The organism is Methylobacterium sp. ap11 (assembly GCF_900110515.1).
Taxonomy (GTDB): Bacteria; Pseudomonadota; Alphaproteobacteria; order Rhizobiales; family Beijerinckiaceae; genus Methylobacterium; species Methylobacterium ajmalii.
Genome location: NZ_FOEB01000008.1, coordinates 1 through 53,748 on the forward strand (window position 1 = coordinate 1; position 53,748 = coordinate 53,748).

The window sequence follows — 53,748 nt, forward strand, 5'->3', positions numbered from 1 at the left end:
AGGGAATGTTCATGCCTCCCACGATGGGGAGGACGGATCAGACCATCATCGGCCCGAGGCGATCCACCGCCATCCACGCAAAACGAGCAAGAACCACCGATCCGGGGCAATCCCAATCCCAGGGCGAGCTGGTGCTGCTGCGGCAGCTGCTACGCTGGGCCTCGCGGCAGGGCTACCTGAAGACGCCACCAGAGGTCACCATCAAGGCCCGGCGCACGCCGGACAACCGGCGACCTAGCTTCGAGCCGCACGAGTTCGCGCACCTGCAGAAGATCAGCCTCGGCCGGCTGGCGGACCCCATCATGGACGGCACCGGTGCGCTCGTAGAGGCCAGCGACAAGCGGCGCTGGCGCATCAAGCGGCTGGACGACCACACGCGGCGGGATCGTACCCTGCTGCACGCCTACGTGATAATCGGCGCGTTCTCGGGGCTCAGGCCGACGGAGATGTACAATCTGACGTAGGGGGATGTGCTCGGCTATCGGGCGGGGCGGGGCAAGCCGGTCGGCGACCGCGACATCCGGCTGCAGGTACGAGGCAAGGGCAAGAGCGGCAAGGCGATCCCGCAGAAGGCCGCGATCCCGTGGTTCGATACCCGATGGATGGGATTACCCCGTTTCTGGTTCTTGCTCACTTTGCGTAGGTCAGGCGGCCAGAACCATGCGGCGCTTCAGGAGATCGAGGCCTGCCCGTCCGTAGCACTGGCGCTTGATGAGCTTGAGCCGGTTGACCTGGCCTTCCGCCTGGCCGCTACTCCATGGCTCCATGAGAGCAGCCCGGACGGCAGCGATGTCCGCCTCCAATCCCGAGGCGAACGTCGCGATGGCGGGAGCGTCGCAGGTCCGTGCCTGCGTGATCCAGGCGGCGATGTCCGCTGCGCCGTCCGCATCCTGATCATTGGTGACGGTCTTGCCCTTCCCGGCGGCGCGCACCAGGGCCGTGAAGCGGCCAGCCAGACCCGTGATCGTCCGTGCGGTGTCATCCTGCTCGACGCGTCTCACCACAGCGGCGTCGCTCGCATTTAGCCCCGAGGGTGAGGCAGTAGAACCGCCGCACCTCGATGCGGAGCCTTGTCTGCGATGCCGACAGCGGCAGGTCGGCGGGATGGCGGTGGTAGCGGCTATGGGCGGACCGGCTCGCCTGCCCGCACTCGGGGCATCGGCCGCTGGCTGCGTCCAGTCGCACCGGGACGACGAGGTGATCGTCGTGTCGTTCGACGAGATGCGCAACGCGGCACTCGGGGATGGCGAAGGGAATGTTCATGCCTCCCACGATGGGGAGGACAGATCAGACCATCATCGGCCCGAGGCGATCCACCGCCATCCACGCAAAGTGAGCAAGAACCACCGATCCGGGGCAATCCCAGACCCGAACCCAGCTCATCCGCTTCCGCAGCGATCCCGGCGCCTATCTCAACGTTCTCGAACGATAGGCTCGACGGCAGACTTCGTCATCCTAGTTTTTTGGGAAACCTTTCGGCGCTTCGAGCGTAGCGTCGGCTTCAGACATTCCGCCAGAGGATCGACCGCGATGGAACCGATGAAGCCCATGGAACCCATGAAGCCGATGGAGCCGATGAAGGGCTCGGAGCCCTGGTGGCCGCAGGAACTCGGCCAGCCTTCGACCAGTGGCGGTCAGGACGGTATGCGCTACGCGTTCTTCCCCGATAAGCAGCGGCTCCTCGTCGAGACCGACGGCAAGCTGGCTACCTACGATAGCGGCGACCACCGCATCAGCGGCGTCTCCCAGTCGAACGGTCGGGCACCGAGCTTCACCACCCAGAATGGCGACGTGAATGTAAACGACCTCAAGGTCGTGGATTGAGGGAGGCTCCGGTACGAGGCCTTCCCGCGCCGGCTCAAGCCACGGCACGGGAAGACCCTGTGGGGGACGGAGTAACAGCGCGCAATTATCTGCGAGCACGTCGCACGCCGGTCTGGGCTTGGCGCCGATCCACCGGTTGGTCATCCTCACGAACGCTGATGTGAACGAGGAGGCGGCGAACTCGCAGGCCTTGATGACCAGGCAGTCACTGGCGGTGGCATCGCTGTCGCTGGCACGAGGCAGGCCGGCCAGAGCATCCATCAGTTCCTGCGCCGATCAATGCGGGCGTTAACAGCAGCAAAGCCCCTCGGGGTAGCGCTCCTACCATGACGTCGAACGCTCGTGGTTACCGAGGGTGCACTCAGCGAGCGGCATCCCAGGGGTCAGCTCGCCCCATGCCCTGGGCTGGGGGAGGGCACATATCGTTGAAGCTTGAAAGGCGTTATGCCGCGCGTTCGGGAACGCGCCAGAAGCTCATGCCGCTGCGTCGGTCCGGCAGTCCTGGGGCATCCCGAGCCCAGCGCGACAACTTCAGCTTACACGAAGTAGCTCTGCTGGGAGCGGCTTTCCATGGGCGCAGCAGGATACGGCCACACGTAGACCTCCGCACCGCTTTCACGAGGGACCGCAGGGCCGGAAGGCCGACGCCATTTTCGCGAAATCTGCTTGGATTCCTCTTTCATAAGCGTAGATCGGCCCTGATCGCCGTAGCATCCGCGATAGGGCCGGCCCACGTGACCACCTTATTAGGCCTCAGGGTCAGTTGCGGGCGTCCAACTCCGACACGCCGCTATTGCGATCAGAATAGGCTGCCTGGAACGCCGGGCGCGCCTGCCAGCGTTGCCAGAAGGCATCGAGGTACTCGAACCGCTCGTCCAGGGGGGTCGCGTTCACGGGGAACTTCGAGAACGCCACCGCCGTCGCCAGGGTGATGTCCGAGAAGGTCGGAGCGTCTCCGCCGAGAATCCAGGAGCGGCCGTCGGACAGATGCCGATCCACCAGTCCCGCGTGGGCCAGCGCCTCCTTGCGGCAATGCTCGCCCCAAGCCGGGTTGTGCGTCAGTTCGAGCTTCAGCCCGAGGCCCTGGTGTAGGACGTGGAACATCGTGGTGATGCGGTAGAGGATGTGAACCCAGATGCGGTTGTCCCACATCGCGTCGAGACCCTGCTCCATCGGCGACTCGCCCATGATGCGGCGGCCCGGGAAGCTCTGGTCGAGATAGCGGACGATGGCGGTCGTCTCGGAGAGAATGCTGCCATCCGCAAGGCGCAGGGTCGGCGTCTCGCCCCACGGGTTCATCTTGAGGTGGCGCCACTGCCGCTGCTCGCCGCCGGGAGCCATGTCGTAGATGTGTTCTTCGAGCTGATCGGCGATGCCCTTCTCGTGCAGGAAGAGGCGCACGCGCTGCGGGTTCGGAAACGCCGAGGGGGAGGTGAAGAGGTAGGGCTTAGCCGTCATCGAGTCATCCTCACGATCGTCATATACCTGTCGTCAGGTAGGTGAGCCTTCGTACGGGCTTCACACCTCGCTTGTCAAAGCCTATCTATCGTCAGGTAGTGGGGGGCAGGGATGAGCGGCGACACCAGGGACCGGATCATGGAGGCCGCGCGGCTTACCGTTCAGGACCTCGGCTATAATGGCCTCAGCTTCCGCGAATTAGCCAAAGATGTTGGGATCAAAAGCGCAAGTATTCACTACTATTTTCCAACAAAGGGTAATCTTTGCGAGGCAATCGTTAGGCGATATATCGATCGCTACGAGCGCTACCTTCAAGATATCCTGAATGATGCCACGGACAGCACGACCGCGATGCGGCGATACACCGACGTGTTTCGAGACACGCTGCTGAACGGCAATCGCATGTGTTTGGCCGGGATACTGGCTGCGGAACGTAACGACGTCCCTGACGAGGTTCGTACCGAGGTCGTCAGGTGGGGCGAGATGAACGAGCGCTGGATTGGACGGGTATTGGCTCCGGGGGTTGATAATCCCCAGGAGGACATCCGGCGGCGGGCGAAGGCCATCTTCGCTGCGGTGTCGGGCGCGCAGATGATCGCGCACGGCCGGGGCGAAGTCGCCTTCTACGACGAGGTCGTCTCGGCTTACCGGGAGAGCGGCTTTATACCGTGACCAAGGTCACATGCCCTCTGAGCGGACGTTGCGAGCGCCTGCTTCGGATCGAGATCCGCGGTTCCGCGCCTGCCGACGCGAAACCTCTTCCTGGCAAAGCGCGACCGTCACCGCCCTCCAACGCTCGTCGGTGTTCGCGGATGGCATCTCGGTGGGAACCGGGAACGCGACATGCGACGTGTAAGGTTCGCATGGCGCACCGTACGATACTCAGCGGTTTGGGGAGTCCGATCGGGTAATCGCACGTCCCCCTGAGAGCGGGCGCACGGCTGCCTGGTGGCGGCCCTGCCGGTTCCTACGGAACCTTGCTCCACTCTTCACACGGCGACCGACGCCGGCGGGGCGTGAGGTCACGAGATAGTATGGCGATCACATCGCGGAGATTCTGCGGGTTCTCGCCCGTCGCCATGCCGCGATGGCGGCCCGGCGGATTTCGTAGGCCATGCGCTGCCGCGTCCCCGGCTCACCCATGCCGAGAGGCCCGTAGCCATGCAGCAGGACGCCATCTGGACCGTGGAGACGCCGAAGTTCGGCTCGCCACGCACGATCGGCCAAGGCGAGTTGATGTTCGGTCTCGATCAGGCACTGCGCATCCAGCGCGACCCCCGATGCAGTCACTCCCGATGCGGTCATGGCGCTGCAAGCCGCTTGGTGTTCGCCGCGACATGCTCGCGATAGCGGGCGATCACCGCGTCGGGAGACCCGCCGAACGAGAGCGTCACCATCGCCTCGCCAGCTGCCGAGACTTTCTCCGTCACCATGGATTGAGCCTCGGCCCACCCCTCCTGGCCACCCCAGGCCAGCCGGACCATTCGCAGTTCGACGACCTTCTGGGCTTCGATCGCGAGCATCATCGAGGACAGAAACAGGTTGATCATGTCTCGCTCCGCACCGCGGCAGATGCGGCACGGGGTCAACCCGCCACGACCGAGAATCGATCCGGTGGCGAAACGCAGCGCTGCCCTGCAGCCTGTCCCCGTGACCAGGGGTGTCCCACGTGACCCCACGAGCCGATCGCGAGGTCCGGATCATCTCACGCCGTGAGCGGCAATGCCTCCTCGGTCGTCACCCGAAAGCTCACGAGGGTGTTCGGCCCGAATGTGAGCGTCAGGGGCACGTCGGCAGCGTCGCGCCCATAGGCGATCAGGATCCTGCCGATGCGCGGGCTGTTGTTGCGCGGATCGAAGGTGTGCCAGCGACCGCCCAGAAAGACCTCCATCCACGCCGCGAAATCTCCTGGAGCATGCGGGAGAGGCAGACCGATGTCGCTAACGTACCCGGTGCAGTAGCGAGCCGGGATGTTGAGGCAGCGGCAGAACGCGATCGCCAGGTGGGCGTAGTCGCGACAGACGCCGCGACGCTCCTCAAAGGCCTCGAGCGCCGTGCGCGTGGGACGGGAATGCTCGTAACCGAAGGTGATGCGATCGTGCACGTAGTCGCAGATCGCTTGCACCCGCGCCCATCCCGGCGTCATGGCCCCGAACAGGTCCCAGGCGGTCTGCGAAAGGCGATCGGTCTCGCAGTACCGGCTCCCGAGCAGATAGAGCAACGTCTCCACGGGCAGGCTGCGCACCTCTTCCTGCCGCGCGCCCGTGTCGGTCATGTCCCAGTTGCCATGGTCGCGCACGACCGTGTCGGTCCGGAGCGTGAAGCGCCCGGCCGGCGCGACGAGCCGATTGCACCAGTTCCCGAATGTGTCCCGATACCCTTCGAGGGGCACAGCCGGTACCGTCAACACATTGTCCGGTCGCTCGAGATCGGAGAAACGCGACGCGTGGACGTTGAGCATCGTGACGACCGGCGTGTCCTGCACGAAGTCGTAGGTCATTTCACAGCCGACATGGATGCGCATCGCGTGTCTCCAGGGGAACGGCAGGGTCGCGCGCTCCCTGAACGCGGATCGGATCGCGTCTCCGGTTCACGTGGCTGCCCTCGAACGATCCATGACACGAATGGGCATTCTGTACAGCACGAACCAGAAGCTTTTCCGGTCGCCGCGCCGGACCGCGATGACCGAAGCGAAACCGGGCCTACAGCGCGGCGGCCGATCGCTACCTTCCGTGGCGACATTCGCGTTCGTCGCGGACCTTTCGACGTCGTGGACCAGACGGGCTGAAACCCGCGACAGCGTCGGAATCCGGCTGGCACCCTATGATCTCAATTTATGATAGAGTGAATTTTTGAGAGGTCTCTCGATGAACATGCAAAAGAATGCAGTGCTGTTTCCGACTGCGATGATCTGCGCAATTTTTCTTTCCGGCGCAAGGTCGAGTGTCGAGGCGCGCCCGGCAGGTGCCGGGATCGGTTCCGGGCAGTCCACCGAGCGATCCATCGATGGAGTCGCGTCCAAGGTCAAATTGGATCCCACGAAAATCGCAGAGGGCGCGAGAAGAAGAAGGGATGCCGATCGGAAGCGCGACGAGCGCATGAATAAGCTCGGCGCCTCGATTTGCACGGGCTGCGGTGGCCCCATCGTTCCATTCGACCCGACCGGAGGCACACGGGCCATCGGCGCCGGATCGAAAACGCCAAGACGCTGAATGGCAGATCTTGATCCGTCGTCATGCACGCCGCCGGGGGGACATGCACGGAGACCCGGCTGCTCGGGGCCGGCGATAACCTCGAAGCGCTTCGGAGGCGATTTAGAGCATTTTCCGACGAAGTGGGAACCGGTTCGTCGAAGAAAATGCGTCAAAATCAAAGACATAGAGAAGCTTCGCGATTGCAACTCGATCGTGAAGCGCTCTAGAGCGCTCGCTAGTTGTTTGATCCCGGGGTTTGATGGTGCACTCTTCACGCGCGAGTGGAAGGATGCGCTGTGGGCCAGGTTCACCACGGCAGCGCCACAACGACTGCGGCGATCCGTCGAACGATCCAGCATAGTCAAGACATCTTGAGAAATCTCGACCCGCGCTACGGCATCGATCCCAAGACCGTTGCCGAATGGAAGCAGTGAACCTCAACCGAGGACGGCAAGACAGGGCCATACTAACCAAAATCAACGATACTGTCGAACCAGGACGAAGCCGTCATCGCGGCGTTCCGACGCCACACTCTCCTTCCGCTGGATGATTGCCTCTACGCTCTGCAGACGACGATCCCGCATCTGACGCGCTCGTCACTGCATCGTTGCTTGCCGCGCCACGGCATCTCGCGGTCAACTGAAACGAATGACGAGCAGCCCAAGCGTTCCAAGCTCAAACGTTACCCGATCGGCTACTTCCACATCGACATTGCCGAAGTCAGAACACAGGAAAGCAAGCGCTACCTGTTCGTCGCCATCGACCGGACGTCCAAGTTCGCTTTCGTCGAGCTGCATGAGACGGCAACCCGCCGTGTGGCTGGCGACTCCCTCGAAGCTCTCGCCGGTGCTGTTCCCTACAGGGTCCAGATCGTGCTCACCGACCACGGCACACACTTCACCGACCCGACCGGCGATGGGTGGACGCCCGACGACGTCAAAGCGATGCGGGCCGAGAAGATTTTGTCTCGTTGTCACGCCTTCGAAGCGGCTTGTGCTGATCTCGACACCGAGCATCGTTTGACAAAGCCTCGTCATCCCTGGACGAACGGTCAGGTCGAGCGGATGAACCGGACGATCAAGGAAGCGACCGTGAAGCGCTTCCATCATGATAGCCACGATCAGCTTCGACAGCACCTCGCTGATTTTGTCGCTGCCTATAACATCGCACGTCGTCTCAAGACCTTACGCGGCCTCACGCCCTGCGAGGCCATCTGCAAAGCCTGGACAGACGATCCGTCCAGGATCACGCAGAACCCACACCACCAAACTCCGGGACCAAACATCCAGGCATCCGCAGCTCACGCGACAGACAACGCCCACCCTCGGCGCTGGAATCCGCCCGCGGTTCGAAGCCGATCCGGTTCGATCAGCCGCAGACCGTCTCACGCATCGGTCACGCCCGCCGCGTCCTGCGCCTTCAGCACGTCCGGGCGCGGCATCGAGATGATGTTGTAGCCCGAATCGACGAAGTGGGTCTCGCCGGTGACGCTGCCCGAGAGCGGGGACAACAGGTAGAGGCCCGAGCCGCCGATATCCTCCAGCGTCGCGGTGCGGCGCAGGGGGGCGTGGGCGGCCTGGTGGTTGAACATCAGCCGGGCGTCGGCGATGCCGGCGCCTGCGAGCGTCCGCACGGGGCCGGCCGAGAGCGCGTTGACCCGGATGCCCTGGGGGCCGAGATCGGCCGCGAGGTAGCGCACCGAGGCCTCGAGCGCCGCCTTCGCCAGCCCCATCACGTTGTAGTTCGGCATGACGCGGGTCGAACCGCCATAGGTCAGCGTCAGGAGGCTTCCGCCCGGCCGCATGCGCTTGGCCGCCCGCTGGGCCACTTCCGTGAACGAGAAGCAGGAGATCACCATCGTGCGGGAAAAGTTCTCCCGCGTGGTGGCGTCGACGTAGCGGCCCTTGAGCTGCGCCTTGTCGGAGAAGCCGATGGCGTGGACGATGAAGTCGAAGCCCTCGGGCCAGGCCTCGTCGAGGGCGGTGAAGACCGCATCGACGCTCGCCAGATCCTCGACGTCGCAGGGGAGGACCAGGGATGAGCCGAGGGTCTGGGCGAGCGGCCCGACGCGGCGCCCCAAAGCCTCGCCCTGGTAGGTGAAGGCCAGTTCGGCACCCTGGGCCCTCAGGGCCCGGGCGATGCCCCAGGCGATGGAGTGGTCGTTCGCGACGCCCATCACGAGGCCGCGTCTGCCTGCCATCAAACCCGTCACGCCTGATCCTCCGCTCCGGCATATTCCGACGACGGATCGTCGAGAGAAAATGCGGCAACTCAAAAAACGAGAGCATCGCGCGATCGCGCGATGCTCTCGTGTCGATGGATCGGGCGTTTACGCGGGCGGCCGGCTCCTGTCCACGTGTCGGGGACAGGGAACCGCGTCAGGCGTCGACGTGCTTGAGCACCAGGGTGGCGTTGGTGCCGCCGAAGCCGAACGAGTTGCTCAGCACGTGGCCGAGCTTCGCGTCGTCCTGGCGGGCGCGCAGGATCGGCATGTCGGAGAAGGCCGGGTCGAGCTCGTCGATATGGGCGCTCTCGCAGATGAAGCCGTTGTTCATCATCAGCAGCGAGTAGATCGCCTCCTGCACGCCGGTGGCGCCGAGCGAGTGGCCGGTGAGCGACTTGGTGGCGGCGATCGGCGGGCAGGCGTCGCCCGCGCCGAACACCTCGCGGATCGCCTCGATCTCCTTATCGTCGCCGACCGGGGTCGAGGTGGCGTGCGGGTTGATGTAGTCGATCCGGGCGCCCTTCAGGCCCTCGATCGCCTGGCGCATGCACCGCACCGCGCCCTCGCCGGAGGGAGCCACCATGTCGTGGCCGTCGGACGTCGCGCCGTAGCCCGCGACCTCGCCGTAGATGCGCGCGCCGCGGGCACGGGCATGCTCCAGCTCCTCCAGCACCAACACGCCGGCGCCGCCCGCGATGACGAAGCCGTCGCGGTTCCTGTCGTAGGCGCGCGAGGCCCGGGCCGGGGTGTCGTTGTACTTGGAGGACATCGCCCCCATGGCGTCGAACAGGACCGAGAGGGTCCAGTCCAGCTCCTCGCAGCCGCCCGCGAAGATGATGTCCTGGCGGCCGGCCTGGATGATCTCGGCGGCGTTGCCGATGCAGTGGTTCGAGGTCGCGCAGGCCGACGAGATCGAGTAGTTCACGCCGCGGATCTTGAACCAGGTCGCGAGCGTGGCCGAGGCCGTCGAGGACATGGCCTTGGGCACCGCGAACGGCCCGACGCGCTTCGGCCCCTTGGCGCGGGCGATGTCGGCGGCCTCGACGAGCGCGCGGGTCGAGGGACCGCCCGAGCCCATGATGATGCCGGTGCGCTCGTGCGAGACCTCGGCCTGCTCGAGGCCGGCGTCGCGGATCGCCTGCTCCATCGCGACGTGGTTCCAGGCGGTGCCGCCACCGTGGAAGCGCATCGCGCGGCGGTCCACCACCTCCTCGGCGTTGAGGGTCGGCGCGCCCGCAACCTGGCTGCGGAAGCCGTGCGCGGAAAAATCCTCGGCGCGCGAGATGCCCGAGCGCGCCTCGCGCAACGACGCCAGCACCTCCTGGGTGGAATTTCCGATGGACGAGACGATGCCCATCCCGGTGATTGCCACGCGCCTCATGATCGTCGGAACCCTCCGGAGCGGCGTCACGGACAAGCCCGTGAACGCCCGCGGGCGCTCTCGCCACGCGGGTGTCACCTAGGCGCCCTGCGTCCCAATCTCAACCGCCCGTTCGGGGAAAGGCTCCCGGCGGGCGGCTCGCGCCCGCACGAGCGGACCTCGTGCCCAGAACGAGCGCTTCGCACCCGCATCGGCGGGCGGGTTCGACCCGCGGTCGCGGGTCGGGCCGTCGGTTTCAGGCGGCGGGCGTCGCGGTCTGGAACAGGCCGACGCGCAGGTCGCTCGCCTCGTAGATGCGGCGGCCGTCGGCCTCGAGCCAGCCGTCGGCGATGCCGAGCACCAGGCGGCCTTGGCGCACCCGCTTCAGGTCGACGCCGTAGACGACCTTCTTGACGCTCGGGAGCACCTGGTCGCTGAACTTGACCTCGCCGACGCCGAGCGCGCGGCCGCGGCCCGGCGAGCCGAGCCAGCCGAGGTGGAAGCCCACCATCTGCCACAGCGCGTCGAGGCCGAGGCAGCCCGGCATCACGGGGTCGCCCTGGAAGTGGCAGGGGAAGAACCAGAGGTCGGGACGCACGTCGAGCTCGGCGACGACGTGGCCCTTGCCGTAGGCGCCGCCCTCGCGGCCGATCGAGGTGATGCGGTCGAACATCAGCATCGGCGGCAGCGGCAGCTGGGCGTTGCCGACGCCGAACATCTCGCCGCGGCCGCAGGCCAGCAGGTCCTCGTAGGAGAAGTGCGAGGGCCGGCTCGGGGCGTCGGGAGCGGAGGTCTGGTCGGCGGACATGTGCGGGGCGAATTCCTCGTGCGGGACGCCGCGGGCGCTCCGGCGATGGGCCGGTCCGCGGCGGGGTGGCGCTTCGTTAACACAGCGCCCGGGACTGTTCAAAGCCGCGCCGCCGCCTTAGTCTGTAACGCTTCTGATCTGCGCCGCGACGGCCCCGGTCGGGTTGCGGCAGGACAGGCGCGGGCCTATAACGACAGTTGTCCTTGTCGCAGTCCAACGAGTCGATAGTCCCGCTGATGAACGACCTGTCGCCCCTGCGCGCCGTCCTCGGCGCCCGCGTCCCGGCCCTCGAGACCGGCGCTGCCGGGCAGCGCCGCGGTTGCCCGCTGTCGGAGCTTCGGGACCGTCTGCGTCGCGCCGGCCTGCGCCCGACCCGCCAGCGCCTCTCCCTCGGCTGGCTGCTGTTCGGCAAGGGCGACCGCCACCTCACCGCCGAAATGCTGTACGACGAGGCGATGCGGGCGAAGGTCCCGGTCTCGCTCGCCACCGTCTACAACACCCTGCACCAGTTCACCGAGGCCGGCCTGCTGCGTCAGCTCGCGCTCGACGGCTCCAAGGCCTATTTCGACACCAACCCGAGCGAGCACCACCACTTCTTCCTCGAGGAGGAGGGCCAGGTCCTCGACATGCCGGATTGCGGCATCACCGTCGATTCGCTGCCCCAGGCCCCCGAGGGCATGGAGATTGCCGGCGTCGAGGTGATCGTGCGCCTGCGCCGCCGCACCGGCCGGGCCTGATCCACAGCCGAATTCGGACCGAATGTAAGGGCCGCGCCTCCGCAAGGAGCGCGGCCCTTCTGCTGTCCGGAAGCCGGGCCCGCCTCAGTCCACCTTCTCGTTCGGGTAGACGCCCCAGAGCCGGTCCTGGCGCATGTACCCGTCGACGTCGCCGCGCCGCTGCGGCAGCGCCACGATGAGGCGGCACCAATTGCCGTCGCAGGTCTTCACGCTGCCGATCACCCCGGCCTGGAGCTGCGCCACCACGCCGCTGCCCGTATCGGCCCGGTCGTAGAGCGGCACCGGTGCCCCCTTGTCCTTGTCGCCGCGGTTGAGCACCACGGCGGTGCGCCGGCCCGACAGCAGCGAGTGCAGCACCCAGCCCTCCGTGCCCTCCGAGTCGCGGATCCGGCGCCAGGTCTCGTACTCGGCGATGATCTCGACCGGCAGGCCGGCGCGCTGGAACACCCACAGGGTGCGGTGGTCCTTCGACGGGCCCTCGCGCAGGTTCACCCGGTCGGTCTTGAGGCTGACGTAGCGCGGGATCGGCAGCTTGGTCGCCGGGCCGATGGTGACGCCGATCTCGCCGGGGGCGGGGTTGACCGCGGGGGTCGGCGGCGCGGCGTGGGACGGCGCTGCCAGCATCAGGACGGCGGGCACCGCCAGCATCAGCAGGGCGGGGATCGCCAGGGCGAGAAGGCGCGGGTGGAGCGTCACGATCGGTCTCCCATCCGGCGGCGCGGGGCCGCGGCGCGGATTGTCTTCCGGTCGGCCTCTGCTAGAGAGGCCGCCGGGCCCCGGATCGAGGGGTGCGTACCCGCCCGTATCGCCGGGGCGTGGTTAAAGGGGCGTAACGACGCCTGTGGCCCGCACCAAGGCGGGGCTTTTCGCCGGGCCGCCGCGTCGCCTATCGTGCGGTGCGGGAGCCCGTGACGCGTGTCGGGACCGCACGGACGGGCCGAGGGCCCGCCCGGTGGCGAGGGAGGGATCATGTCGTTGAAGCGCAAGCCGCTCGTGGTGGTCACCCGGCGCCTGCCGGACGTCGTGGAGACGCGGATGCGCGAGCTGTTCGACGCCCGCCTCAACCACGAGGACACGCCGCTCACAGGCGCCGCCCTGGCACAGGCCCTGCAGGAGGCCGATGTCCTGGTGCCGACGGTCACGGACGAGATCGACGCCTCGGTGCTCGCGCAGGCCGGCCCGAACCTGCGCCTGATCGCCAATTTCGGCAACGGCGTCGACCATATCGACGTCGGCGTCGCGCTCCAGCGCGGCATTACGGTCACCAACACGCCGGGCGTGCTGACCGAGGACACCGCCGACATGACCATGGCGCTGATCCTCTCGGTCGCCCGCCGGGTCACCGAGGGCGCCCGGATCATCCCGGACGACGCCTGGTCGGGCGGCTGGTCGCCGACCTGGATGCTGGGCCGGCGCATCACCGGCAAGCGCCTCGGCATCGTCGGCATGGGCCGCATCGGCCAGGCGCTGGCCCGCCGCGCCAAGGCCTTCGGCCTGTCGATCCACTACCACAACCGCCGCCGGGTCGGCGCCCGGATCGAGAGCGACCTCGAGGCGACGTACTGGGAATCCCTCGACCAGATGCTGGCGCGGGTCGACATCGTGTCGGTCAACTGCCCGCACACCCCGGCCACCTACCACCTGCTCTCGGCCCGGCGCCTGAAGCTGCTCAAGCCCGAGGCGGTGGTGGTCAACACCGCCCGCGGCGAGGTGATCGACGAGACCGCGCTCGCCCGCCTGATCGAGGTCGGCGACATCGCGGGGGCCGGCCTCGACGTGTTCGAGCAGGAGCCGGCGGTGAGCCCGCGCCTCGTCAAGCTCGCCAAGGCCGGCAAGGTGGTGCTCCTACCCCATATGGGCTCGGCCACCCACGAGAGCCGCGTCGACATGGGCGAGAAGGTCATCATCAACATCAAGACCTTCCTCGACGGCCATCGGCCGCCGGACCGGATCCTGCCCAGCATGCTGTGAGGCGGGGGCCGTCCGGCCTCCGACAGTCCCACGCGTCACCCAGGGTTCCGCCTCGCGGGCCCGGGGTGAGCGAGGAGTGGATCATCGATGATGGCGCCGGCGCTCGGCCGGCGCCTCGTCCGCTCAGCCCTGCAGCGTCGCGTTCAGGCTGATCTTGGCGTTCAGCACCTTCGAGACCGGGCAGTTCTTCTCGGCGATGCCGGCGAGCTCGTCGAACTTCTGCTGGTCGATGCCCGGGATCTTCGCCGTCAGCGTCAGGGCCGAGGCCGTGATGGTGAAGCCCTCGCCGTCCTTCTCCAGGCTGACCACCGCTTCCGTGCGCAGCTCGTCGGCGGTGAAGCCGGCGCCCTGGAGCTGGAAGGCCAGCGCCATGGTGAAGCAGCCGGCATGGGCGGCGGCGATCAGCTCCTCCGGGTTGGTGCCCGGCTCGGTCTCGAAGCGGGTATTGAAGCCGTAGGGGTTGCTCGACAGCACGCCCGACTGGGTCGTGAGCTGGCCCTTGCCCTCCTTGCCGTTGCCCTGCCAAACGGCGTTCGCCTTGCGGTTCATGGCTTCGTCTCCCGTGACCTCGCGCGGGTCCGTCCCGGCGCGCTCACGCCACAGGTAGGTCACGGCGCCGCCAGGTCACCCGTCGCGCCGATTCATCCGTCGCGCAGGTCGTCCTCCGTCTCGGCGTCGATCACCCGGCGGGCCAAGGTGAGAGCGAAGCCCGCCCGCGCCATCGCGGCGAGGTCGCGCTCGCGGGCGTTAGCCCGCGCGGCCGGCTGGCGGAACGGGCCGAGGCGGCGGCGCTTGGCATAGGCGAGGGCGGCCTCGTCCTCGCTGCCGTCCTCCTGCCCGGCCAGCACCGCGCCCACCGTCTCGCGATCCACCCCCTTGGCGGCGAGCTTGGCGCCGATCGCCCGGGCCGAGCCGCCGCGGCGGCGCAACGAGCGCACCTTGGCGGCCGCGAAGGCGGCGTCGTCGACGAGGCCGGCCCCGAGCGCCCGGGCCACCACCGTCTCGACCATCTCGGAAAAGTCGTCCGGCGCCTCGCCGCGCAGGCGGCAGCGGGTCTCGACCCGGCGCCGGAGCACCCGGCGCAGCATCTCGGCCGAGGCGCCGTAGCGTTCGAGGTAGTAGAGCGCGGCCCGCTCGAGGTAGGCCGGGGTGATCGGCCGCGCCGCCCTCAAAGCGCCATCGCGGGCGGGTTGATCGGCGCCGTCCCGGATCGCCTCCGTCCCGGCGGAGGCGTCCGCCCCGGGCCCGTGCGAGGGGTGATGCCGGCGTTTCTCCACAAGCGTGAATCCTTCTTCCTCTTGATCGCCCTCGCCCTCGGGGCGGTGGCCGGCGCGGTCCTGTACCTGTCGCGGCCGACGACCCTGCGGGTCGCCGTCGGCCCCCGCGACCGGGTCGAGACCCACCTGATCCAGGCCTATGCCGACGCGCTCGCCCGCGCCCGGGAGGATATACGCCTCGAGGTCGTCCCGTACGACGACGTGCGCGACAGCGCCGCGGCGCTCCAGAGCGGCCGGGCCGATCTCGCGGTGGTGCGCCCCGACGTGCGCCTGCCCGAGAACGGCCTGACTCTGGCGGTGCTGCACGACGAGGCCCTGATCATCGCGGCCCCGCCCGATTCGGGCATCCAGGCCTTCTCGGACCTCGCCGGCAAGCGCCTCGGCCTCGTCGCCCATCACGGCGCCGACCAGCCCCTGGTCGCGAGCCTGCTCGCCTACTACGCCCTGACGCCGACGCCGGCCGGCGCCGCGCCGGCCCCCGCCGATCCCGGCGGCGCGCTGCCCGCCGCCGCCGGCAGCGTCGCCCTCGTCCCCCTGCACGCCTCGGAGGTCGCCGCGGCCTTGGCCGAACACCGGATCGATGCCGCCGCGGTGATCGCCGCGCCCTCGGCGAAATCCGCCGCCCGGGTGGTGCAAGCGGTCGAGGCGGCCGCGCCCGGCCGCGGCGCGACCATCGTGGCGATCCCCGACGGCGAGGCCATCGTCCAGCGCCTGCCCGAGTTGCAGGCCGTCACCATCGCGGCCGGCACCTTCGGGGGCCGCCCCAAGCGCCCGGACGACGAGGTGAAGACGGTCGGCGCCTCCTATCGGCTGATGGCCCGTTCGTCGCTCGCCCGCGATACCGCCGCAAGCGTGACCCAGCACCTGTTCGAGCTGCGCTCGCGGCTCGCCGCGATGGTGCCGACCGCCAACCTGATGAAGGCGCCGGACTTCGACAGCGCCGCCGAGGCGACGAGCGCCCGCCTGCCGATCCATCCCGGTGCGGTCGACTACTACGAGCGCGAGCAGCAGACCTTTCTCCAGCGCTACGAGGACTGGGTGTACCTGGTGGCGTTCTTCGGCGGCGGCCTCGGCTCGGCGGTGGCCTGGCTCGGCCAGCGCCTCGCCCGCGAGCAGCGCGCCCGCATCGACGCCGTCCTCGACCGGCTGCTCGCCATCCTGATCGAGGCGCGGGGCACGCAGGACCCGGCGGCCCTCGAGGCCCTGGCGGCGGAGATCGACGGCCTCGTCGTCGACGTGGTGCGCCACGCCCGCGAGCATTCCACCGACATCCGCACGATGAGCGCGCTGATCCTCGCGGTGGATGCCGCCCGCGCCGCGGTGGCCGATTGCCGCCGGGACGGGGCGCCTGTGCGGGAGCGGGCCGGGCGGGTGCTGTCGCTGCACCCAGCGAGCGGTGCCTGACGCCGAAGAGGTGCCGGGTCTGGAGGGCGAACGATCGGCGGCGTAACGTGACGGCGCCTCGACGGCTCACGACCGTCATAGCCCGCTCGGCCGGAGGTTTCCATGATTCGCGATCCGACGCCCATCTTCCAGGCCGTCCTCGTCGCCGCCGCTGCGTTCGCCGTGACGAGCGCGCGGGCGGCCGAGGCGGGACCCAAGTTCGCCGCGATCCTCGACGTCTGCGAGGCGCGCACCCTGGACGAGGCGACGATCCGGGGCGGCCAGCTCGGCTGGCCCGTCGCACCCGAGGATCGAGCCTGGCGCACCGGCTTCGAGCGGCATAACGGCGGCACCGTACGGGTCGCCGGCTGGCGTCGGGGCCCACGCGACGGCGATGGGCTGCTGTCGTTCTGGGTGGCCTCCGGACCGAACGCTCACACGGCCTGTACCCTCGCCACCGACCGTCCCGGCCTGCTGGAGGAGTTGCGCGGCCGCTTCGGCGCACCCGACACGCTCGACGGGCAGGATGACGTCGTAAGCGCCTTTTGGCGACGCGGCGGCCGAGAAATCGCGTTCACCCGGGTCGGGGCCAGCACAAGCCTCAACCTGTCCCATCGCGATTGATGCTGGCCGTGCCACGAACCGCCCGTGTCGCCACCGTCTGCGACGAGCCTCGACGCGGGGATCTCGGCTCAGCCGATGCGCGCGTTCCGGACGGCCAAGGGAGATGGATCGGCGCACATCCCGGCCCGGATCGTCAGGTGATCAGGTGGTCCCGCCGCCTCAGGGCCGGAAACAGCCGGCCCCACAGGGCCGCCACCGCCACCGTCGCGACGCCGCCGATCACCACCGCCGGCACCGCGCCGACGAAGGCGGCGAGCGTGCCGGATTCGAACTCGCCGAGCTCGTTCGAGGCGCCGATGAACACGGTGTTGACCGCCGCGACCCGGCCGCGCATCGCGTCCGGGGTCTCGCCCTGGACCAGGCTCTGACGCACGTAGACGCTGACCATGTCGGCCGCCCCCGTGACGAACAGGCAGGCCATCGACAGCGGCAGCGAGGTCGAGAGGCCGAAGCCGACCGTGGCGAGGCCGAACACCCCGACGGCGATCAGGAGCCGCGGGCCGACGCCGCGGGTCAGCGGCCGGTGGGCGAGGACGATCGCCGTCAGGACCGAGCCGAGCGCCGGCATGCTGCGCAGGAGCCCGAGGCCGAGGGGCCCGACGAACAGCACCTCCTGGGCGAAGATCGGCAGCAGCGCGGTGGCGCCGCCGAGCAGCACCGCCACGAGGTCGAGGGTGATGGCCCCCAACACCACCGGCTGCGAGCGGATATAGGTGAGGCCCGCGAGCAGCGTGCCCCAGGTGACCGCCGGCCGGGTGGCGACGGCGGCCGGCCGCGGCCGGATGCCGATGATGCTGACGGCGGCGAGGGCGAAGCAGGCGGCGGCGAGCCCGAACACCACCGCGGGCCCGAGCGCGTAGAGCAGGCCGCCGAAGGCCGGGCCGGTCACCGACGCGCTCTGCCACAGCGACGAGTTGAGCGCGATGGCGCTGCCGAACTGCTCGCGCGGGACCAGGGTCGGCAGCAGGGCCTGGCTCGCCGGGTTGGCGAAGGCGCGGGCGGTGCCGACGAGGATCATCAGGGCGTAGATCGGCCAGACCGGCGCCGCATGGGAGGCGGCGAGCGCCATCAGGCCGAGGCCGGCGAGCGCCAGGAGCCCGTAGGAGAGCGCCGCCACCCGGCGCCGGTCGTAGGTGTCGGCGACGTGGCCGGTGACCAGGGCGCCCAGCATCGCCGGGGCGAAGCTCGCGAGGCCGACGAAGCCCAGCGCCAGCGCGCTGCGGGTCAGGTCGTAGACGAACCAGCCCACCGCCACCGCCTGCATCTGGTAGGCCAGGCCGGTGAGGAAGCGGGCGCCGCCGAAGAGCCGGAAGTCGCGATTGCGGAAGAGCGTCCAGCCGGACGGGGCGGGGGAGAGCATGGTCGGTCCGTGCCCGCCGGATCGGGCGGCGGGATTGAGGAGGAGGGCCCGTCGCGACGGGCGATCAGGCCAGGAGCTTGCGGGTCAGGATCGAGAGACCGAAGGCCAGGGCCGACACGGCGACCGAGATCGCGATGAAGAGCGTGCGGCGCGGCTGCTGGGCCGATTCGGCCCGCACCGGCTCGACGATCATGCTGAAGAACTCGATCTGCCGGTCGGCGATCATCCGCGAGCGCTCCCGCGACGCGATGGTGGCCGAATAGTACTTCTCGGCGGTCTTGCGCTCGGCGTCGAGCTCCTCGAACCGGGTCAGCGTCGCCGAGAGCACCCGGCGCTGGTCCGGATCCTGGTTGGCCGCCTCGCGCTCGATGCGCGCGATGGTGTCGTCGAGCTGGGCGATCTGCGCCTTCAGGTCCTGGATGCTGCGGCTGTCGTCGCGCAGGTCGCGCTGGAGCAGGCTGAGCTTGACCGCGAGGCCGATCCGCTGCGAGCGGATCTCGGCGATCATCTTCAGGTTCGTGTCGTTGGATTTCTGGGCGTCGAGCACGCCGTCGCGGTTGCGCAGGTCGCGCACGGCGAGGTGCAGCTTGGTCAGCCGCTCCTCGGCGCGCTTCATCTCGCGCTCGCTCTCCGCCAGGGCGTCGTTGCGGGCCCGCACGGTGAGCTGGTTCACCAGCCGCTCGCTCTCGGCGAGCACGGCCCTGCTCAACGTCAGGGAATCGTCCGGGTCGAAGGCGTTGATCGAAACCCCGATCAGGCCGGACGTCTCGATGGTAACCTTGACCCGGTCGGCCCAGTACTTGACGAGCTTCTCGATCGGCTTCTCGGGATCGAATCGGGAATAGGCATCGATGTCGCTGCGGGAGAACATCTGTCGCAGCGGCAGGCTGCGTTCGAGGGTCTCTATCATCGTCCGGCTCTTGATGTACTCGCCGACGATCATCGAGTCCTGGGCGATCATCTGGGCCGGGACGCTCGACGAGGTACCGACCGCATCGGGCGCCGCCTTCTCGGCCCCGCCGATCGCCGGGCGCAGGGCGAAGCGGGCGTCGGTGACGTAGCGGTCCGACAGGTAGAGGCCGAAGAACACCGCGCTGCCGACCGATGGGAGCACGAACAGGAACAGGAACAGGAGCGGGGTCACGATGTCCCGGCGCCGGTGCGCGCGGATCGTGCGGATCGTGGTCTTGTTCGGGTTCGAGAAGCGCGACACCCGGGCCGCCTGCCGCAGGGCCTCGCCGATCATCCGGGAGCGGTCGGCGGGGCTGAGCGCCTTGCCTTCCGGGTTGCGGGCGTCGATCGTCATGGACAGGTGTTCCGGCTGCGGGCGTGGCCGGGGCGCGGGGCGCGCCGGCCGGCAGGAAGAGCGGGTCGTGGATCGCTCACTGGTTGAGGCGCTGGTAGACCTCGATCGCGTCGTTGACGTCGGGATAGATCACGGCGCGGCCGTTCGCCAGCACGATCCCCTGCTGGGCGTAGTCCCGGATCGTATCCATCGAGTGCGAGCACATGATGATGTCGGCATTCGCCCGCCGCTGGCTCCACACCTCCTCGCAGCGCTTGGCGAAGCGCGCGTCGCCGACGCCGGTGATCTCGTCGACGATGTAGCAGTCGAATGGAATCGCCATGCTCATGCCGAAGGCCAGCCGCGCGCCCATGCCCGAGGAATAGTTGCGGATCGGCACGTTGATGTAGTCGCCGAGCTCGGCGAAGTCCTCGACGAAGGCCAGCACCCGGCGCGGATCCTCGCCGTGGATGCGCGCGACGAAGATCACGTTCTCGCGCCCGGTCATGAACGGGTGGAAGCCGCCCGCGAAGCCGAGGGGCCAGGAGATCCGGGTGGTGCGGATCACCCGTCCCCGGGTCGGCAGCTCGCAGCCGGCCAGCAGCCGCAGCGTGGTCGACTTGCCGGCGCCGTTGATGCCGAGGATGCCGTAGCTCACGCCCGGCTTCAGCGTCAGCGACGCCTGGTCGAGGATGACGCGGCGGTACCCGTCCGTCTTGTAGATCTTGGTGACGTTGTCGAGGCGGATCATCGGCGGGAAGGCACGCTCGAAGGGCTGGCGGTCGCCGTCCGGGCAGGGGCCGGACGGCCTTGGGCCTGTCCGATCATGCGCCGCGCCGGCATCCGCACGGTTAACGAGGCAGGCCGCATCGGCCGGCAGCGTCGGGACCTAGGCGGAAAAAGCGGCGAATCTGAGAAGGAACGTCCCGGTCGCACCGGCGCCGCGGGATCGAGCGCCGGACGCACCGGCTCACCCCTCGCGGCTACTCCACCTCGTCCCCGGGCGGCTCCGGCAAGGCCATCACCCGGGGCGGGTGCGCGATCGCCTCCAGGAAGCGAATCAGGTCGCCCGGCGACACCGCCGTGGTGGCGCCGTTGTGGAGCGGATGGAAGTTGACCGGGTCGTGCGCCATCAGCCCGGCATCGAGGACGACCGCGACGGTGCCGTCGCGGTCGTTGACGAGCCCGAACGGCGTCACCGAGCCCGGCCGGACGCCGAGGCGCTCGTAGAGCAACTCGGGCGAGCCGAAGGAGAGCCGCCCGGTGGCGCCGAGCGGTCCGTGGAGGCGCTTGAGGTCGATCCGCGCCTCGGCCTCCGCCACGACGAGGAAAAGCCTCCCGCGCTTGTCCTTCAGGAAGAGGTTCTTCGAATGACCGCCCGGCATCCCAGCCTTGAGGTCGCGGGACTCCGCCACCGTATGCACGGGTGCGTGCACCACGGTGGCGTGAGCGATCCCAAGGCCGTCGAGGAGGGCGAAAAGTGCCTCGGGCGTCGCGGGGTTCATCGCGCGGGTCTCACGCGGCGAGGTGGCGGCCGAGCGCCGCCGGGTCGACGTTGCCGCCCGACAGGATCACGCCGACGCGCTTGCCCTGAACCGCCACCGCGCCCTCGAAGGCCGCTGCCGCGGCGAGGCAGCCGGTCGGCTCGACGACGAGCTTCATCCGCTCGACGAAGAACCGCATGGCGGAGACGAGCTGGGCGTCGGTCGCCGTCACGATGCCGGCGGCCTCGCGCCGGATGATCGGGAAGGTGTGCTGGCCCAGATGCGTGGTCAGCGCCCCGTCGGCGATCGAGACCGGGACCGGGATACGCACCACCTCGCCCTTGGCGAGCGATTGCTGGCCGTCGTTGCCGGCCTCGGGCTCGACGCCCCAGATCTCGACCTCCGGCGACAGGGCCCGGGCCGCGAGGGACGAGCCGGCGAGCAGGCCGCCGCCGCCGAGGCAGACGAGCAAGACGTCGAGGGGGCCGACCTCCTCGATCAGCTCCTTCACGGCGGTGCCCTGGCCGGCGATCACGTCCGGATGGTCGTAGGGCGGGATCACCGACAGGCCGCGCGCCTCGGCGAGCCGCCGGCTCACCGCCTCGCGGTCCTCCTTGTAGCGGTCGTACACGACGATCTCGGCGCCGTAGCCGCGGGTCGCCGCGACCTTGATGGCGGGCGCGTCGTGCGGCATCACGATGACGGTCGGCACGCCCTGCAGCGCGCCGGCATAGGCGATCGCCTGGGCGTGGTTGCCGGACGAGAAGGCCAGCACGCCGCGCTTCCGCTGCTCGGGCGAGAGCGCCGCGATGGCGTTGCAGGCGCCCCGGAACTTGAACGCGCCGGCCCGCTGCAGCGGCTCGGCCTTGAAAAACAGGGTGGCGCCGGTCCGCGCATCCGCGGTGCGGGAGGTGAGCACGGGCGTGCGGTGGGCGATGCCGCGGATGCGCTCCGCGGCGGCCTCGACGTCGGCGTAGGCGAGGCTCATCAGCGGTTCTCGAAGTTGGGTTTGCGCTTCTCGACGAAGGCCGACATGCCTTCCTTCTGGTCGTGGGTGGCAAAGAGCCCGTAGAACACCCGGCGCTCGTAGCGGATGCCCTCGGTCAGCGTGGTCTCGAAGGCGCGGTCGACGCTCTCCTTGGCCACCATCACGGCGGGCAGCGACATCGACGCGATGGTCTCGGCGGCCTTCATCGCCTCGGCGAGGAGGTCGGCCGCCGGGACGACCCGGGCGACGAGGCCGGAGCGCTCGGCCTCCGCCGCGTCCATCATCCGGCCGGTGAGGCAGAGCTCCATCGCCTTGGCCTTGCCGACCGCGCGGGTCAGGCGCTGGGTGCCGCCGGCGCCGGGGATCACCCCGAGCTTGATCTCGGGCTGGCCGAACTTCGCGGTGTCGGCGGCCAGGATGAAGTCGCACATCAGCGCCAGCTCGCAGCCGCCGCCGAGCGCGTAGCCCGCCACCGCGGCGATGATCGGCTTGCGGCGCCGGCCGACCTTGTCCCACTCGCCGAACGGGTCGGCCATGTAGAATTCGGGATGGGTGCGGTCCTGCATCTCGCGGATGTCGGCGCCGGCGGCAAAGGCCTTCTCGGAGCCGGTGATGACGATGCAGCCGATTCCCGCGTCGGCCTCGTAGCCGTCCAGCGCGTGGTTCAGCTCGGCGATCAGCGCGTTGCACAGCGCGTTCAGCGCCGCCGGACGGTGAAGGGTGACGAGCGCCACGCGCCCGCGCGTCTCGACCCGGATGTTCTCGTAGTCCACGGCGTTCCTCCCGCTTCCCTCTCCCGCTTGGCTAGGGGAGGGAGAAGCGGGGCGCAAGCGCTCTCAGGCCGGAGGCATCCTTACGCCGGCGGCGGGTCCGGCGCCTCGACCACGGCCTGGCGCTGGAGCTGCAGGGCGACGAACCAGCACAGCGAGGCCCAGGCGGCGCCGATGCACCAGCCGGCGAGCACGTCGCTTGGCCAGTGCACCCCGAGGTAGATCCGGCTGATGCCGACGAGCAGCGTGGTGACGACCCCGAGGCCCATCACGAAGGCCTTGACCTTGCCCGAGCGCTCGACCCGGGCGAGCAGGATCGCCAGCGTCAGGTAGGCGATCGCCGACAGCATGGCGTGGCCGCTCGGGAAGCTCGCCGTGAAGGTCTCCATGCCGTGCGGCACCAGATCGGGACGGGGGCGGCGGAAGAACAGCTTGAGGCCGGTCGAGAGCAATTCGCCGCCGCCGATCGCCACCACGACGAACAGGGCGGCACGCCGCCGCGCCGTGATGGCGAGATAGAGCACGACGCAGGCCGTGACGTAGACGATGCCGAACACGCTGCCGAAGGCGGTGATGTCGCGCATCGTCTCGGGCAGCCAGGACGGCCCGATCGGCTGGGCGAGGTCGCCGGGGACGCGGAGCGCCAGGAGCAGCCGGTCGTCGAAGCCGAACGAGCCGCCCTCGCGGATCTCGTCAGCGAGCTTGAAGAACCCGAAGCCGAACAGGCTGACGGCGAGCAGCGAGGCGAGCGGCCCGATCTCGTTGAGGCGCAGGCGCAGCCACACCGCCGTGGCGTGGCGCCGGAACGGGATCTGGACCATCAGGCGCCCCCGAACGGAAACCGGCCGCGGGCCTCCCAGGGCCCGCCGAGATAGCGCCACAGCAGGAGCCCGGTGCCGGTGATCGTGCGCGGCACGAACGACGCCTCGAGTTCGCGGTGGAGGGCGCGGGCCTCCTCCGGCGCGACCTTGTTCTGCACGGTGACGTGGGGCCGGTAGCCCTGCCGGTCCTGCGGCGTCAGCCAGGGCTGGAACGTCGTGGCGAGACGCCCGCGCAGGGCCGAGAGCCGGCCCGAATCGAGCGTGTAGGCGACGCCGCGGCCGATGAAGCGCAGGCCTGCGACCGCGACCGGCAGCGGACTCTCCGCCCGCACCTCCGCGGCGAGCGTCTCGACGACGGCGCGCTCCTCCTCGCCCGGCAGGTGGTGGAAGAGCGTGACGTGGGCCGGAATCTTGTTGAGGGCCGGCGGGAAGTGGCGGCGGCGCTGGCCGTCGAACTCCGCGAAGGCGGCCTCGTCGAGTTCCAGGGTGAGGATCAGGGGGGCTTGCGACATCCTCCAGGCGACATGGCGCGGGCGGCGCCAAAAGCCAGTGCTGTTCAGCTCGTACCGTTCCCGCTACACGGCGCCCATGCGCGACAGCACCGACATGGTCCATCTCGGCCGGGATGGCTGGCTCTTCCTGACCGGCGGCACCAACCGGGTGCGCGAGCAGTACCGGGCGAGCCTGCCCGTCGCCTGGCGGCTGTGGCGCTGGCGCCGGCTGATCGAGGCGCGCACCGCGCGGGCCGCCGCCGCGGGCCTGCGCGCCTTCCACGTCGTGGTGCCGGAAAAGCTCAGCATCTACGACGACCGCCTCGACGGGCTCGCCCTCGACCCGGCGCTCTCGCCGGCCCGCCGCCTCGGCGCGCGGCTCGCCCGCTCGCGGGTCGCCGGGGCCTGGATCGATCTCGTCGGGCCGCTGCGGGCGGCGCGCGACGCGGAGCCGCCGCTGTACCTGCGCACCGACACCCACTGGAGCCAGGAGGGCTGCCGGCTGGCCTACGGCGAGATCATGCGGGCGATGGGCGCGGTGCCGCCCGCCGACCTCGCCGGCCGGCCGTTCCACGACCATGACGGGCTCCTCGATCTCGGCGCCAAGCTCGACCCGCCGGTGCGGGAGACGATGCGGGTCCACGAGGTCCAGCGCGACGCCGTGCGGGTCTTCGCCAACCCGCTGGTCGAGGGCCACGAGTCGCGGGGTACCGCGGCCGACCTGCATGTCGGCGCCCACGTGGTCTTCCGCAACGAGAGCCCGGCCGCCGACCCGCGGACCCTGATGCTGTTCGGCGATTCCTGCTCGCACTTCCACCCGATCTTCCTCACCGGCCTGCTCGCCGAGAGCTTTCGCGAGCTGCACTTCGTCTGGTCGGCGAATCTCGACTGGGCCTATATCGAGCGGGTGCGGCCGCACCTGCTGCTCGTCGAGGTGGCGGAGCGCTTCCTCGCCCGGGTGCCGACCGACCGGTTCGACGTCGCGGCGGAGGGCGCACGCTCGCTCCCGGCGGCCTGAGCCCGCCCATTGCGGTGCCGCCCCGCCGCCCCACCTTCGGAGGCGACGGGCGAGGAGGGTGCGATGGGGCTTCTGGTCGACGGCGTCTGGCACGACCAATGGTACGACACCAAGGAGACCGGCGGGCGCTTCGTGCGCAAGGACGCGGCGTTTCGCAACTGGGTCACGCCCGGCGGCGAACCGGGCCCGAGCGGGGAAGGCGGCTTCCCGGCCGAGCCCGGGCGCTACCACCTCTACGTCTCGCTCGCCTGCCCGTGGGCGCACCGCACCCTGATCGTGCGGGCGCTGAAAGGGCTCGAGGACGCGATCTCGGTCTCGGTGGTCGATCCGCTGATGGGGTCCGAGGGCTGGGTGTTCGGCGAGGATACCGGACCGGACGCGGTGAACGGCGCGACGCGGCTCTACGAGGTCTACCTCAAGGCCGACCCGCACTATTCCGGCCGGGTCACCGTGCCGGTCTTGTGGGACAAGGTCCGGGGTACGATCGTGTCGAACGAATCGGCCGAGATCGTCCGGATGCTGGGCGCCGCCTTCCCGGGCGGGCCGGACCTCTACCCGCGGGACCTGCGCGCCGAGATCGACGACGTGAATGCCCGGGTCTACGACCGGGTCAACAACGGCGTCTACAAGGCGGGCTTCGCGACGACGCAGGAGGCCTACGAGGAGGCCGTGACGGCGTTGTTCACGGAACTCGATGCCCTCGACGCCCGCCTCGACCGCTCGCGCTACCTCGTCGGCGACCGGCTGACCGAGGCCGACATCCGGCTGTTCACCACGCTGGTGCGGTTCGATCCGGTCTATGTCGGCCACTTCAAGTGCAACCTGCGCCGGATCGCCGATTACCCCAATCTCGCGCCCTACCTTCGCGACCTCTACCAGACCCCCGGCATCGCCCCGACCGTGGACCTCACCCACATCAAGCGGCACTATTACGAGAGCCACGCCACCATCAACCCGACCGGGATCGTCCCGCTCGGGCCCGTGCTCGACTACGACGCGCCGCACGGCCGGGCCGAGCGGTTCGGGACTTGAACCCGGCGGCCCGGGCGCGTCACCCCGAGGCCGGCCCCCGCGCCTCGGCGAGGTGCACGGCCTGGGCGCCGACCTCGTAGGCGATCTCCCGGACGGCCCGGAACCCGATCGGCGCCGGGTCGGTCACCGGGAGCGGCAGGTCGGCCTCCGCGATGCGGCCGGCCACGAGGTCGGCCAGCACCGCGCCGAAGGCGGTGCCGGGGGCGATGCCGCGGCCGTTATAGCCGCTGAAGCCGACCACGTTGCGGGCGAGCCGGTGGAAGCGCGGCAGGGCGTCCGCCGTCATGCCGATCCGGCCGTACCATTCGGCCTCGAACGGCACGTCGGCGGCCTGCGGAAACAGCGCCCTCAGGGTGCGCCGGGCCCAGGCTCGGTGGATCGCCGCCCCGGTGCCGCGCAGTGCACCGACGCTGCCGATCACCAGCCGCCCGGCGGCGTCGAGGCGGAACGAGGTCAGGACCGGCTTGGTGTCCCAGGCGCCCTGGCGCCCGGGCAGGATCGTGCCGCGCAGGTTGTCGCTCAAGGGGGCGGTCGCGATGTTGAAGTAGGGCAGGTGGGCGATCTCGGCCCGGATCTCGGGCCAGGGCGCGCGCGTATAGGCGTTGGTGGCGACGATCACCCAATCGGCGGTCACGCCGCCCTCCGGCGTCGCGAGGTGCCAGCGCGGGCCGGTCTCGGTCACGCCGACGACCGGGCTGCCGGTATGGACGACCGCGCCCGCGTCGATCGCCGCCCGGGCGAGGCCCCGCGCATAGGCGAGCGGCTGGATCGTGCCGGCGCGCTCGTCGAGGAGCGCGCCCGCGTAGGCCCGCGTGCCGGTGAGGCGGGCCGCCTCCTCCGCGTCGAGGAGGCGCACCGGCGCCCCGCGGGCCTGCCATTGCCGGGCCCGGTCCGCGAGGTCGGCCAGGCCCTTCCGGCCGACCGCGCAGTGCAGGGTGCCGGCCCCTTCCGCCTCGCAGGCGATGCCGTGCCGGGCGACGAGATCGAACACCCGGCGCGGCGCGGCGCCGAGGAGCGCGAGCAGCCGCTCGCCGCGCTCGGTGCCGAGGGCGGCCGGCACGAGGTCGGGCTTCACCCACAGCCCCGCATTGACGAGGCCGACATTGCGCCCCGAACCGCCGAAGCCGACGGTCTCGCCCTCGAGCACCACCACCCGGGCGCCGCCCTGCGCGAGGTGGAGGGCCGCCGAGAGGCCGGTATAGCCCGCCCCCACCACCGCCACGTCGGCGGTCGCCTCGCCGCGCAGAGGCGTCGTGTCGGGAGAGGGCGGGGCGGTGCGCGCCCAGAGGCCGTGCGAGCGGGGATCGGTGGTCACGCGTCTGTCGGGTCCTGGACTCGGTCCGGCACCATGCCCGATCGCTCGTATCCGCGCCACGGCTGGCGCCGGAGCGGGACCGGCCTAGACTGGTCTTCCAGGGAGGCCCGCATGACCGAATCCAACGCCGTGGACGCGGCGATCACCAGCCGGCGTAGCGTCCGGGGCTTCCTTCCCGATCCGGTGCCGACGGCGACCATCCGCGACCTCCTGGCGCTCGCCGGCCGGGCCCCGAGCGGCAGCAACATCCAGCCCTGGAAGGTCCACGTCGTCACCGGCGCCGCCCTCGCGCGCCTGACCGCCGCGCTCTCGGCGGCGCATGAGAGCGACATGCCGGAAGCGCGAGAGTACGAGTATTATCCGGTCGACTGGCGCGAGCCGTATCTCGGCCGGCGCCGGAGCCTCGGCTGGCAGCTCTACGGGCTCGCCGGGATCGAGAAGGGCGACAAGGCGGGCGCCAAGCGCCAGATGGGCCGCAACTTCACGTTCTTCGGCGCTCCCGTCGGCCTCGTCTTCGCCATCGACCGCGACCTGGAGCAGGGCAGCTGGCTCGACTACGGGATGTTCCTCCAGACCCTGATGCTCGCCGCCCGCGGGCGCGGCCTCGACACCTGCCCGCAGGCGGCGATCGCGAGCTATCCGGGGGTGGTGCGGGGAGAGCTGGGCATCCCGCAGAGCGAGACGGTGGTGTGCGGGATGGCGCTCGGCTTCGCCGACCCGGACGAGCCCGTGAACGCGTTGCGGGCGGAGCGGGAGGCGGTGGAGAGCTACGCGGTGTTCCACGACGGTTGAGCGGCCGGCCGACATGACGCGCCTCGCGGCCCCGGGTGCCCTCCCGTCCTCGATTTCGTCCCAGGGGGCGATCCAAGGGGGGCGAAGGAGGGCTCGGGGCGAGATCCGCCGGACCGTCTCCGCCCTGGTCACGCATGCTTCCGAGCCGCCGTCCCGTCCTCGTACCGCGACAGGTCGGGCTCTTCCGCCCGCCCGCCGAACAGCTTGCCCGCCACGCGGCGAAACGCCGGCCGGCTCGCCGTCCACAGGGCCGCGTGCAGTGCGCGGATGCCGAGCCGGGTTCGCGGATGCATCAGCCGCGGCGCGATCTTGGGTACGCCCTGCGCGTCTTCGACCATCGGGCGCATCGCCCGCTCGTAGGCCGTGAAGGCGGCCCGGACGTCGTCGGTGCGGGCGAGCTCGCCCGCGAGCACCCGCGCCCCGGTGAGCGCCAGCGTGGCGCCGATGCCGGCGAGCGGCGTGACGCACCAGGCGGCGTCGCCGGTGAGAGCGACGCGCCCGCGCGACCAGCGCGGCATCCGCACCTGGCGCAGCACGTCGAAGTAGAGGTCGTCGGTGCCGTCGAGGGCCGCCAGCACCCGCGGCGCCTGCCAGCCGGCATCGTGGAAGCGCTCGTGCAGGAAGGTCTTCTGGCGGTCGCGGTCCCAGCCCTGCGCCTCGGCGAGCGGGCCGTGGACCGCCAGCATCGCCCGGGTCGTGCCGTGCCGGTCGGGGCGCAGCGACAGGCTGCGGCCGCCGGGCGCGTTGTACCAGCGCCAGAGCCGGTCGTCGTCCGGGGTGCGGGGGATCGTGAGGTACGCGAGGGTCAGGTCCATCCAGCGCGGGTCGTTGTCGCCCGGAAACACCCGCTCGCGGGTCGAGGAGCCGACGCCCTCGGCGACGACCACGGCGTCGTAGGCACCCGTCTGCCCGTCCGCGAAGGTGACGGTCGCGGCATCCGCGCCGTCGTCGATGCGCTCGACCACGGTGCCGAACCGGAAGACGGCGTGGGGTCGGGCCGCCTCGAAGAGCAGGCGGGCGAGGTCGCCGCGCAGGATCTCCATCTCGGCGGTCGGGCCGTCGCCCTCGATCTGCCCGGTCATGAAGCGCGCCCGCGGCCGGCCGTCCGCGTCGATCCAGGCGGTGCCCTCCTCGCCGGTGCCGCGATCGAGCGCCGCCCGCTCCAGTCCCATCTCGCGCAGGATTCGTCGGCCGACGCCGCGGATGTCGACGTTCTGGCCGCCGTCGCGGAAGACGGGGGCGCGCTCGACCACCGTCACGTCGAACCCGGCGCGGCCGAGCCACCAGGCCGCGGTGGTGCCGGCGATGCTGGCGCCGGTGATCAGGATGCGGCGAGCCATGCGCTGAGCCTACTCCACCCGCACCACGGGCTCGAACCGCCCCTTCACCTTCACCGGCACCGTGAAGGTGCGCCCGGCGAAGCGGTCGTCGGTGCGGTCGGGGTCGAGTCCCTCGGTGGCGGAGGTCACCACCAGGGTGTCGGCGTCGGGCCCGATGAAGGCCGGGCAGGTCACCTGGCGGGCCGGCATCGCGATGCTGCGCACCCGCGTGCCGTCGGGGGCGTAGGCGTCGAGGCTGGCCCCACCCCAGCGGGCGTTCCAGACCAGGCCCTCGGCGTCGATCACCGCTCCGTCCGGCGCGCCCTCGGAGGCCGGAACCTGGACGAACACCTTCCGGTCGCCGACCGGGAGCCCGGTCGCCGGATCGGTGGCGACGCGCCAGATCGTGCCGGCCTCGGAATCGGCGAAGATCGCGTGCGTGCCGTCGGCCGCGAACGCGATGGCGTTCGGAATGGTGAGACCGGTGAACAGGGTCCGCATCGCGCCGCGGAAGAACCAGTGGATCGCGCCGTAGCCGGCCTGCGCCTCCCGGCCCATCGTGCCGAGCCACAGGGCACCGCAGGGGTGGACCCGGCCGTCGTTCGAGCGCGTCTCGGGCCGGTCGGCCTCCAGCGCCGTGAGGAGGCGCATCCGCCCGCTGTCGATGTCGCGCAGGTAGAGCCCGTTCTCGGCGCCGAGCAGCAGGGTGGCGTCGTCGACCCGCGCCACCATCGAGGCCATCACCGGCAGGTCGTGCAGGGTGGTGGCGCCACCCGAGAACGGCCGCTCGCACAGGTGCTTGCCGAGGATGTCGAGCCAGTAGAGCCGACCGAGGCCGGGATGCGCCGCCGGTCCCTCGCCGAGGATGCAGGCGCGGTCGCAGAAGATGCCGGCCCAGCCGCTCATCGGGCGGTCTCCTTCGTGAAGCGGTACTCGATGATCTCGCGGTAGGTCTCGCCGGGGCGCACCACCGCGCTCGGGAAGCCCGGATGGTTCGGCGCGTCGGGAAAGGCCTCGGGCTCGAGGCAGAGGCCGCTGCGGGCAGCGAAACCCAGGCCGGCCTTGGCGAGGTGGGTGCCGTCGTAGAACTGCACCGCCGGCGCGGTGGCCAGCACCGTGAGCGCGAGGTCGCTGCCCGGCGCCGTGACCCGGCCGACGGGGCGCGGCTCGGCGGCGCTCCCGTGCCCGAGCACGAAGGCATGGTCGAAGGCCCGGTCGCCGATCCGCGTCGCGCGGCGCAGGTCGAACCGGGTGCCGGCGACCGGGGCGACCGCGCCGGTCGGGATCTGGGCCTCGTCGACCGGCAGGTAGGATTCGGCCGGGATCTCGATCACGTGGTCGTCGATCGGCGGGGCGGGGTGCCCCTCGGGCGGCAGCGTCAGGTTGAAGTAGCTGTGGTTCGTCAGGTTGACGATCGTCGGCTCGGTGGTGGACGCGGTCAGCGTGAGGCGGAGGGTACCGGGCGCGACGATGGCGTAGGTGCACGCCACCGTGAGCGCCCCCGGATACCCTTCCTCGCCGTCGGCCGACCGGTAGGTCAGGGTCAGGCTGCGCGGTCCCACCTCGGCAAAACTCCAGTTTCGGCGCGAGAAGCCCTGCGCCCCGCCATGCAGGTGGGTGCGGCCGGCCTCGTTGCGGGGAAGCGCGTGGGTCACCCCGTCGAGGGTGAAGCGTCCGCCGGCGATCCGGTTGGCGAAGCGCCCGACGACGGCGCCGCATTGCGGAGTCTTCTCCACGTAGTCGTGGGGATCGTCGCGGCCGAGCACCACCGGGCGGCCATGGACGTCGAGGCGGCGGATCGCGGCGCCGAGGCTCAGGACCGCGACTTCCAGCCCCTCGCCGGCCAGCCGCGCCTCCAGGATCGGGCTGCCGTCCGGCATCGTGCCGACGGGGACGGGGGCTCTGTCGCTCATGCGGATGTCCTGATGCGCGCCGAGATCGGGGCGGGTCATCCTCTAAGGGTAGGGCGCGCCCGGCGCCCTCTCCACCGCCGCCGCGCTGTTGCGCAGGCCGTCGCGCACCACGACCTCGGTCGCCGCGGCGGCGGCGGGCGGGTCGCCGGCCCGGATCGCCGCCGCGATCGCCGCGTGCGCCCGCCAGGCGACGGCGTGCTCGTGCGGGTCGGTGGGCCGGCTGAGCTGAAACAGCACGGCGAGCGCCGCCTCGGTCACCGCGCCGACCGAGTGCATGAAGACGTTGCCGGAGGCGTCCGCCAGGGCGAGGTGGAAGGCGAGATCGGCCCGCGCGAAGGCCGGATCGAGCCCGGCCGCGGCCCGCATGTCCGTCACGCAGGCGTCGAGCCGGTCGAGATCGGCGAGCGTCCGGCGCTCCGCCGCCAGCGCCGCCGCCGCCGGCTCGACCGCGAGGCGGATCTCGGCGAGGTCGCGCAGGAAGCGCGCATCGATGCCGCCCTCGATCGTCCAGGCCAGCACGTCGCGGTCGAACAGGTTCCAGGCCGCCCGCTCGCGCACCCGGGTGCCGACCCGGGTCCGGGTCTCGATCAGGCCCTTGGCCGACAGGGTCTTGATCGCCTCGCGCAGGACCGTGCGCGACACGCCGAACCGCGCCAGCAGGACGGGCTCCCCCGGCAGTACCGCGCCCTCGGAAAAATCTCCGGCGACGATGCCGGTGCCGAGCGCCCGGGCGATCCGGGCGTGACCCGGGCCCCCGACCCGGCCCGGGGCCGGCACCCCGGGAATCCTCTTGCGCGAAATCGCCGCGGCCTCGCTCCCATCCAAGGTTGCGCCCTCCCGGTGGATTCCGGCCTCTTGCCCACGCGTCAGGAATCCGCGATAAGGGCCGGACCGCTGCAATAGTCATATTAAATGATTTACAGCGCGTCGAGCGGACCGACGGGCTTCGAGGGAGGAAGCGGTGACGGCAATCTATCCGGACCTTGCGGGCAAGGTCGTGGTGGTGACGGGCGGCGGCTCCGGGATCGGGGCGGAGTTGGTCCGGCACTTCGCCCGGCAGAAGGCTCGGGTCGGCTTCCTGGACATCGCGGACGAGCCCTCGCGGGCGCTCGCCGCCGAGCTGGAGGGGGACGGCCTGTCGGTCGCCTTCGAGCACGCCGACGTGACCGACATTCCGGCGCTGAAACGCGCGATCGGGCGCATCCGAGACCGGTTCGGCCCGGTCGACGTGCTGATGAACAACGCCGCCCACGACGAGCGCCACGCCACCGAGGAGGTGACGGAGGCCTACTGGGACGGCCGCATCGCCGTGAACCTCAAGCACCAGTTCTTCGCAGCCCAAGCCGTTCTGCCCGACATGAAGGCGACGGGCGGCGGCGCGATCATCAATTTCGGCTCGGTGTCGTGGATGATCGGGCAGGGCGGCATGGCCGCCTACACCGCCTGCAAGTCCGGGGTGATCGGCCTCACCCGCTCGCTCGCCCGCGATTTCGGCCCCTTCAACATCCGGGTCAACGCGCTGGCGCCGGGCTGGATCATGACCGAGCGCCAGCTGGCGCTGTGGGTGACGCCGGAATCGGACGCCGAGATCAACGCCCGCCAGTGCCTCAAGCGCAAGCTGGTGCCGGCGGACGTCGCGCGCTTTGCCGTGTTCCTCGCCTCGGAGGAGGCCGGGGCGTGCACCAACCAGCATTACGTCGTGGATGGCGGGTGGGTGTGAGGGGAGGCTCCCGCAGGCACGCCGGTGGCCAGTCCTAGCGCAGGTTTCTCCCTCCCCTCTCTGCGGGGGAGGGGGAAACCCGCGCTATTCCTTCCCCGGGTAGCTCCAAGGCTCCCCCTGCGGAAGTATCAGGCTGACCCATCCGCCAGCCACACGACAGAAACACCGACCCCGGCAGATGAGCAGGACGCAAATCCTGCCGGGCCCCAACTCACCCGCAGCCCCGCGCGACCAAGATGCGGGGATTTGGGAGGAACCATGAAGTCGTTCGTCGCTCTCGTCGGCGGAGCCCTGATGGCTGCCGCGATGCTCGCAACCCCGGCTGCCGCCCAGCAGAAGGGCAAGATCGGCGTCTCGATGCCGACCAAGTCCTCGGCGCGCTGGATCGCCGACGGCCAGGGCCTAGTCCAGGCGCTCAACGACAAGGGCTACACCGCCGACCTGCAATACGCCGAGGACGAGATCCCCAACCAGCTGTCGCAGATCGAGAACATGATCGCGACCGGCGCCAAGGTGCTGGTGATCGCCGCGATCGACGGCACCACCCTGTCGGACGTGCTGCAGCAGGCGAGCGAGCGCGGCATCAAGGTCATCGCCTACGATCGCCTGATCCGCGGCTCGAAGAACGTCGACTACTACGCCACCTTCGACAATTTCCAGGTCGGCGTGCTGCAGGGCAGCTACATCGTCGACAAGCTCGGCCTCAAGGACGGCAAGGGGCCGTTCACCGTCGAGCTGTTCGGCGGCTCGCCGGACGACAACAACGCCTACTTCTTCTACGACGGCGCGATGTCGGTGCTCAAACCCTACATCGATTCCGGCAAGCTGACCGTGCCGAGCAAGCAGCTTGGGATGGACAAGGTCTCGACCCTGCGCTGGGACGGCGCGGCGGCCCAGGCCCGGATGGACAACCTGCTGTCGGCCTTCTACGGCAACAAGCGCCTCGACGCGGTCCTGTCGCCCTACGACGGCATCTCGATCGGCGTCATCTCGTCGCTGAAGGGCGTCGGCTACGGCTCGCCCGACCAGAAGATGCCGATCATCACCGGCCAGGATGCCGAGATCCCCTCCGTCAAGGCGATCGTCCGCGGCGACCAGAGCATGACGGTGTTCAAGGACACCCGCGAGCTCGCCAAGGTCACGAGCGACATGGTCGCGGCGATCTCGTCCGGCGGAGAGGTCCAGGTCAACGACACCAAGACCTACAACAACGGCGTCAAGGTGGTGCCGTCCTATCTCCTGAAGCCGGTGACGGTCGACAAGGACAACTGGCAGAAGGTGCTGGTCGACAGCGGCTACTACAAGGCCCAGCAGGTCAAGTGATGGCGGCGTCCCCGGCTCCGCGCGCGGTGCCGAGCGCCTCTCCGATCCTGGAGATGCGCGGCATCACCAAGGCGTTCCCGGGCGTCAAGGCGCTCGACGCCGTCAACCTCGCCGTCCGCGCCGGCGAGATCCACGCCGTCTGCGGCGAGAACGGGGCCGGGAAATCGACCCTGATGAAGGTGCTGAGCGGGGTCTACCCCGCCGGCTCCTACGACGGCAGCATCCTGTTCGACGGCGAGGAGCGGCGCTTCTCGGGCATCCCCGACAGCGAGGCGCTCGGCATCATCATCATCCACCAGGAGCTCGCCCTGGTGCCGCTCCTGTCGATCGCGGAAAACATCTTCCTCGGCAACGAGGCGGCGTCGCGCTTCGGCCTGATCGACTGGCCGCTCGCCATGGCGCGCACCCGCGAGCTGCTCGCCCGGGTCGGCCTCGACGAGGCGCCCGAGACGCTGGTGACGCATCTCGGCGTCGGCAAGCAGCAGCTCGTCGAGATCGCCAAGGCGTTGTCGAAGAAGGTGCGGCTCCTCATCCTCGACGAGCCGACCGCCTCGCTCAACGAGAGCGACAGCGCCGCGCTCCTCACCCTGCTGGAGGCCTTCCGCCGGCAGGGCATCACCTCGATCCTGATCTCGCACAAGCTCAACGAGATCGCCCGCGTCGCCGACAGCGTGACGATCCTGCGCGACGGCACCAGCGTCGAGACCCTGCCCCGGGAGGCGATGCTGGGCCCGGACGGCAGGCTGAACGAGGACCGGATCATCAAGGGCATGGTCGGGCGCGACCTCGCCCACCGCTATCCGCCGCGGGAGGGCGTCGCGATCGGCGAGCCGCTGCTGGAGGTGCGGAACTGGAGCGTGCGCCACCCGCTCCATCCCGATCGCCTCGCGGTCGAGGACGTGAGCCTGACGGTCCGCCGCGGCGAGGTCGTCGGCATGGCCGGGCTGCTGGGGGCCGGACGGACCGAGTTCGCCATGAGCCTGTTCGGCGGCGCCTACGGCCAGCGCGTCGCCGGCGAGGCGCGGCTCAACGGGCGGCCGGCCGATCTCGGCAGCGTCGAGAAGGCGATCCGGGCCGGCCTCGCCTACGCCACCGAGGACCGCAAGGGCTACGGCCTCGTGCTGCACGAGGACATCCGCACCAACGTGTCGCTGGCCAACTTGCCCGGAGTCGCCGCCAAGGGGGTCATCGACGAGGACCGCGAGCGGGCGGTGGCCGAGCGCTACCGCGAACGCCTGCGCATCCGCTCGTCGGGCATCGACCAGGCGACCGTGAACCTGTCGGGCGGCAACCAGCAGAAGGTCGTCCTGAGCAAGTGGCTCTTCGCCGATCCGGACGTGCTGATCCTCGACGAGCCGACCCGCGGCATCGACGTCGGCGCCAAGTACGAGATCTACGCGATCATCAACGACCTCGCCGCCCAGGGGAAGGGCGTGCTGATCATCTCGTCGGAGATGCCGGAGCTGCTCGGCATGTGCGACCGCATCCTCGTCATGAACCGCGGCCGCATCGTCGGCGAGCTCCCCGCGGCTGAGGCCTCGCAGGAGGCGATCATGCGGGCCATCGTCACCTCGGGAGGCTGAAGACCAACGATGAGCGACACCGCCACTCCCCTCCAGGCACCGCGCCCGCCCGCCCTCGCCGGCTTGAGCGCCAAGGCGTTCTCGGGCTCGCTGCGCGACTACGGCATGATCCTGTGCCTCGTCGGCATCGTGCTCTTCTTCCAGTTCTTCACCGACGGGGCGCTGCTTCGCCCCCTCAACCTCACCAACCTGGTGCTGCAGAACAGCTACATCGTCGTGATGGCGCTGGGCATGCTGCTCGTCATCGTGGCCGGGCACATCGACCTGTCGGTCGGCTCGACCGCGGGCTTCATCGGGGCGCTCGCCGCGGTGCTGATGGTGCAGATGGGCCTGCATCCGCTGCTGGCCACGGTGCTGTGCCTCGTCGCCGGCGGGCTGATCGGCGCGGCGCAAGGGTGGTGGGTGGCCTACCTGCGCATCCCGTCCTTCATCGTGACGCTGGCCGGCATGCTGGTGTTCAAGGGCCTCACCCTGGCGCTGCTCGCCGGCCAGTCGGTCGGGCCGTTCCCGTCCGATTTCCAGAAGCTCAGCTCCGGCTTCATCCCGGACGTCGTCACCGGCGGCTCGCTGCGCATCACCTCGGTCCTGGTCGGCGTGGCGCTCGCTCTCATCCTCGTCGGCTCGAACCTGCGCCGGCGGCTCGGCCAGCAGCGCCAGGGTTTCACGTCCGAGCCGATCGGCGCCTTCGCGCTCAAGAACGCCATTATGGCCGCCGTCATCGTCGCCTTCAGCACTTGGCTCGCCACCTATCGCGGCCTGCCGAACGTGCTGATCGTGATGTTCGCGCTGATCCTCCTCTATCGCTTCGTCACCAGCCGCACGGTGATCGGCCGGCGGGTCTACGCGCTCGGCGGCAACGAGAAGGCGGCGAAGCTCTCGGGGATCAACACCGAGCGCCTGACCTTCCTCACCTTCGTCAACATGGGGGTGCTGGCCGCGCTGGCCGGCCTGATCTTCGCCGCCCGCCTCAACACCGCGACCCCCAAGGCGGGCCTCGGCTTCGAGCTCGACGTCATCGCCGCCTGCTTCATCGGCGGCGCCTCGGCCTCGGGCGGCGTCGGCAAGGTCACGGGCGCGGTGGTCGGCGCGCTGATCATGGGCGTGATGAACAACGGCATGTCGATCCTCGGCATCGGCATCGACTACCAGCAGGTCATCAAGGGCTTGGTGCTGTTGGGGGCGGTCAGCATCGACCAGTATTATCGCAAGCGCTGAACGATCCGCGCCGGATCCACCCGGCGCGAACCCGGCCAGCGGCAGGGCGTTGCCCCGGGACCTCGTATTACGCGACACTGAGAATGTGGATGCCGTCCGCAGACGTTCCATGAGGGCTCGCCCCCTTTCCCGGACGACTGGAGCGTCAGCGGAAGGAGATCCGGGACCCAGCGGAAGATGTGCCGCGAAGCGGCTCTGCTTGATGCACCGTCGCAGACGCAAGGACGCTTCGCGGCTTGTCGTGCTGGATCCCGGATCTCCTTCCGCTTCGCTTCAGTCGTGCAGGCCCGTACCGGGCCCGGAAAGGGGTTGGTCGACGATGAGCCGCGGAGCCTGGCGGCACGGGGCCCAGCCAGTGTCGTGTATCGTGATGCGGCCCGAGCGGGCGCCGCTCTAGACGTCGGCTCCTGCATCGTCGCGCGCCCGGGCGGTCGCTAGCGCCGGGGCGCCGAACCACTCCGCCCGCATCGCCTCGCGCAGCAGCGCGCCGACCGCCGGGGCGTGCGGCCGGCCGCGGACGGTGACGAGGGCGACCTCGCGCCAGAAGTCCGGCTCGACGAGCGGGCGGGCGACGACGCCCGGATGGGTCACGCAGGAGCGCGGCATGAAGCCGAAGCCGAGGCCCGAGGCGATCATCGCCAGGATCCAGTCGTCGCGCTCGCTCCGGTAGATCGTCTCGCAATCGGTGCAGCCCTGCGCCTCCCAGACCGGCCCGACGGTGCCGCGGAACTCGCAGTTGAGGCGGTGGACGTAGTGCTGGCCGTTGAGGTCGCGGGGGCGGATCGCGTCGAGGGCGGCCAGCGGGTGGGCGGCCGCCACCGCGATCACCATCGGCTCGCGGAACAGGGCGAGGTGGTGCAGGCGGGCGTCCGGCTCGCGGCCCGGCAGGCAGTAGAGCGCGACCTCGAGGCCGCCGGCGAGCAGGCGTTCCTCCAGGGCGCTCGCGCTCGCATCGACGATGTCGAGTTCGAGGTCCGGATGCCGCGCCCGCAGGCCCCCGATCAGCCCGACCAGGACGTCGGGCTGGATCGTGCACATCACCCCGAGCGTCAGGCGGGTGCGGCGCTGGCGGCCGAAGGCGCGGGCCTCGGCCTGCGCGGCCTGCGCCTTGGCGTAGACCTCCTCGAGGTAGGGCCGCACCGTGCGCCCCAGCTCGGAGAGCTGCGTGCCGGCCCGCTCGCGGTGAAACAGCGCCCCGCCCAGCTCCTGTTCCAGGAAATGGATCGCCCGGGTGAGGGAGGGCTGGGTGACGTGGCAGGCCTGGGCCGCGCGGGTGAAGTTGTGCTCCTCGCACAGGGCCAGGAAGTAGCGGATCTGGTGCATCTCCATCGTCGCTCTCCGCTGCGAGCCTTCAACCCGGGAGCCCCGGCGCTGCGGGGACGGATCGAAGGCTAACACCGCGGGGGCGGGGCGGGAACGCGGCCGTGCGGGCCGGCGCGTCAGCACCACGGGCAGGAGCGCCAGGCCGGCGGGTCCGAGGGCCGGGACGGCGCGGTGGAGCGCACGGCCCGCGGAGCCTGGACCGGGGCCGGCCGCATGCGCGCATCGTCATAGCCGGTGTAACGCGGGGGCGCGGGCATCGCGGAGACGACCGCGGCCTCCCGGCCCTCGGGGTGCAGGAGCGACTGGGTCCAGGCATGGGCGGAGGTCGACAGGGCGGCGAGCACGGCGCCGGCGAGGAGAAGGCTGCGCATCGGACGATGATCCGTTCGTGGGAGGGGGCGGGGTGCCCCCTGGTCGAGAGGGATCATCGCCCCGGGGCTCCCCCGCGGGCCAATGCCGTTCGCCTATCGTGGCGATGCCGTCCGGCTCTGGCCGCGTCCCCGCCCACGGTTGACGCGGGGGGACGGGCGGGGGCCTAAACGGGGCCTCGCGATCACCCCCTGGCTTCCGGAGCCCCCCTCATGAGCCGCCTCGTCACCGTGCTGAACGGCCCGAACCTGAACCTGCTCGGCAAGCGCCAGCCGCACATCTACGGCAGCGAGACGCTCGCCGACGTCGAGGCCTCCTGCCGGGCGCTCGCCGGCGAACTGGGCCTGGAGATCCGCTTCCACCAGTCGAACCGCGAATACGAGATCATCGACTGGATCCACGAGGCGCGCGAGACCGCCGGCGGGATCGTCATCAACCCGGCGGCCTTCACCCATACCTCGGTGGCGATCCTCGACGCGCTCAACACCTTCGATCCGCCGGTGATCGAGGTGCACATCTCGAACGTGCACAAGCGCGAGGCCTTCCGCCACCACTCCTACGTCTCGCTGCGCGCCGACGGGGTCATCGCGGGCCTGGGCACGCAGGGCTACGGGCTGGCCCTGCGCCGCATCGCCCAGCTCATCGACGCGAAGACTTGAGCGGCAGGCCGGGCCGCGGCGGGACACCGGCTCGATACCGGTATCCGGCGGCGCGATCTGGTACGGACGGACCATTGCCCGGACGGAACCGGCCGGTATGACCGCGCTCCCCTGAAACTGTCGGGTATCCCCGCATGAGCAGCATCCGCATCCCGGCGCTCCGTTGCGCCCTCCTGGGTCTCGTCCTGGCGACCGCCGCCCCGGCGCTCGCCGACGACACGCCGACGACGGCGGGCGCGGTCGACCGTCTGAAGGGTCTCGCCAACGAGGCGGTCGGCAGCGCCAAGCGCGGCGTCGGCAACCTGACCGAGGACGAGGCGCTGAAGGCCGAGGGACGCGAGCAGAAGCTCCGCGGCCAGGCGCTGCAGGAGCGCGGCAAGGCCAAGGACACCATCGAGAACGCCCTCGACAAGTAGGCGCGCCCCGACAGGCACCGGGGGCGATGCGCGCGCATCGCCCCCGGCACTCCTCGACCGGCGCCTGCTGGGGTCAGTCGGTCGAGAACCGGTAGTTCAGCCCGGCGCGCACCACGCCGAACTCCGTCTTGGGCCGGCCAAGCCCGTAATAGGCGGTGGTGGCGGCATCGTAGACGAGGCCGCCGCTGCCGCCGTTGCGGTCGAGGCTGACGTAGAGCGCCTCGATCCGGGCGCTCAGGCGATCGGTGATGGCGTATTCGACGCCGCCACCGGCGGTCCGGCCGGTGCGGAAGGTGCTCGGCAGCGTACCGGTATAGTACGAGGCGGTGGACGGCGTGCTGCCCCCACCATAGGCGAAGCCGCCGGTCCCGTAGACGAGGAAGCGGTCGAAAGCGTAGCCGATCCGGCCGCGCACCGTGCCGAACCAGTCGAGGCTCGGGCCGATATCGGTGAAGGTCGTGGTGCCGACGAGCCCGCCGCGGGGACGCCCGAAGGTGGTGCCCTGGATGTCGGCCTCGGCGCCGATCACGAAGCCCGATCCCGGCGTGAACTGGTAATTGTAGCCGATCTGCCCGCCGCCGACGAAGGCGGCGTCGCGGCTGCCGGGCGTCACCGTGCCGTAGGTGGCGTCCGTGAAGGTGCCGCCCCCGCCGCCGAACCCGGCGCCGGCATTCACGCCGGCATAGAACCCGGTCCAGGTGAAGACCGGGACGGGAGTGAAGGCCGGCGGCGGGGCCGCCCGGCGCGGCAGGTCCGCCGCGAGGGCCGGCGTGGCGACCGCCAGGGGGGCCGTGAGGGCAGCCGTGAGGGCGAGCGCGCCGGCGTGGCCGAGCGCCTTTGTCGATCTGATCATCGTGGAAGCCGTGCGTGAGTCTTCGGCGGGATGCCGGGGCGAGATGCCGGGGAAGTCGAGCCGGGGCGGCGGGCCGTCCGGGCTCTCGATCGTCGGGCCGGCTCGGCGCCGGCCCGTTCGAACCCGCTCAGAGGTTCTGGACGATGCTGATCGCCTGCAGGGCGACCAGGAGGATCGCGCCGCCGATGACGAGGCACAGGGCGGCGAGGATCACGGCATCGCCGCCGTCGGCCGGCTCGCGCCGGGAGCGGAGGGCGGGGACGCCGATCTCGACCTGCGGCGCCGGAAAGGCTCGCCCGAGAGGCGTGTTGCGGCTCTGGTCGCCGCGCAGGGCTTCGAGCATGGGAGACGGTCCTTCGTCAGCGGAGCCGGGAGAGGGCGGGCGCCGGGTGGGCGAGGTCGGCGAGGGCGGCTGCCGCCACCGGCAGGCCGAGACCGCCGATCAGCGCGATGCTGCGCACCAGCATCGCCACCGGCAGCCGCGGGGCGGGCCGGCGGCGGGCGGCGTCGAGCCGGATCGGCTCGGGACCGGTGGAACGGCACGAGAGGGGAAGGGGGCGGGCCATCGAAGCGTCCTGCGGCTGAACCTGTGACCGCTCCCGGCGTGGGAAATCCGACCACGCCATTCGTTTATGTGGGCAAAATTCCCACGTCAATCGGAAATCGCGGGGCGTCGCCGAGCTGTGGGATTGTGTCCCACGAGCGGTTCGCTACAACGACCGTGATGTCAGAGCCGACCCCCAGAGTGCCGCCGGATGCCGGCGCGTTGCAGGCCCCGCTCGCTCGCCTGCTGCGCCCGCTGGTGCGCCTGTTCGTGCGCAGCGGGATCACCTTCCCGGCGCTGACGGACCTCTTGCGCGAGCTCTACGTGAACGTCGCAGAGTACGACTTCGCGCTGCCGGGCAAGGACCAGACCGACAGCCGGGTGAGCCTGCTCACCGGCATCCACCGCAAGGAGGTGCGCCGCCTGCGCGGGGCCGGGGCCCCGGTGAGCGCGGTGCCGGCGGCGGTCTCGCGCACCAGCCGCATCATCGCCCGCTGGGTCGCCGCCCCGGACTTCACCGACGCCGACGGACGCCCGCGCCCGCTGCCGCGCGCGGCGGAGAGCGGGCCGTCCTTCGAGAGCCTCGTCGCCTCGGTGACCCGGGACCTGCGCCCCCGCGCGGTGCTCGACGAGTGGCTCGACCGCGGCCTCGTCACCCTGGACGCCGAGGAGCGCATCGTGCTCGCCGAGGCCGCCTTCGTGCCGAGCGGCGGCGGCAGCCAGCAGCTCTACTATTTCGGCCGCAACCTGCACGACCACATCGCCGCCTCGGTCGCCAACATCCTGGAGGAGAAGCCGCGCTTCCTCGAGCGCGCCGTGCATTACGACGGGCTCTCGCCGGCCCTGGCGCGGCGGCTCGAGGCGCGGGCGCGGGAGATCGCCATGGAGGCGCTGCAGCAGGCCAACCGCGAGGCGCACGCGGCCTGCGAGACCGATCCCGGCGGCGAGGCGCGCTGGAACTTCGGCATCTACATCTACGCCGAGGACGCCCCGCGCCCGGTCCCGCCGGCGCCGGAGAGCGGTGCGCCGTGAGGACCCGGCCCTTGCGACACCCGCCCCGCTCCCCGTCCCTGTCCCGGCGCGGTCTGCTGCGCCTCCTCTCCGGCGTCGCCTGGCTGGCGGCGGCCGGGCCGGTGCGGGCGGCCGGCGACAAGATCCTGGACCAGGGCATCGGCGGCACCGGCATCCGCCCGGGGGCCGAAGACGAGGGCGACCGCGGCATCGGCGGCACCGGCGTCGTGGGCACAATCCGGGGCTTCGGCAGCATCATCGTCAACGACCTGCGCATCGCCTACCCGCCCGAGGTGGCGGTGACGATCGACGGGCGCCCGGCCGGGGTCGCCGACTTGCGGGTCGGCCAGGTCGTGCGGACGCTGGCGGTCGGGGAAGAATCCGGGCTCGCCACCGCCGGCATCGCGGTGATCCACGAGGTCGTCGGCCCGGTCCAGCGCACCGCGCCCGACCGGCTGACCGTGCTCGGCCAGACGGTCGTCACCGCCGGCCTGCCGCCCGAGATGCCGCGGCCACGGGTCGGCGAGCGGATCGCGGTCAGCGGCCTGCGACGGCCGGACGGCAGCATCGCGGCGAGCCGGATCGACCCGGCGGGCGGCGCCCCCGATCTCGTCGCCGGCCCGGTGCGGCGCGGGCCCGCCGGGGCCCTGCGCATCGGCAACCTGCCGCTTGCAGGGATGGATGCGGCGCTCGCAGGCGGCCGGGCGGTGGCGGAGGGAAGCCTGGCGGGCGGCCGCCTGTCGGTGACCCGGGCGATACCGGCGAGCGAGCCGTTCGGACCGGAGGCCCGGCGCCTCTCGATCGAGGCCTACGTCGCGCGCGAGGGCGGGGGGGGCTTCCGTACCGGGGCCGGCTACGCGGTGGCGGGCCGCGGCAGCCTCGTCCCGGCCGGCGGCGGCCTCGCGGTCCTCGACGGCCGCGCCGGCCGCGGCGGCCGGATCGACCTCGACGCCGTGCGCCTGCGGCCCGACCCGGCCGGGCGGGAACGGGGGCAGGGCGAAGGTGCCGGACAAGGTGGTCCCGGGCAGGGACGGGCCGGACAAGGGGGGCCCGGCCGGGGTGGGCCGGGTCGCGGCGGCCCGGAGGGATCGCCCGGTCGGCCGGGCGGCGGGCAAGGGAGCCCGAACGGGCGTCCCGGCGGCGAGCGCCCGTTCGGCGGACGCGAGGGCGGGCAACCGGGCCGCGGCGAGATCGACATGCGGATGCCGGGCGCCGAAGGGCCGGGCCGGTTCGGTGGTCCAGGTAGCTTCGGGGGACCGGGCGGCTTCGGGGGGCCGGGGGGGCTCGGCGGGCAAGGCGGCCCCGGCGGGTTCGGCCGTCCCGGCGGCGAGGGGCCCGGCGGCGGGTTCGGGGGCGCGGGACCCGGCGGCGGCTTCGGCGGCGGCGGACGGCGCTAGGGGCGAATCACCCGTCCCGCCAGCGCCGGGCCGGCGCCTGGGGAAACCGAAAAACACGCCGATCCTGTGCCCGCCGGGCCACACCGCAGTGCGAAACCTGGCCGTTTTCCGGTGGAGTTAACGGCCAAGTTCGGCCCTGGAACGGCCAAGTCTCTTTCCCGCCGTATTTGAAACGGAGCAGGATGGGCCTTCCCGTTGGTGCGGCAGCGCACCGGCCTCCTCCAGCAGGTCCTGCATGCGCAAGCGCCTCCTCATCGCCGTCGCCGTCGCGGCGCCGCTCCCGGCCACGGCCCAGGTGAGCCCGGTTCGCGACAACATCGACGCGCTGATCGAGGCGCATGCCAAGGCCAACGGCGTCCCGGCGAGCTTCATCCACCGGGTGGTGAAGCGGGAGAGCGGCTACAATCCCCGTGCGGTCGGCCGCGGCGGCGCGATGGGCCTGATGCAGATCAAGCACGGCACCGCCCGGGCCCTCGGCTATAGCGGCCCGGCCTCCGGCCTGCTCGACGCCAAGATCAACCTGACCTACGGCGTCGCCTACCTGGCCGGCGCCTACAAGACCGCCCACGGCAACGAGTCCCAGGCCTACAGCTACTACGCCCGCGGCTACTACTACGCCGCCAAGCGCGCCGGTGTCCGCACCGACGTGGCCGAGCTCGAGGCGCCGCAGGTCCGCGACGTCGCCGCCAGCCCCAACCCCCTCGGCAAGTTCCTCTCCAACGTCTTCGGCGCCCGGCCCGCGGCCACGACCGCGACCGCCTCCGCCGACCCGTCGGTCGCCGCGCTCTCCACCGCGCTCGCCCCGACCGGCTCGACGACGCAGTACGTCCTGCCGCCGCCCACCACCGCCCCGCAGCAGGTCGCCGCGGCGGCCTTCCAGCCGACGGGCACCCAGGCGCAGGCGCCCTCGCAGTACCAGCTGCCCGACCTCCCCGAGCCGGTGGTCAAGGTGCCGCTGCCGCCGGTGCGCCCCGCCTCCCTGGCGTTCCACGCCGCCCCGGAGCCGGTCGCGGGCGCCGCCCTGGCCTATGCCGGCTCCGCCGCCGCCTCGCCCTTCCCGACCTCTGGCCAGACGATCAGCCTCGCGGCCAATCCGGCCCGCGCCGTTCCCGCCGCGACCACGACCGTTGCCGCCCTCGATCCCGCCGCAGCTCCGGCGGAAGAGGCGAAGCCCGCGATGCCGATGCCGCCGCGCCGCCCGGTCGAGTTCCGCCACTTCGTCGTGCGCAAGCCGGCGCCCCCGGTGCCGCAGACCGCCGCCGCGACTCCCGAGCCGGCCGCGGCCGCCGTCAGCCAGTAGCCGGCCCCGGGGCCGGCGGCCCCGTCACGCCTCCCCGGCGAACAGCGCCCGCGCCTGCGCCCCGGTCGCGACCGCGATTCCGAGCGCCCGTGCCAGGCCGGCGAGGTCCGCGACCTGCGCGGCATTGCTCGCGGCCAGACGGCCGTCGGGGCGCCAGAGGTTGTTCTCGAACCCCACCCGCGCGTGACCGCCGAGCGCCGCCGCCGCGACGAGGCAGGCCGCCTCCCGGGGGCCGAAGGCGCACAACGCCCAGGGCAGGTCGAGACGGTGCTCCGACGTCCAGGCGGCGAGGAAGGGTAGGAGGTCGGCGGGGTCCGAGCGCTGGCCCACCGCGTAGCGGCCGAGCACGAACAGCACGCTCGCCCGCTCGAGCGGGATAAGCCCCCGGGCGGCGAGCCCCTGGAAGCGGGTGACGTCGCCGGCATCGTAGAGGATGTGCTGGACCAGCACGCCGGCCCGGGCCTGCTCGGCCAGGAAGGCGGCGGCCGCCGCCTCGTCCTCCGGCTCGGCGAAGAGCTCGCGCAGGGCGACCGAGAACGCCTCGGGCTTGAGCGCCCGCATCGCCGCCATCTGCTCGGCCGGGCTGTAGAGGCCGACCGCCTCGGTGGTGACCTGGCAGATCATCTCCGGCCCCGCCTCGCGGCGCACCGCCGCCAGGGCCGCCCGGTAGCGGTCGAGGTCGAGGGTGTGGCGGTTCTCGGCGTCGCGGACGTGCAGGTGGATCATCGCCGCGCCGGCCTCGCGGCAGCGCGCCGCCTCGAGGCCGATCTCCCGCGGGTCGATCGGCAGGGCGGGGTGGTCGGCCTTGGTGCGGCGCGCGCCGTTGGGCGCCACCGTGATCACGAGGGGGGCTGTCATCCTGTCGCTCGGTTCCCTTCGCTCGCGGCCCCGCGGCCCGCGTCCTGCGCCGGGCGATTCGGGGCCCGGCGCCGCACTCTGCACCGCCGGCGGTCCGCCGCCCAGCGGGACCGTTCGCTCCCGTCACGCCGAACGGGCCGGGCCCGACCGCCGCTGCAGCCACCAGACCAGCCCGGCGATCGCCAGCACGGTCGCGAGGCCGAACATCGTCAGGATGCGGCGGATCAGCGGGGTGTAGACGCCCGTCTGCGGATCGTAGCCGTAGCAGAGCAGCACCAGCCGGTCGGCGAGCCCGCCGAGCCGGCCCTCGCCGGCCTCGACCAGGGCGAGCCGCAGGTCGCGGGCGGTCATCGCCAGGGGCGAGAGCGCCCGGGCGACCCGCCCGTCGCCCGAGAGAACCAGGGCGCCGGCCGGGTGGGCGTAGGATTCGGTGTCCCGGTCGTACGCGTAGGCGTAGCCCACCGCCCGCGTCACCGCGGCGACCGGGGCGGGAGAGCCCAGCAGCACCACGGCCTGGTCCAGGACGGGGCCGGTCCCGAGCTGCTCGGCCACCATCGCGCGGGCCTGGCCCGCATCGGCCCGCGGATTGAAGCCGAGGGTCACCAGCCGGTAATCGGTGCCGGGTTGCAGGCCGGTGGCGGCAAGCGCCGTGCCGGCGACCGCCAGCATCGGGTCGCAGACGTTGCGGCAGGCATAATCGAGCGGCATCAGCAGGGTGGGGCGGCCGCCCATCGCCTCGCCGAGGCTCGTGCCGCGTCCGTCCGCGGCCCGGGTGAAGGCGGCATCGAGGGGCGCGCGGGCATCCGGCGGCGGCGCCAGGGCGACCCCCGCGAGATCCTTCGGCGTCAGGCCCGCCGCGGCCGGATGGGCGAGGGCGGTCAGAAGAGCCGCGGCGGCGAGGCGGCGCGCGCCTCGGAACGGCCGGCGGCCGGGACGTCTCATCGCTTGTCCGATCCTCGCCGTGAACCTTGCCGTGTCGCGGACCTTGCCTGGCCCGCCCGCAGGCCGCACCCTGGTCGAGATAGGGCGTGACGGGCCGGGGCGGGTGCGCCGGACAACGGGCCGCAGGCGTGACGGGGCCCACGCCCGGACATGAGCGGGAGAGCTGGATGGACGAGACGCGCACCGGGGCGGAGATCCGCACCGAGGACGACCTGCGCGGCCATATGGGCCCGGTCAGCCGCCTCGCCGAGGGCAAGGTGCTGCCCCGGCTCGATCCGCATGCCCGCGCCTTCATCGCGCTCTCGCCGTTCCTGGTGGTCGCCACCGCCGATGCCGAGGGCCGCGCCGATGCGAGCCCCCGGGGCGACGCGCCGGGCTTCGTCCAGGTCCTCGACGACGCCACCCTGCTGATCCCGGACCGGCGCGGCAACAACCGCGCCGACAGTTTCGGCAACCTGCTGACGGCGCCGGGCATCGGCCTGATCTTCCTGGTGCCGGGCGTCACCGAGACCCTGCGGGTGAACGGCACCGCCCGCCTCACCACCGACGCCGCCCTGCTGGCGCCGCTCGCCGCGCAAGGAAAGGTGCCGACGACCGGGCTCGTCGTCACGGTGCGCGAAGCGTTCTTCCATTGCGGCAAGGCGGTGATGCGTGCCCGGCTGTGGGACCCGGCGGCGCAGGTATCCCGCGATAGCGTCCCGAGCCTCGGCCGCATCCTGTCCGACCAGACCGGCGCGATCGGCGTCGCCGAGGCCGAGCGGCTGATGGAGGAATCCTACCGCACCCGGCTCTACTGAGCCGGCGCCGCGCGCCATCCCGTGCCCGGGGCACGTCCGGTGAGGGAGGGACCATCCTCCTCCGGCGGCAGGGATACCGGCGGCCCCGACACCCGAAGTGAGAATCCGCACACCCCAACCGTCTCGCACCGCGTTCGATGCCGCGCAACGGAACCGTTCCGCTCCGGCACGGTTCCGCATGGGCAATCAATCTGCCCCCAGGGCAGCACGAGGAGAAGGGGTGAATGGCAGAGAAGGAAACCAAGGCCTTTCCGGCCGCCGCGAGCACGCGGGTACCGTTCGCGCTGGCCCTGTCGGCGCTGGCCGGCTGCGCGGACGCGATCGGGTTCCTCGAATTCTCGCAGCTGTTCATGTCCTTCATGAGCGGCAACACCACCCGCTTCGGCGTCGCGGTCAGCCTGGGCGATTGGGGCAACGTCACCCGGGTCGGCAGCACCATCGCGCTGTTCTGCTTCGGGGCGTTCATCGGCACGCTGCTGGCCGCGGCGGTCGGCTACTGGCGGCTCGCCGTGCTCCTCACCCTGCAGGCGCTGCTCCTCGCCGTCGGCCTCCTGATGCCGCGCGGGCCCTTCGAGTTCCCGCTCCACGCCTACCCGATCGTGCTGGCGCTCGGGATGCAGAACGCCGTGCTGCAGGACGAGGAGGGCCGCAGCCTGGCGCTCACTTACGTCACCGGTGCGGTGGTGCGCTTCGGCACCGGGCTCGCCAACTTGCTGCTTGGCCACCCCTCGCCGTCGTTCTGGATCCAGGCGCCGCTCTGGGCCGCGCTGACCCTCGGGGCGATCTCGGGCGGCCTGCTGCACGCCGCCTTCGGCGAGAGCGCGTTCCTGGTTCCCGCCGTGGTGGCGGCCCTGCTCGCGGTCGTCGCGCTCGTCATGACGCTCGTCCACGGCGACGGGCCGCTGGTCTCGGGCACGAAGTCCCCGGCGCCCGACGCCGCCGCGACGGCGCCGCCGGTGGTGTGACGCATCCTCCCGCGGGCGTCGCCCGCGGGAGGATGTCGCCCGCAGCCAGGATTACGTGGAGTTCATGGTGCGGAGACACGGGCGTAAGCCCGGGGAGCCTAGACAGGGATGGTCGCCGGACGCGGCGGCGCCTCCCACCCCCGGGGCGCCGGCGCGTTCCAGGCCCCGAGGGCCGGGGCGCCGGGTCACCATCATCGCCCCCCAGACGACCCGGCGCCTTGCGCCACGGCAGGCCGAGTCCCCCGGCTCGGCCTGCCGACCCTCCTCGGCGACGCCCGATGCACCGTGCCGGTTCTCCTCCCCCGGCGCGGTGCGCCGGGGCGGGGACCGCCCCGGGTCCGAGGCGCCAGGATCCCGGCGCGGGACGCTCTCCCGCGCGCCCGGGAACTGCCCTAGAATGTCCGACATGCGCCTCCTGATCATCGAGGACGACCGCGAGGCGTCCAGCTACCTGTCCAAGGCTTTTCGCGAGGCCGGCCACGTCGCCGACACCGCCGATGACGGCCTCGACGGCTATGCGCTCGCCCGCGAGGGCGCCTATGACGTGCTGGTGGTCGACCGGATGCTGCCGAAGCTCGACGGGCTGTCGCTGATCCGCTCCCTGCGCGAGCAGGGCGTCGAGACCCCGGTGCTGATCCTCTCGGCGCTCGGCCAGGTCGACGACCGGGTGAAGGGCCTCAAGGCCGGCGGCGACGACTACCTGCCGAAACCCTATGCCTTCTCCGAGCTGATGGCGCGGATCGAGGTCCTGGCCCGCCGCCGCGGCGGCGCCGCGGCCTCGGAGGCGACGAGCTACCGCGTCGGCGATCTCGAGCTCGACCGGCTGTCGCACCGGGTGACCCGGGCCGGCCAGGAGATCCCGCTCCAGCCGCGGGAATTCCGCCTGCTCGAATACCTGATGCGCCATGCCGGCCAGGTCGTCACCCGCACGATGCTGCTCGAGCACGTCTGGGACTACCATTTCGACCCGCAGACCAACGTCATCGACGTCCACGTCTCGCGCCTGCGCGCCAAGGTCGACAAGGGCTTCGAGCGGCCGATGATCCACACCGTGCGGGGGGCGGGCTACATGGTCCGCGCCGGCGGCGAGGCGTGAGCGTCCGGACCGCGACCCCGCCGGCGCCGGCGGGCCAGGCCGCGACGCCCGACGGCGTGCTCGTGCGCCTCGGCACGCTGTTTCGCACCACCGCCTTCAAGCTCTCGCTGGCCTACCTCCTGGTCTTCGCCGCCTTCGCGTTCTTCGCGCTCGGCTACGTCGCCTGGAACGCCCGGCGCGTCCTCGACGACCAGATCGTCTCGACCATCGAGGCCGAGATCAACGGCCTGTCCGACCAGTACGCCGCGGGCGGCATCCGCCGCCTCGTCAGCGTGGTCGAGCGCCGCTCGCGCGAGCCCGGCGCCTCGCTCTACCTCGTCACCACACCGGCGGGCGAGCACGTCGTCGGCAACGTCGAGACCCTGCCGCCCGGGGTGCTGAACGAGCCCGGCCAGACCGAGACGACCTACGGCCGCAGCACCGACGGCGACCGCGTCGAGCACCGGGCGATCGTGCGCATCTTCACCCTGCCGGGGGGCTTCCGCCTCCTCGTCGGCCGCGACGTCGAGGAGCGCGACCGGCTGCGGGCGGTGATCGGGCGCGCCTTCGCCTGGTCGCTGATGCTGGTGGTGGGCCTCGGCTTCCTCGGCAGCTGGTTCATCGCTCAGCGGGTGCTCAAGCGCGTCGACCACATGACCGAGATCACCCGGAGCATCATGGCGGGCGACCTCGACGGGCGGCTGACGCTGGCCGGCACCGGCGACGAGCTCGACCGGCTGGCGAGCAACCTCAACGCCATGCTCGACCGCATCGGCGAGCTGATGCGCGGCATGCGCGAGGTCTCGGACAACATCGCCCACGACCTCAAGACCCCGCTCACCCGCCTGCGCAACAAGGCCGACGCGGCCTTGCGCGAGGGCGACGACCCGGATGCCCTGCGCGCCGCGCTGGAGGCCAACATCGAGGAGAGCGACAACCTGATCCGGGTGTTCAACGCGCTCCTGATGATCGCACGCCTCGAGGCCGGCAACGCCCGCGAGGGGCTGGCGGATTTCGACGCAGGCGCAGTCGCGCTCGAGGTCGGGGAGCTGTACGAAGCGGTGGCGGAGGAACGCGGCGTCGGGTTGCGGACGGAGGTCGAGGACGGTCTCCTGCTGCACGGCAGCCGCGAGCTGATCGGACAGGCGATGGCGAACCTGATCGACAATGCCCTGAAGTACGGGCAGAGGCCGGCCGATCCGGCGGTCCCGCCGGTGGTCCGCGTCACCGCCCGGCGCGAGGACGGGGCCGTGCTGCTCGCCGTCGCCGACCAGGGCGAGGGGATACCCGAATCCGATCGCGGCCGGGTGCTGGAGCGCTTCGTGCGCCTCGAGACCGCCCGCACGCGGCCGGGCTTCGGGCTCGGCCTCAGCCTCGTCAACGCGGTGGCGCGGCTGCACCAGGGCACCTTCGTGCTGGAGGACAACGCACCGGGCCTGCGCGCCGTGCTGCGCCTGCCGGCGCCGGCCGCACGGGAGGTTCAAGCCCCGCGGGAGACGACGGCGTGACCGGCTCGCTCTCCGCGCGTCTCGCCCGGGCGCCCCGCCTCGCCGACCCGGAGCGCGCGCATTCTCGCGTCGCCGATCTGCTTGCCGAGGCGCCCGGCCTCGCGCCGCTCATCGGCGAGGGCGGCCCGGCTCGCGACCTGCTCCTCGGGCTCGCCGACCATTCGCCGTTCCTGTGGTGGCTCGCCGCCCGCGATCCCGCCCGGCTCGCCGGGCTCCTGGAGCGCGCGCCGGAGGAGTCCAACGCCGGGATCCTGGCCGACCAGCGGGCGGCGGGACTTGCCGGTGGCGACGTCGCCGCCAGGCTTCGGCGCAACCGCGCAGCCCACGCACTGCTGGTGGCGCTCGCCGATATCGGCGGGGTGTGGTCGCTGGAAGAGGTCACGGCGGCTTTGTCGGACTTCGCCGACGCCTCGGTCGCCGCCGCGGTCGACGCGGCGCTGGTCCAGGCCGCCGGCACCGGCCGGTTCCTGCCGCCCGATCCGTCGAAGCCCCAGGATGGGTCGGGGCTGATCGTGCTCGGCATGGGCAAGCTCGGCGCAGGCGAGCTGAACTATTCGAGCGACGTCGACCTGATCGTGCTGTTCGATCCCGAGACCGCACCCCTGCGCGCCGGCGTCGAGGCGACGCCGTTCTTCAGCCGGATCGCGCAAGCGGTCGCCAAGCTCCTGCAGGAGCGCACCGCCGACGGCTACGTCCACCGGGTCGATTACCGCCTGCGGCCCGATCCCGGCTCGACTCCGACCGCCCTGTCGCTGCCGTCGGCCTACACCTACTACGAGACGGTAGGGCAGAACTGGGAGCGCGCCGCCTTCATCAAGGCGCGTCCGGTCGCGGGCGACCGGACCCTGGCGGACAAATTCCTCGCCGAGCTGCGGCCCTTCATCTGGCGCAAGTACTTCGATTTCGCCTCGATCGCCGACGTCCACGCGATGAAGCGGCAGATCCACGCCGTGCGCGGCCACGGCGCCATCGCGGTGGCGGGCCACGACATCAAGCTCGGGCGCGGCGGCATCCGCGAGGTCGAGTTCTTCGTCCAGACCCAGCAGCTCGTCTTCGGCGGGCGCCGCCCGTCCCTGCGCGGCCGTCGCACGCTCGAGATGCTGGGCGCGCTGCACGACGAGGGCTGGATCACCCCGGAGGCCCGCGACGAATTGGGGGAGGCGTACCGCTTCCTGCGCACCGTCGAGCACCGGCTGCAGATGGTGGCCGACGAACAGACCCAGCGCCTGCCCGCGGATCCGGGCAAGCTCGCGCGATTCGCCCGCTTCCTCGGCTACGCCGACGAGACCGCATTCGGCGACGCGCTGACCGCCGAGGCGCGCCGGGTTCAGGGCCATTACGCCCTGCTGTTCGAGGCCGAGCCCGATCTGGCCGCGGAGGTCGGCGACCTCGTCTTCACCGGGGTCGAGGACGATCCCGGCACGCTCGCCACCCTGCGCAGCCTCGGCTTCCGGGCACCGGAGCGGGCGACCGAGACGGTGCGCGGCTGGCATTTCGGCCGCCGACCGGCGGTGACGAGCCCGCGTGCCCGCGAGGTGCTGACCGACCTGGTCCCGCCCCTGATCCAGGCGCTGTCCGGCACCGCCGACCCGGACGGGGCGCTCGCCGCCCTCGACCGCGCCTTCGGGCGGATGCCGGCGGCGGTCGAGCTTCTCACCATCCTGCGCTCGCACGAGCGGCTGCGGCTGCTCTTCGCCGACCTCCTCGGCACCGTGCCGCGGCTCGCCGACACCGTGGCGTTCAGCCCGCACGTCCTCGACGCCGTGATCGACCCGGCCTTCGTCGCCCCGGTGACCGAGGCCGGAGCGCTGGCCGAGCAGCTCCGCACCGGCCTCGGCCAGCCCCGCGACTACGAGGACTTCCTCGACCGCAGCCGCGATGCCGCCCGCCAGCTGCGCTTCGTCACCGGCGCGCGCCTCCTCTCCGGCATCCTGCCGCCCGCGGGCGCGGGCCGGGCCTATGCGGGCATCGCCGAGGCGGTGGTGGCCTCGGCGCTCCGGGCGGTCGAATCGGTCTTCGCCGCCGATCACGGGCGGGTGCCGGGCGGGCGCTTCGCGGTGCTCGGGCTCGGGCGCCTCGGCTCGCGCCAGCTCACCGCCGATTCCGACCTCGACCTCGTGGTCCTGTACGATTTCGATCCCGACGCCCGGGAGAGCGACGGCAAGCGCCCGCTCGATGCTGCGGTCTACTACAACCGCCTGACCCAGCGCCTCGTCGCCGCGCTCACCGTGCCGACCCGGCGCGGGCGGCTCTACGAGGTCGACCTGCGGCTCCGCCCGAGCGGCGGCCAGGGCCCGATCGCCAACCAGTGGCAGCGCTTCGCCGCCTATTGGCGCGAGGAGGCGGCACCGTGGGAGCACATGGCGCTGACCCGGGCCCGGGCCATCGCGGGCGATCCCGGCCTGATGGCGGAGGCCGACGCCACCGCCGCCGCGATCCTGC

At 71.4% G+C, this 53,748-nt stretch carries 54 protein-coding genes and 3 pseudogenes (1 of these 57 only partly in view); 27 read left to right on the forward strand and 30 right to left on the reverse strand.

The annotated features are described in order from the left end of the window. Nucleotides 1-464 (forward strand): annotated as a pseudogene (locus BMX97_RS13355) (hypothetical protein); the annotation flags it as partial. A 180-nt stretch (nucleotides 465-644) separates the two neighbouring features. On the opposite strand, the gene BMX97_RS33315 reads toward BMX97_RS13355, so the two are convergent. Next, nucleotides 645-1,004, reverse strand: a complete 360-nt coding sequence (locus tag BMX97_RS33315) for a transposase (RefSeq protein ID WP_348273122.1) — start codon at nucleotides 1,002-1,004, stop codon at nucleotides 645-647. Between the two features lie 526 nt (nucleotides 1,005-1,530). Between BMX97_RS33315 and BMX97_RS13370 the strand changes: the two genes are divergently transcribed. Further along, nucleotides 1,531-1,824, forward strand: coding sequence for a hypothetical protein (locus BMX97_RS13370; protein ID WP_091750710.1), 294 nt, complete (start codon nucleotides 1,531-1,533; stop codon nucleotides 1,822-1,824). 145 nt (nucleotides 1,825-1,969) lie between these two features. Continuing rightward, a pseudogene (locus BMX97_RS33675) lies at nucleotides 1,970-2,154 on the forward strand (hypothetical protein); the annotation flags it as partial. Nucleotides 2,155-2,583: 429 nt separating this feature from the next. Here the strand turns inward: BMX97_RS33675 and BMX97_RS13375 are convergent. Continuing rightward, nucleotides 2,584-3,282 (reverse strand): glutathione S-transferase family protein, encoded by a 699-nt coding sequence (locus BMX97_RS13375; RefSeq protein WP_091750713.1) that lies wholly within the window; start codon nucleotides 3,280-3,282, stop codon nucleotides 2,584-2,586. A 111-nt stretch (nucleotides 3,283-3,393) separates the two neighbouring features. On the opposite strand from BMX97_RS13375, the gene BMX97_RS13380 reads away from it, so the two are divergent. Continuing rightward, entirely contained in the window at nucleotides 3,394-3,954 is a 561-nt protein-coding gene (locus BMX97_RS13380; protein ID WP_091750716.1) for a TetR/AcrR family transcriptional regulator, read from the forward strand. A 629-nt stretch (nucleotides 3,955-4,583) separates the two neighbouring features. Here the strand turns inward: BMX97_RS13380 and BMX97_RS13390 are convergent. Together BMX97_RS13390 and BMX97_RS13395 are read right to left on the reverse strand one after the other, a co-directional pair. Continuing rightward, nucleotides 4,584-4,832 carry a hypothetical protein gene (locus tag BMX97_RS13390; RefSeq protein ID WP_091750719.1) on the reverse strand — a complete coding sequence of 83 codons (249 nt, stop codon included), beginning with the start codon at nucleotides 4,830-4,832 and terminating at the stop codon, nucleotides 4,584-4,586. Nucleotides 4,833-4,987: 155 nt separating this feature from the next. Next, the gene (locus BMX97_RS13395) at nucleotides 4,988-5,806 is read right to left on the reverse strand and encodes a transglutaminase-like domain-containing protein (RefSeq protein ID WP_091750722.1); all 819 of its coding nucleotides are present in this window, start codon (nucleotides 5,804-5,806) and stop codon (nucleotides 4,988-4,990) included. Nucleotides 5,807-6,149: 343 nt separating this feature from the next. Between BMX97_RS13395 and BMX97_RS32050 the strand changes: the two genes are divergently transcribed. Together BMX97_RS32050 and BMX97_RS13400 are read left to right on the forward strand one after the other, a co-directional pair. Next, nucleotides 6,150-6,494, forward strand: a complete 345-nt coding sequence (locus tag BMX97_RS32050; RefSeq protein ID WP_143074615.1) for a hypothetical protein — start codon at nucleotides 6,150-6,152, stop codon at nucleotides 6,492-6,494. 278 nt (nucleotides 6,495-6,772) lie between these two features. Next, nucleotides 6,773-7,759 (forward strand): annotated as a pseudogene (locus BMX97_RS13400) (IS481 family transposase); the annotation flags it as partial. A gap of 101 nt (nucleotides 7,760-7,860) precedes the next feature. Here BMX97_RS13400 and fabI read toward each other — a convergent pair. The 3 genes from fabI to fabA form a co-directional block, all read right to left on the reverse strand. Continuing rightward, complete coding sequence (gene fabI / locus BMX97_RS13405; RefSeq protein WP_091750725.1) at nucleotides 7,861-8,688, reverse strand: enoyl-ACP reductase FabI; 828 nt, start codon at nucleotides 8,686-8,688, stop codon at nucleotides 7,861-7,863. A gap of 166 nt (nucleotides 8,689-8,854) precedes the next feature. Continuing rightward, nucleotides 8,855-10,081 carry a beta-ketoacyl-ACP synthase I gene (gene fabB, locus BMX97_RS13410; protein ID WP_091750729.1) on the reverse strand — a complete coding sequence of 409 codons (1,227 nt, stop codon included), beginning with the start codon at nucleotides 10,079-10,081 and terminating at the stop codon, nucleotides 8,855-8,857. Between the two features lie 235 nt (nucleotides 10,082-10,316). Beyond that, on the reverse strand, nucleotides 10,317-10,868 hold the full coding sequence (fabA, locus tag BMX97_RS13415; RefSeq protein ID WP_091750732.1) for a 3-hydroxyacyl-[acyl-carrier-protein] dehydratase FabA: 552 nt from the start codon (nucleotides 10,866-10,868) through the stop codon (nucleotides 10,317-10,319). Between the two features lie 236 nt (nucleotides 10,869-11,104). Here fabA and irrA point away from each other — a divergent pair, with 236 nt between their 5' ends. Next, nucleotides 11,105-11,605: an iron response transcriptional regulator IrrA gene (gene irrA / locus BMX97_RS13420; protein WP_048430708.1), complete on the forward strand. Its 501-nt coding sequence runs from the start codon at nucleotides 11,105-11,107 to the stop codon at nucleotides 11,603-11,605. Nucleotides 11,606-11,689: 84 nt separating this feature from the next. On the opposite strand, the gene BMX97_RS13425 is transcribed toward irrA, so the two are convergent. Then, nucleotides 11,690-12,229, reverse strand: coding sequence for an SH3 domain-containing protein (locus BMX97_RS13425; RefSeq protein WP_244538436.1), 540 nt, complete (start codon nucleotides 12,227-12,229; stop codon nucleotides 11,690-11,692). A gap of 345 nt (nucleotides 12,230-12,574) precedes the next feature. On the opposite strand from BMX97_RS13425, the gene BMX97_RS13430 reads away from it, so the two are divergent. Beyond that, nucleotides 12,575-13,576 (forward strand): 2-hydroxyacid dehydrogenase, encoded by a 1,002-nt coding sequence (locus BMX97_RS13430; protein ID WP_060846440.1) that lies wholly within the window; start codon nucleotides 12,575-12,577, stop codon nucleotides 13,574-13,576. Nucleotides 13,577-13,699: 123 nt separating this feature from the next. On the opposite strand, the gene BMX97_RS13435 is transcribed toward BMX97_RS13430, so the two are convergent. Both BMX97_RS13435 and BMX97_RS13440 read right to left on the reverse strand, forming a co-directional pair. Beyond that, nucleotides 13,700-14,125, reverse strand: a complete 426-nt coding sequence (locus BMX97_RS13435) for an OsmC family protein (protein ID WP_091750735.1) — start codon at nucleotides 14,123-14,125, stop codon at nucleotides 13,700-13,702. A 92-nt stretch (nucleotides 14,126-14,217) separates the two neighbouring features. Next, complete coding sequence (locus tag BMX97_RS13440; protein ID WP_348273123.1) at nucleotides 14,218-14,853, reverse strand: regulatory protein RecX; 636 nt, start codon at nucleotides 14,851-14,853, stop codon at nucleotides 14,218-14,220. On the opposite strand from BMX97_RS13440, the gene BMX97_RS13445 reads away from it, so the two are divergent. Both BMX97_RS13445 and BMX97_RS13450 read left to right on the forward strand, forming a co-directional pair. Continuing rightward, entirely contained in the window at nucleotides 14,836-16,257 is a 1,422-nt protein-coding gene (locus BMX97_RS13445) for a TAXI family TRAP transporter solute-binding subunit (RefSeq protein ID WP_091750738.1), read from the forward strand. The two genes, BMX97_RS13440 and BMX97_RS13445, sit on opposite strands and share 18 nt — an antisense overlap. Nucleotides 16,258-16,359: 102 nt before the next feature. Next, a complete protein-coding gene (locus BMX97_RS13450; RefSeq protein WP_091750741.1) occupies nucleotides 16,360-16,860 on the forward strand; it encodes a hypothetical protein in 501 nt (166 codons plus the stop codon). A gap of 133 nt (nucleotides 16,861-16,993) precedes the next feature. Here BMX97_RS13450 and BMX97_RS13455 read toward each other — a convergent pair whose 3' ends face one another. From BMX97_RS13455 to BMX97_RS13490, 8 genes are all read right to left on the reverse strand, one after another. Then, the gene (locus BMX97_RS13455; protein WP_091750744.1) at nucleotides 16,994-18,220 is read right to left on the reverse strand and encodes an MFS transporter; all 1,227 of its coding nucleotides are present in this window, start codon (nucleotides 18,218-18,220) and stop codon (nucleotides 16,994-16,996) included. 64 nt (nucleotides 18,221-18,284) lie between these two features. After that, nucleotides 18,285-19,526, reverse strand: a complete 1,242-nt coding sequence (locus tag BMX97_RS13460; protein WP_091750747.1) for a KpsE/RkpR family capsule polysaccharide export protein — start codon at nucleotides 19,524-19,526, stop codon at nucleotides 18,285-18,287. A gap of 76 nt (nucleotides 19,527-19,602) precedes the next feature. Next, nucleotides 19,603-20,256 carry an ABC transporter ATP-binding protein gene (locus BMX97_RS13465; RefSeq protein WP_091750749.1) on the reverse strand — a complete coding sequence of 218 codons (654 nt, stop codon included), beginning with the start codon at nucleotides 20,254-20,256 and terminating at the stop codon, nucleotides 19,603-19,605. Nucleotides 20,257-20,488: 232 nt separating this feature from the next. Continuing rightward, nucleotides 20,489-21,010, reverse strand: a complete 522-nt coding sequence (locus BMX97_RS13470) for a prolyl-tRNA synthetase associated domain-containing protein (protein ID WP_091750752.1) — start codon at nucleotides 21,008-21,010, stop codon at nucleotides 20,489-20,491. A gap of 10 nt (nucleotides 21,011-21,020) precedes the next feature. Next, entirely contained in the window at nucleotides 21,021-21,977 is a 957-nt protein-coding gene (locus BMX97_RS13475; RefSeq protein WP_091750755.1) for a threo-3-hydroxy-L-aspartate ammonia-lyase, read from the reverse strand. Further along, the gene (locus BMX97_RS13480) at nucleotides 21,977-22,750 is read right to left on the reverse strand and encodes an enoyl-CoA hydratase (protein WP_060846431.1); all 774 of its coding nucleotides are present in this window, start codon (nucleotides 22,748-22,750) and stop codon (nucleotides 21,977-21,979) included. Before BMX97_RS13480 ends, BMX97_RS13475 begins: the two co-directional genes overlap by 1 nt. 80 nt (nucleotides 22,751-22,830) lie before the next feature. Continuing rightward, complete coding sequence (locus BMX97_RS13485; RefSeq protein WP_060846430.1) at nucleotides 22,831-23,568, reverse strand: phosphatase PAP2 family protein; 738 nt, start codon at nucleotides 23,566-23,568, stop codon at nucleotides 22,831-22,833. Continuing rightward, the gene (locus BMX97_RS13490; RefSeq protein WP_091750758.1) at nucleotides 23,568-24,080 is read right to left on the reverse strand and encodes a 2'-5' RNA ligase family protein; all 513 of its coding nucleotides are present in this window, start codon (nucleotides 24,078-24,080) and stop codon (nucleotides 23,568-23,570) included. Before BMX97_RS13490 ends, BMX97_RS13485 begins: the two co-directional genes overlap by 1 nt. A gap of 76 nt (nucleotides 24,081-24,156) precedes the next feature. On the opposite strand from BMX97_RS13490, the gene BMX97_RS13495 reads away from it, so the two are divergent. Together BMX97_RS13495 and BMX97_RS13500 are read left to right on the forward strand one after the other, a co-directional pair. Then, the gene (locus BMX97_RS13495; RefSeq protein ID WP_091751390.1) at nucleotides 24,157-25,077 is read left to right on the forward strand and encodes an alginate O-acetyltransferase AlgX-related protein; all 921 of its coding nucleotides are present in this window, start codon (nucleotides 24,157-24,159) and stop codon (nucleotides 25,075-25,077) included. Between the two features lie 63 nt (nucleotides 25,078-25,140). Then, nucleotides 25,141-26,109 (forward strand): glutathione S-transferase family protein, encoded by a 969-nt coding sequence (locus BMX97_RS13500; RefSeq protein ID WP_091750761.1) that lies wholly within the window; start codon nucleotides 25,141-25,143, stop codon nucleotides 26,107-26,109. 19 nt (nucleotides 26,110-26,128) lie between these two features. Here BMX97_RS13500 and BMX97_RS13505 read toward each other — a convergent pair whose 3' ends face one another. Continuing rightward, nucleotides 26,129-27,424, reverse strand: a complete 1,296-nt coding sequence (locus tag BMX97_RS13505; protein WP_091750764.1) for an NAD(P)/FAD-dependent oxidoreductase — start codon at nucleotides 27,422-27,424, stop codon at nucleotides 26,129-26,131. A 111-nt stretch (nucleotides 27,425-27,535) separates the two neighbouring features. On the opposite strand from BMX97_RS13505, the gene BMX97_RS13510 reads away from it, so the two are divergent. Next, nucleotides 27,536-28,216 carry a nitroreductase gene (locus BMX97_RS13510; RefSeq protein WP_091750767.1) on the forward strand — a complete coding sequence of 227 codons (681 nt, stop codon included), beginning with the start codon at nucleotides 27,536-27,538 and terminating at the stop codon, nucleotides 28,214-28,216. Nucleotides 28,217-28,344: 128 nt separating this feature from the next. Here BMX97_RS13510 and BMX97_RS13515 read toward each other — a convergent pair whose 3' ends face one another. From BMX97_RS13515 to BMX97_RS13530, 4 genes are read right to left on the reverse strand one after another with little or no spacing between them, the layout of a single operon-like run. Continuing rightward, a complete protein-coding gene (locus tag BMX97_RS13515; RefSeq protein WP_091750770.1) occupies nucleotides 28,345-29,556 on the reverse strand; it encodes an FAD-dependent monooxygenase in 1,212 nt (403 codons plus the stop codon). 9 nt (nucleotides 29,557-29,565) lie between these two features. Then, the gene (locus BMX97_RS13520) at nucleotides 29,566-30,441 is read right to left on the reverse strand and encodes an SMP-30/gluconolactonase/LRE family protein (protein ID WP_091750773.1); all 876 of its coding nucleotides are present in this window, start codon (nucleotides 30,439-30,441) and stop codon (nucleotides 29,566-29,568) included. Further along, the gene (locus BMX97_RS13525; protein WP_177202216.1) at nucleotides 30,438-31,448 is read right to left on the reverse strand and encodes an aldose epimerase family protein; all 1,011 of its coding nucleotides are present in this window, start codon (nucleotides 31,446-31,448) and stop codon (nucleotides 30,438-30,440) included. Before BMX97_RS13525 ends, BMX97_RS13520 begins: the two co-directional genes overlap by 4 nt. 42 nt (nucleotides 31,449-31,490) lie before the next feature. After that, the gene (locus BMX97_RS13530) at nucleotides 31,491-32,225 is read right to left on the reverse strand and encodes a FadR/GntR family transcriptional regulator (protein ID WP_244538413.1); all 735 of its coding nucleotides are present in this window, start codon (nucleotides 32,223-32,225) and stop codon (nucleotides 31,491-31,493) included. A 184-nt stretch (nucleotides 32,226-32,409) separates the two neighbouring features. Between BMX97_RS13530 and BMX97_RS13535 the strand changes: the two genes are divergently transcribed. From BMX97_RS13535 to mmsB, 4 genes are all read left to right on the forward strand, one after another. Further along, the gene (locus BMX97_RS13535; protein WP_091750781.1) at nucleotides 32,410-33,168 is read left to right on the forward strand and encodes an SDR family NAD(P)-dependent oxidoreductase; all 759 of its coding nucleotides are present in this window, start codon (nucleotides 32,410-32,412) and stop codon (nucleotides 33,166-33,168) included. Nucleotides 33,169-33,426: 258 nt separating this feature from the next. Next, entirely contained in the window at nucleotides 33,427-34,491 is a 1,065-nt protein-coding gene (gene chvE / locus BMX97_RS13540) for a multiple monosaccharide ABC transporter substrate-binding protein (RefSeq protein ID WP_091750784.1), read from the forward strand. After that, nucleotides 34,491-36,074 carry a multiple monosaccharide ABC transporter ATP-binding protein gene (gene mmsA, locus BMX97_RS13545; protein ID WP_091750787.1) on the forward strand — a complete coding sequence of 528 codons (1,584 nt, stop codon included), beginning with the start codon at nucleotides 34,491-34,493 and terminating at the stop codon, nucleotides 36,072-36,074. Before chvE ends, mmsA begins: the two co-directional genes overlap by 1 nt. Before the next feature lie 9 nt (nucleotides 36,075-36,083). Further along, on the forward strand, nucleotides 36,084-37,289 hold the full coding sequence (mmsB, locus tag BMX97_RS13550) for a multiple monosaccharide ABC transporter permease (protein WP_091750791.1): 1,206 nt from the start codon (nucleotides 36,084-36,086) through the stop codon (nucleotides 37,287-37,289). A 393-nt stretch (nucleotides 37,290-37,682) separates the two neighbouring features. Here the strand turns inward: mmsB and BMX97_RS13555 are convergent, their stop codons facing one another. Both BMX97_RS13555 and BMX97_RS13560 read right to left on the reverse strand, forming a co-directional pair. Beyond that, complete coding sequence (locus tag BMX97_RS13555) at nucleotides 37,683-38,618, reverse strand: LysR family transcriptional regulator (protein WP_091750794.1); 936 nt, start codon at nucleotides 38,616-38,618, stop codon at nucleotides 37,683-37,685. Between the two features lie 110 nt (nucleotides 38,619-38,728). After that, nucleotides 38,729-38,983, reverse strand: a complete 255-nt coding sequence (locus tag BMX97_RS13560) for a hypothetical protein (RefSeq protein WP_091750797.1) — start codon at nucleotides 38,981-38,983, stop codon at nucleotides 38,729-38,731. Between the two features lie 210 nt (nucleotides 38,984-39,193). On the opposite strand from BMX97_RS13560, the gene aroQ reads away from it, so the two are divergent. Together aroQ and BMX97_RS34340 are read left to right on the forward strand one after the other, a co-directional pair. Continuing rightward, nucleotides 39,194-39,640: a type II 3-dehydroquinate dehydratase gene (gene aroQ, locus BMX97_RS13565; RefSeq protein ID WP_091750800.1), complete on the forward strand. Its 447-nt coding sequence runs from the start codon at nucleotides 39,194-39,196 to the stop codon at nucleotides 39,638-39,640. A 134-nt stretch (nucleotides 39,641-39,774) separates the two neighbouring features. Next, a complete protein-coding gene (locus tag BMX97_RS34340) occupies nucleotides 39,775-40,056 on the forward strand; it encodes a CsbD family protein (RefSeq protein WP_091750802.1) in 282 nt (93 codons plus the stop codon). Nucleotides 40,057-40,129: 73 nt separating this feature from the next. Here the strand turns inward: BMX97_RS34340 and BMX97_RS13575 are convergent, their stop codons facing one another. The 3 genes from BMX97_RS13575 to BMX97_RS13585 form a co-directional block, all read right to left on the reverse strand. Further along, complete coding sequence (locus tag BMX97_RS13575) at nucleotides 40,130-40,909, reverse strand: outer membrane protein (RefSeq protein WP_091750805.1); 780 nt, start codon at nucleotides 40,907-40,909, stop codon at nucleotides 40,130-40,132. 127 nt (nucleotides 40,910-41,036) lie between these two features. Next, the gene (locus BMX97_RS13580) at nucleotides 41,037-41,252 is read right to left on the reverse strand and encodes a hypothetical protein (RefSeq protein ID WP_091750809.1); all 216 of its coding nucleotides are present in this window, start codon (nucleotides 41,250-41,252) and stop codon (nucleotides 41,037-41,039) included. A gap of 16 nt (nucleotides 41,253-41,268) precedes the next feature. Further along, nucleotides 41,269-41,475: a hypothetical protein gene (locus BMX97_RS13585; RefSeq protein ID WP_091750812.1), complete on the reverse strand. Its 207-nt coding sequence runs from the start codon at nucleotides 41,473-41,475 to the stop codon at nucleotides 41,269-41,271. 158 nt (nucleotides 41,476-41,633) lie between these two features. Here BMX97_RS13585 and BMX97_RS13590 point away from each other — a divergent pair, with 158 nt between their 5' ends. The 3 genes from BMX97_RS13590 to BMX97_RS13600 all read left to right on the forward strand — a co-directional run bounded on the left by BMX97_RS13590 (nucleotide 41,634) and on the right by BMX97_RS13600 (nucleotide 45,161). Beyond that, nucleotides 41,634-42,485: a DUF6502 family protein gene (locus BMX97_RS13590; RefSeq protein ID WP_091750815.1), complete on the forward strand. Its 852-nt coding sequence runs from the start codon at nucleotides 41,634-41,636 to the stop codon at nucleotides 42,483-42,485. Between the two features lie 11 nt (nucleotides 42,486-42,496). Continuing rightward, entirely contained in the window at nucleotides 42,497-43,861 is a 1,365-nt protein-coding gene (locus tag BMX97_RS13595) for a DUF5666 domain-containing protein (protein ID WP_091750818.1), read from the forward strand. Between the two features lie 235 nt (nucleotides 43,862-44,096). Further along, the gene (locus BMX97_RS13600; RefSeq protein WP_091750821.1) at nucleotides 44,097-45,161 is read left to right on the forward strand and encodes a lytic transglycosylase domain-containing protein; all 1,065 of its coding nucleotides are present in this window, start codon (nucleotides 44,097-44,099) and stop codon (nucleotides 45,159-45,161) included. Nucleotides 45,162-45,185: 24 nt separating this feature from the next. Here the strand turns inward: BMX97_RS13600 and BMX97_RS13605 are convergent, their stop codons facing one another. Together BMX97_RS13605 and BMX97_RS13610 are read right to left on the reverse strand one after the other, a co-directional pair. After that, nucleotides 45,186-46,019, reverse strand: a complete 834-nt coding sequence (locus BMX97_RS13605; protein ID WP_091750824.1) for a beta-keto acid cleavage family enzyme — start codon at nucleotides 46,017-46,019, stop codon at nucleotides 45,186-45,188. A gap of 123 nt (nucleotides 46,020-46,142) precedes the next feature. Beyond that, nucleotides 46,143-46,961 (reverse strand): thioredoxin domain-containing protein, encoded by an 819-nt coding sequence (locus tag BMX97_RS13610; RefSeq protein ID WP_244538414.1) that lies wholly within the window; start codon nucleotides 46,959-46,961, stop codon nucleotides 46,143-46,145. 167 nt (nucleotides 46,962-47,128) lie between these two features. On the opposite strand from BMX97_RS13610, the gene BMX97_RS13615 reads away from it, so the two are divergent. The 5 genes from BMX97_RS13615 to BMX97_RS13635 all read left to right on the forward strand — a co-directional run. Continuing rightward, the gene (locus BMX97_RS13615) at nucleotides 47,129-47,758 is read left to right on the forward strand and encodes a pyridoxamine 5'-phosphate oxidase family protein (protein ID WP_091750827.1); all 630 of its coding nucleotides are present in this window, start codon (nucleotides 47,129-47,131) and stop codon (nucleotides 47,756-47,758) included. Between the two features lie 224 nt (nucleotides 47,759-47,982). Next, on the forward strand, nucleotides 47,983-48,723 hold the full coding sequence (locus BMX97_RS13620) for a YoaK family protein (RefSeq protein WP_091750830.1): 741 nt from the start codon (nucleotides 47,983-47,985) through the stop codon (nucleotides 48,721-48,723). A 406-nt stretch (nucleotides 48,724-49,129) separates the two neighbouring features. Then, complete coding sequence (locus BMX97_RS13625) at nucleotides 49,130-49,819, forward strand: response regulator transcription factor (RefSeq protein ID WP_091751399.1); 690 nt, start codon at nucleotides 49,130-49,132, stop codon at nucleotides 49,817-49,819. 56 nt (nucleotides 49,820-49,875) lie between these two features. Beyond that, nucleotides 49,876-51,306 carry a sensor histidine kinase gene (locus BMX97_RS13630; protein WP_244538439.1) on the forward strand — a complete coding sequence of 477 codons (1,431 nt, stop codon included), beginning with the start codon at nucleotides 49,876-49,878 and terminating at the stop codon, nucleotides 51,304-51,306. After that, nucleotides 51,303-53,748 carry the 5' portion of a bifunctional [glutamine synthetase] adenylyltransferase/[glutamine synthetase]-adenylyl-L-tyrosine phosphorylase gene (locus BMX97_RS13635; RefSeq protein WP_091750837.1) on the forward strand. Its footprint extends 458 nt past the window's final position, so 2,446 of the gene's 2,904 nt are visible here — the first part of the coding sequence; it begins with the start codon at nucleotides 51,303-51,305; the stop codon falls past the right edge of the window. Before BMX97_RS13630 ends, BMX97_RS13635 begins: the two co-directional genes overlap by 4 nt.

What these genes read in the sequence shown, in the direction of transcription:
- BMX97_RS13370 (WP_091750710.1), top strand. Translation starts at nt 1,531, where the DNA reads ATGGAACCGATGAAGCCCATGGAACCCATGAAGCCGATGGAGCCGATG.
- BMX97_RS13375 (WP_091750713.1), bottom strand. Translation starts at nt 3,282, where the DNA reads ATGACGGCTAAGCCCTACCTCTTCACCTCCCCCTCGGCGTTTCCGAAC.
- BMX97_RS13380 (WP_091750716.1), top strand. Translation starts at nt 3,394, where the DNA reads ATGAGCGGCGACACCAGGGACCGGATCATGGAGGCCGCGCGGCTTACC.
- BMX97_RS13390 (WP_091750719.1), bottom strand. Translation starts at nt 4,832, where the DNA reads ATGATCAACCTGTTTCTGTCCTCGATGATGCTCGCGATCGAAGCCCAG.
- BMX97_RS13395 (WP_091750722.1), bottom strand. Translation starts at nt 5,806, where the DNA reads ATGCGCATCCATGTCGGCTGTGAAATGACCTACGACTTCGTGCAGGAC.
- BMX97_RS32050 (WP_143074615.1), top strand. Translation starts at nt 6,150, where the DNA reads ATGAACATGCAAAAGAATGCAGTGCTGTTTCCGACTGCGATGATCTGC.
- fabB (WP_091750729.1), bottom strand. Translation starts at nt 10,081, where the DNA reads ATGAGGCGCGTGGCAATCACCGGGATGGGCATCGTCTCGTCCATCGGA.
- fabA (WP_091750732.1), bottom strand. Translation starts at nt 10,868, where the DNA reads ATGTCCGCCGACCAGACCTCCGCTCCCGACGCCCCGAGCCGGCCCTCG.
- irrA (WP_048430708.1), top strand. Translation starts at nt 11,105, where the DNA reads ATGAACGACCTGTCGCCCCTGCGCGCCGTCCTCGGCGCCCGCGTCCCG.
- BMX97_RS13425 (WP_244538436.1), bottom strand. Translation starts at nt 12,229, where the DNA reads ATGCTGGCAGCGCCGTCCCACGCCGCGCCGCCGACCCCCGCGGTCAAC.
- BMX97_RS13430 (WP_060846440.1), top strand. Translation starts at nt 12,575, where the DNA reads ATGTCGTTGAAGCGCAAGCCGCTCGTGGTGGTCACCCGGCGCCTGCCG.
- BMX97_RS13435 (WP_091750735.1), bottom strand. Translation starts at nt 14,125, where the DNA reads ATGAACCGCAAGGCGAACGCCGTTTGGCAGGGCAACGGCAAGGAGGGC.
- BMX97_RS13445 (WP_091750738.1), top strand. Translation starts at nt 14,836, where the DNA reads ATGCCGGCGTTTCTCCACAAGCGTGAATCCTTCTTCCTCTTGATCGCC.
- BMX97_RS13450 (WP_091750741.1), top strand. Translation starts at nt 16,360, where the DNA reads ATGATTCGCGATCCGACGCCCATCTTCCAGGCCGTCCTCGTCGCCGCC.
- BMX97_RS13455 (WP_091750744.1), bottom strand. Translation starts at nt 18,220, where the DNA reads ATGCTCTCCCCCGCCCCGTCCGGCTGGACGCTCTTCCGCAATCGCGAC.
- BMX97_RS13460 (WP_091750747.1), bottom strand. Translation starts at nt 19,526, where the DNA reads ATGACGATCGACGCCCGCAACCCGGAAGGCAAGGCGCTCAGCCCCGCC.
- BMX97_RS13465 (WP_091750749.1), bottom strand. Translation starts at nt 20,256, where the DNA reads ATGATCCGCCTCGACAACGTCACCAAGATCTACAAGACGGACGGGTAC.
- BMX97_RS13470 (WP_091750752.1), bottom strand. Translation starts at nt 21,010, where the DNA reads ATGAACCCCGCGACGCCCGAGGCACTTTTCGCCCTCCTCGACGGCCTT.
- BMX97_RS13475 (WP_091750755.1), bottom strand. Translation starts at nt 21,977, where the DNA reads ATGAGCCTCGCCTACGCCGACGTCGAGGCCGCCGCGGAGCGCATCCGC.
- BMX97_RS13485 (WP_060846430.1), bottom strand. Translation starts at nt 23,568, where the DNA reads ATGGTCCAGATCCCGTTCCGGCGCCACGCCACGGCGGTGTGGCTGCGC.
- BMX97_RS13490 (WP_091750758.1), bottom strand. Translation starts at nt 24,080, where the DNA reads ATGTCGCAAGCCCCCCTGATCCTCACCCTGGAACTCGACGAGGCCGCC.
- BMX97_RS13495 (WP_091751390.1), top strand. Translation starts at nt 24,157, where the DNA reads ATGCGCGACAGCACCGACATGGTCCATCTCGGCCGGGATGGCTGGCTC.
- BMX97_RS13500 (WP_091750761.1), top strand. Translation starts at nt 25,141, where the DNA reads ATGGGGCTTCTGGTCGACGGCGTCTGGCACGACCAATGGTACGACACC.
- BMX97_RS13510 (WP_091750767.1), top strand. Translation starts at nt 27,536, where the DNA reads ATGACCGAATCCAACGCCGTGGACGCGGCGATCACCAGCCGGCGTAGC.
- BMX97_RS13515 (WP_091750770.1), bottom strand. Translation starts at nt 29,556, where the DNA reads ATGGCTCGCCGCATCCTGATCACCGGCGCCAGCATCGCCGGCACCACC.
- BMX97_RS13520 (WP_091750773.1), bottom strand. Translation starts at nt 30,441, where the DNA reads ATGAGCGGCTGGGCCGGCATCTTCTGCGACCGCGCCTGCATCCTCGGC.
- BMX97_RS13525 (WP_177202216.1), bottom strand. Translation starts at nt 31,448, where the DNA reads ATGAGCGACAGAGCCCCCGTCCCCGTCGGCACGATGCCGGACGGCAGC.
- chvE (WP_091750784.1), top strand. Translation starts at nt 33,427, where the DNA reads ATGAAGTCGTTCGTCGCTCTCGTCGGCGGAGCCCTGATGGCTGCCGCG.
- mmsA (WP_091750787.1), top strand. Translation starts at nt 34,491, where the DNA reads ATGGCGGCGTCCCCGGCTCCGCGCGCGGTGCCGAGCGCCTCTCCGATC.
- mmsB (WP_091750791.1), top strand. Translation starts at nt 36,084, where the DNA reads ATGAGCGACACCGCCACTCCCCTCCAGGCACCGCGCCCGCCCGCCCTC.
- BMX97_RS13555 (WP_091750794.1), bottom strand. Translation starts at nt 38,618, where the DNA reads ATGGAGATGCACCAGATCCGCTACTTCCTGGCCCTGTGCGAGGAGCAC.
- BMX97_RS13560 (WP_091750797.1), bottom strand. Translation starts at nt 38,983, where the DNA reads ATGCGCAGCCTTCTCCTCGCCGGCGCCGTGCTCGCCGCCCTGTCGACC.
- aroQ (WP_091750800.1), top strand. Translation starts at nt 39,194, where the DNA reads ATGAGCCGCCTCGTCACCGTGCTGAACGGCCCGAACCTGAACCTGCTC.
- BMX97_RS34340 (WP_091750802.1), top strand. Translation starts at nt 39,775, where the DNA reads ATGAGCAGCATCCGCATCCCGGCGCTCCGTTGCGCCCTCCTGGGTCTC.
- BMX97_RS13575 (WP_091750805.1), bottom strand. Translation starts at nt 40,909, where the DNA reads ATGATCAGATCGACAAAGGCGCTCGGCCACGCCGGCGCGCTCGCCCTC.
- BMX97_RS13580 (WP_091750809.1), bottom strand. Translation starts at nt 41,252, where the DNA reads ATGCTCGAAGCCCTGCGCGGCGACCAGAGCCGCAACACGCCTCTCGGG.
- BMX97_RS13585 (WP_091750812.1), bottom strand. Translation starts at nt 41,475, where the DNA reads ATGGCCCGCCCCCTTCCCCTCTCGTGCCGTTCCACCGGTCCCGAGCCG.
- BMX97_RS13590 (WP_091750815.1), top strand. Translation starts at nt 41,634, where the DNA reads ATGTCAGAGCCGACCCCCAGAGTGCCGCCGGATGCCGGCGCGTTGCAG.
- BMX97_RS13600 (WP_091750821.1), top strand. Translation starts at nt 44,097, where the DNA reads ATGCGCAAGCGCCTCCTCATCGCCGTCGCCGTCGCGGCGCCGCTCCCG.
- BMX97_RS13605 (WP_091750824.1), bottom strand. Translation starts at nt 46,019, where the DNA reads ATGACAGCCCCCCTCGTGATCACGGTGGCGCCCAACGGCGCGCGCCGC.
- BMX97_RS13610 (WP_244538414.1), bottom strand. Translation starts at nt 46,961, where the DNA reads ATGAGACGTCCCGGCCGCCGGCCGTTCCGAGGCGCGCGCCGCCTCGCC.
- BMX97_RS13615 (WP_091750827.1), top strand. Translation starts at nt 47,129, where the DNA reads ATGGACGAGACGCGCACCGGGGCGGAGATCCGCACCGAGGACGACCTG.
- BMX97_RS13620 (WP_091750830.1), top strand. Translation starts at nt 47,983, where the DNA reads ATGGCAGAGAAGGAAACCAAGGCCTTTCCGGCCGCCGCGAGCACGCGG.
- BMX97_RS13625 (WP_091751399.1), top strand. Translation starts at nt 49,130, where the DNA reads ATGCGCCTCCTGATCATCGAGGACGACCGCGAGGCGTCCAGCTACCTG.